This window comes from Pseudomonas sp. NPDC089569, from assembly GCF_050280625.1.
Taxonomy (GTDB): domain Bacteria; phylum Pseudomonadota; class Gammaproteobacteria; order Pseudomonadales; family Pseudomonadaceae; genus Aquipseudomonas.
Map to the genome: position 1 here is coordinate 1 of NZ_JBNNVQ010000038.1, position 53,615 is coordinate 53,615.

The window sequence follows — 53,615 nt, forward strand, 5'->3', positions numbered from 1 at the left end:
CGGCGAACGCCAGCGCGTGGCAATCGCCCGGGCCTTGCTGGTCAATCCAAAACTGCTGATTTGCGATGAAATCCTCTCGGCGCTCGATGTATCGGACCATGCCGGCCATTTCCAGTACGTTGTTGTTGAACATACGGAAGCAACCGTGGCTGGTGCGCATGCCGATACCGAACTTCTTGTTCGAACCGTGAATCAGGTAACCAGGCGTGCCCAGGGTGAACTTGAACGGCCCCAGCGGGTTGTCCGGGCCTGCAGGCACGACGTTGGGCAGCGGATCACCATCGGCGGCGTGCTCGGCCTTGATCGAGGCTGGCGGTGTCCAGGTCGGGTTCGGCGTCTTCCCGGTGATGCTGGTGTGGGCAATCGGTGAGCCCCAACCCTCACGACCGATACCCAACGGGAAGGTGTACACCACATTCCGGCCCTTCGGGTAGTAGTAGAGACGGTACTCCGCCAGGTTGATCACGATGCCTTCGCGAGGCCCCGGCGGCAAAATAAAGCGGGTCGGCAAAACGATCTCGGTGCCGGCGCCTGGCAACCATGCATCGACGCCCGGGTTGGCGGCGACCATCTCCGTGTAGCCCAGGTCGTAGGCGGTGCCCAGATCGGCAAAGGTGTCTTCGTATTTAGCCTTGATCACCTGCACCTGGCCGATGATGTCTTCACCGGGTGGCGGCAGGGGAAACTCCAATGCTGCGGCAGGACCCGCGACGCAGAGGGCGGCAAGTGTCAGGCAGCGGGTGACGGCAGGAAAGCGCGGCAACATTCCGGAAAATCCTTCGCATGATCAACAGAGGGGATATAAGAATGCGATTGTACACCGCTGCCCGTTATTTCGGGGAACTGGCCGATAGCTTGCTACCTTTGGCGGGTCAAAGCTCGAATCGCAGTTCCGGCCAGATCGGCGAAGTGCCACGCTTTTGCGACTCGAGAATCGCCCGGCACAGTGAGCACAGGCGCTGGTCCTGGAATACCCGGCGGTCGACACCCGACCAGCGAGGCTGCGCCGGCAACAGACTGCCGCACAGGGTGCGGTCGGCCGAACCACCCAGTTCCAGCTGACGCGCCACCAGATGCACCCGCACTTCCTGGCAGGCGAACAAATCCAGCTGTTCGTCAGGCTCGATCAGTTGGTAGGCAAAAAGTGACCAGGCGGGACGCGGCATCGGGGGCTCCAAATCGGGGGCGCAACCTTAGCCGAAAGCCTGCAACTAGAAAAGTGTCATAACAGCGGTTTTAAGGTAGGCCAGACATTTTCCAGCAACTTGTCTTGTGCCCCGGCTGCCGGGTGTATCCCGTCAGCCTGCATCAGATCGGGATGACCGCCTACACCTTCGAGAAAAAACGGCACCAGAGGGATGTTCTTCTCCTGGGCAACATTGCTGAAAGCTTCGGCAAACGCCTTGGTATAACGCGCACCGTAGTTGGGTGGCAATTGCATGCCAAGCAACAGCACCTTGGCGCCGCTGGTACGGGAACTGTCGATCATCGAGGCAAGATTTTGTTGCAATTGCGTTGGCAGCATCCCCCGCAACCCGTCATTGCCTCCCAACTCCAGGATAACCAGCGCCGGCTTATGCTCTGCAAGCAGCGCCGGCAGCCGCGCCTGGCCACCTGCACTGGTGTCGCCGCTGATCGAGGCATTGATCACTTTATCGTCGAAACCTTCGCGCTTGAGCCGCTGTTCAAGCAGCGACACCCACCCTTGCCGGGTATCCAGCCCGAAACCGGCGCTGATACTATCGCCAACGATCAGGACTGTACCCGCCGCTGCGTTCTGGGCCATGCATATCAAGGCCAGGCCAGCACTCAAAAACCACACACGCATCGGATTCTCCATGGGCGCCAGCATTCTCACTGCGAAGAACCTTAGCAAAGTGGTTCCCAGCGCGGAAGGTGAACTGACCATCCTGCACGAACTCAACCTGGCGCTGAACCAGGGCGACAGCCTGGCCATCGTCGGTGCGTCCGGGTCCGGCAAATCCACCCTCCTGGGCCTGCTCGCCGGCCTGGATCTGCCCAGTGGCGGCGAAGTCACACTCGCCGGACAGGGACTGAGCAGCCTCGACGAAGATCAGCGAGCCCGCCTTCGCGCCGAGCACGTGGGTTTCGTCTTTCAGTCCTTTCAATTGCTCGACAGTCTCAACGCGCTGGAAAACGTCATGCTGCCGCTGGAGCTCGATGGCCGCACGGATGCCCGTGCACGCGCCACGGAGCTGCTGCAGCGGGTCGGCCTCGGCCAGCGCCTGACCCACTCGCCCCGCCAGCTCTCCGGTGGCGAACAGCAGCGCGTGGCCATTGCCAGGGCATTTGCTGCCGAACCCGATGTACTGTTCGCCGACGAACCCACCGGCAACCTCGACAGCCACACTGGCGAGCGTATCAGCGACCTGTTGTTCGAACTCAACAAGGAGCGCGGCACGACCCTGGTATTGGTCACTCATGATGAACGCCTGGCCCATCGTTGCCGACGCCTGATCCGTCTTGAAGCCGGCCTTCTGGTCGCCCCGCTGGAGCCTTGATGGTACGCCTGCCGCTGTTGCGCCTGTTCAGTCTCGCCGTCCGCCAGTTACTGCGTGACGCCCGTGCCGGTGAACTGCGCGTGCTGTTCTTCGCCTTGCTGGTGGCGGTGACCACGAGCACCGCCATCGGCTATTTCGGTGCCCGACTCAATGCCGCCATGATGCTGCGCGCCACCGAGTTTCTGGGTGCCGACCTGTTGCTCGAAGGCAGCTCACCGGCGCGTGCGGAACAAACAAAAAGTGGCACCGAACTGGGCCTCGAACACGCTCAAGCGGTGGAATTCTCCAGCGTCATCGCCACCGACAACGGTATTCAGTTGTCCAGCATCAAGGCGGTCGATGACGCCTACCCATTACGCGGCGAGTTGAAAAGCGCCCCCGCCCCTTTCGCCCCGGAACAAACCGGAGGCCGGCCGAAATCCGGTGAAGCCTGGGTCGAAGCCAGATTGTTGACCGCGCTGAATCTGAAAATCGGCGACAGCATCGATGTCGGCATGAAAACCCTCACGCTGTCCCGTGTACTGACCTACGAACCCGACCGCGCCGGCAACTTCTACAGCCTGACGCCACGGGTGCTGATCAACCTCGACGATCTCGCCGCCACCGGTGTGGTGCAACCTGGCAGCCGGGTCAGTTATCGCGAACTCTGGCGTGGCAATGCCCAGGCGCTGGAAACCTATCGCCAACTGATCAAACCCGGCCTGGCCGCCAACCAGCGTCTCCAGGATGCCCGAGATGGCAACCGGCAGATCGGGGGGGCTTTGGGCAAGGCCGAACGTTACTTGAACATGGCCAGCCTGGTGGCGGTATTGCTGGCCGGTGTGGCGGTAGCGCTGTCAGCAACACGCTTCGCCACCCGCCGATTCGATGCCAGCGCGCTGTTGCGTTGCCTTGGACTTTCTCGCCGGGAAACCATGGTGCTGTTCAGTTTGCAACTGACCGTTCTCGGATTGCTTGCGAGCATTGGCGGTGCCTTTATCGGTTGGCTGGCACAGCTGGGACTGTTTGCCTTGCTGCATGACTTGTTACCCAGCGACGTGCCACCCGGTGGCCTGCTCCCTGCCCTCGCGGGCATCGGTACCGGACTGGTGGCGCTGGGCGGTTTCGCCCTGCCGCCACTCGCGGCCTTGGGACGAGTTCCACCGCTGCGGGTTTTGCGCCGGGATTTGCTGCCCGTTCCATCGGGCACCTGGGTGGTCTACGGTGCGGCGCTGGCCGCCCTCGGACTGATCATGTGGCGCCTGAGCCTGGATCTGGTACTGACCTTCGCCCTGCTCGGCGGCGGTGTCGTAGCGGCACTGGTTCTGGGTGGCCTGCTGTTGCTGTTGTTGAAGAGCCTGCGCCGAATGCTGGCCGGTGCCGCGTTGCCCTGGCGGCTCGGGCTGGGCCAATTGCTGCGCCACCCGCTGGCAGCCGCCGGGCAATCCCTGGCGTTCGGTCTGATTCTGCTATCGATGGCACTGATCGCCCTGCTACGTACGGAGCTGCTGGACACCTGGCAAAACCAACTGCCGAAAAACGCCCCGAACTATTTCGCCCTGAACATACTTCCGGCGGACAAGCAGGCGTTCACCGATCGGCTGATCGCTCTCTCGGCACAATCGGCGCCTCTGTACCCGGTGGTGCCGGGGCGGCTGATCAGCATCAATGGCGAACCGGTACAACAGATCGTCAGCAAGGATTCGGCGGGTGACCGGGCCATCCAGCGCGACCTGAGCCTGACCTGGTCCGCGGATCTGCCGGCCGGCAACCAGCTCACCGCCGGCCACTGGTGGAGCGATCACACGCCAGAGGATATTCCCGGCGTTTCGGTGGAAGGCAAGGTGGCTGAAAGCCTTAAGCTCAAGTTGGGCGATCATATGATCTTTTCCGTCGGCGGGGTCAATCGCGAGGCGAAAGTCACCAGCCTTCGCGAGATCAACTGGGACAATTTCCAACCGAATTTCTTCATGATCTTCCAGCCGGGCACACTGAAGGATCTGCCGGCAACCTACCTCACCAGCTTCTATCTGTCGGCAGGCCATGATCAGCAGATTGTCGATTTGTCCCGCGCCTTCCCGGCGGTGACCATTCTGCAAGTCGAAGCGTTGCTGGCGCAGCTGCGCAGCATCCTCGCCCAGGTCACTCTCGCGGTGGAGTACGTGCTGTTGTTCGTATTGGCGGCAGGCATGGCCGTACTTTTTTCCGGTTTGCAGGCCACCCTGGATGAGCGTATCCGTCAAGGCGCACTGTTGCGCGCGCTGGGGTCGCAAAGACAATTGCTGGTCAAGGCGCGGCGAATCGAATTTGGCCTGCTCGGTGCCGTCAGCGGGTTGCTGGCCGCGCTGGGCTCGGAGGTCGTGAGCCTGATGCTTTACCGCTATGCACTCGACCTGCCCTGGCAGCCGCACCCGTGGCTGCTGGTGCTGCCACTGATCGGCGCGGTACTGATCGGTGGTGCCGGCGTGTTCGGTACTCGTCGCGCGTTGAATGCCAGCCCGCTGACAGTCCTGCGCGAGGGTTGATAAACTCGGCTCTTCTCCATCCCAAGAAGCCGTCATGAGCCGTTATCGCCCTCCCCGCACCGCCGGCACTGCGTTGATCACTCCAGAAGGTGAGGCACGAATGCGCGCCGAGTTTCATGAGCTATGGCACGTCCGGCGACCGCAAGTGACGCAAGCTGTCAGCGAAGCGGCGGCACAGGGTGATCGTTCTGAAAACGCCGAATACACCTACGGCAAAAAGATGCTGCGCGAGATCGACAGCCGTGTGCGCTTTCTGACCAAACGCCTGGAGGCGCTCAAGGTCGTCAGTGAGAAGCCAAGCGATCCGAACAAAGTCTATTTCGGCGCCTGGGTCACCATCGAGGACGAGGACGGCAAGGCGTCACGCTATCGCATTGTCGGCCCGGATGAACTGGATCTGAAACAAGGCCTGATCAGTATCGACTCACCCTTGGCCCGCGCCTTGATCGGCAAGGCACTGGACGCCGAAGTACGGGTCCAGACGCCCACCGGCGAACAATACGTCTACATCGTGGCGATCGACTACCTCTAGGCCCCCAGTGCTTCAGCGACGGGTGATCAACCCCTGCCGGGCAACGCGGGTCAATTGCTTGATGACTTCCTGGGCATCTTCGGCACTGGGCGACTGAATCACTGCCAGATCAAAGCTGTCGCTGGCAAATCGCGCCAGGGATTCGCCATCTTCTATGAACTGGATCAGGAACGCTGCCGGCCCGCCGGTACGACGTGGCCAGCCGTCGAGGTAACGCAGGAGCGTCGGCTGATGTTTGCCGCCAAGCAGGATTTTTGGATTGCGTTGGGTGAGATGTGCCGTGATCGGCGCGGGACGTACTACGGGGCTTAGTGCGTTCATCGTGTCGTGTCTCTGCCTCAAAAGTCTGCATGGCAGGTGAGAGGCAACACCGAACCAGCGCTTTAGCGGTATTTCGAAGCCTGTTTCAAGCTTCTGTCGATGACCGTTGAAGTCATCTGGCGCCCCGCAAGTAGCTGTTTAAATCGGCGCATGTGCAGCATCCTAGAGAAGCTGACCGGACAGTGTCAAGAATGACCCGCAACAAAAAAGGCCCGCGCAATGCGGGCCTTGACGTTGAATCAGAGCGGTCAGCCAGCGATGGCGCGATCGAACGAGAGCTTGCCGGCGCCTTCAATCATGACAGCGATGCTGCCACCGAGCAGAGCCAGGGCAAATTCGTAGCCGTTGTTGGCCATGAACAGACCGTTGCTGATGTGCACCGAGAAAATCGCCACCAGCGACAGGAAGGTCAGACCCAGCGCCGCCGGACGAACCAGCAGGCCGATGATCAGCGCCAGGCCGGCGAAAAACTCGGTACCGCCCGCCAGCGTCGCCATCAGGTAACCCGGCGTCAGGCCGATACTTTCCATGTATTGCGCGGTGCCGGCCAGGCCATAGCCACCAAAGGCGCCGAAGAGTTTCTGCGAACCGTGGGCGGCGAAGATGATGCCGACGAAAATTCGCAGAACGGTCAGGCCGAAGCCAGCGCGGGTAAACAGAACCTTGTTGATCAGTGTGCTCATGCTGTGTCATCCATCGTGAGTGTGTGTGGGTTGACCGTCATATTAATCAAAAATATTTATGACAAAAGCGCAAAAACCCCATAACTACAATCGGATAATTCGATTACTTTCGTAAAACAGGTTGGCGTCCTGAAGACTCCAGGGACTCCCGCTCCCGATCGAACGCCAAGTAATACTTGTTCACGCTATTAACATAGCTGACAGGTCCCATTCCCACCTGCTCCATGGCAATGCGCTCGACCTGAAAGAACCACTGATTGGGATTCAAACCCCGTCGCCGCGCCTCGGCGCGCATGCCCTGAACCCGTTCCGGGCCAATGTTGTAGGCCGCCAGCACAAACGCCATACGCTCGCGTTCATTGAGTTTCGGGCTGGCGAAGAACTTGCGTCGAATCATTGCCAGGTACCTGGCACCGGCCTGCACGTTGGCATCGAGGTCCTGAACATTGTTGATCCCCACCCGCTGTGCCGCCGCCGGCGTGATCTGCATCAGACCGGTCGGGCCACCGCCACCGTGGGCCTGGGGTTGCAGCGCCGACTCCTTGAACGCCAGCGCCGCCAGGTTCAGCCAATCCATGTCCTGGGCGTCGGCGTGTTTCTTCAACACGGGTCGAAGCTTCTCCAGGCGCTGTCGGTCGGCCTTGGCCAAGGGATAGTGCACTTGATAGAGGCGCCGATAGATGCGCAGGAAGGCGGCGTCCTGATCCGATGGCTTTTTGTAGCCCACCAGGAACCGGTCGATACTGGCCCGCAGCATCGAGGCGTCGCGGCGCACAAACCAGTACTCCTCGCCCGGATCGCTGATCAGCACCTGCCGGTCGAATCGCAGCTTCGGCAGAATCTTGCCCCAACGCTCGGCAATCGGTTGCTCGACAATGGTCAGGTGGAAAATTCCGCCCTGGACCATCTCCAGCACATCCTCGACCGCCAGGCTCGGGTCGACCCACTCGATCTTGACCGGCGGCAATTTATGCAAGGCGAGTTTCTGGTTGATCTGGCTGACCGCATCGCCGGCGGCGCTACCCGTGGGCAGCGCCAGGGTCTTGCCCGACAGCTGTTCCAGCCGGGTAAAGCGGCGCTCCCCCTTGATCCCCACCAGCACCAGCGGAACATTGCTGGCAACCGGTTCACTGGTGCTGACCGCGTAACCGGGTTGCAGGTCGAGCAACTCGCCCGGCGCCACCAGATCGCCCTCCCCGCGCTGCAGCGCGCCGAGCAATTGATCCTTGGCCTTGGGAATGATTTTGAGGGTGATTTCCTGACCGTCACGGGCGTAGCCGTTGAGGTATTGCTCAAAGGCGCGCAAGCGGTGGTACTCGACGCCGATGGCCTGCCCCTGCACCTCACCCGAGCTGTTGCGGCTCTGATTGACCAGCACGCGCAAGACACCACTGGCGCGGATTTCCGTCAGATCGCGCACCTTGGTCGCCGGTACGGCCAGCAGCGGCCCGGGCAGGCGCGCAATTGCCGGCATCGGCAGCAGTAGCGAACAGCACAGCAGTAGCAAAATCGAGGGACGAATCATCCACTCTCCGAAAAGAATTCAGGTCGATCACATCAGTGATGTCTTGAAATCAAACGTTAGAAACCGGCAGCCTGACGCGCTGGCAAAGCGCCCAATACTGGCACAGCGACAGCACACGAACCATCCTTACGGGTACGACGCTCAATGGCGCAACTTTGAGCACTGGCAAAAGACAGCCATAACCCGTTGTAGTTCTTGGTTTTTCTTATAAATCTACGGCTCTGATATGCTTTGCGACCCTTCGCACCAAGGTCGTTCCGAGGTAGCACCATGCAACTCATCGATATCGGCGTCAACCTGACCAACCCCGCTTTTGCCGACAAACACCAGGCTGTACTCGACCGCGCCTATGCCGCAGGCGTCAGCCAACTGGTGCTCACCGGCACCAGTGTCCAGGACAGCGAACGTGCGCTGGAGCTGTGCCGGCAACTGGATGACAGTGCGCAACGGTTGTTCTCCACCGCCGGCATCCACCCTCATTCGGCCAGCGACTGGAACGCCGACAGTGCTCGCTGCCTGCGTGATCTGCTCAAGGCATCGAGCGTGGTGGCCGTGGGTGAGTGCGGACTGGATTTCAATCGCGATTTCTCACCCCGCCCGCAGCAGGAGAAAGTCCTGGAAGAGCACCTGGCGCTGGCGGTCGAGCTGCAATTGCCGGTGTTCCTGCATGAGCGTGATGCCAGCCAACGGCTGTCGGAGATTGTGCGTGACTACCGAGATCAACTGCCGGCCGCCGTTGTTCACTGCTTCACCGGGGAAAAAAAGGCGCTGTTCGGTTACCTCGACATGGACCTGCACATCGGCATTACCGGCTGGATCTGCGACGAGCGCCGGGGCACTCATCTGCATCCATTGGTCAAGGAGATCAAACGCGGGCGTCTGATGCTCGAAAGCGATGCACCGTACCTGCTTCCGCGCAGCCTGCGCCCCAAACCGAAAAACGGTCGCAACGAACCGGCGTACCTGACCGAAGTGTTGCGTGAAGTGGCAATGCATCGCGGGGAAAGCCCCGAAGACCTGGCGGCGCACAGCACGGCATGTGCACAGGCGTTCTTCGGACTGCCCTCGATCTCCCGCTAATCACCTTGTCCTTCGAGGGATCACAGCTGGCGCGCTGCCACATTGACCTGCATCAAAATCCTTCGTCCTGAGTAGCAGCACAATAATGGCACCTTGCCAAAACCGTGTTCGCTATCAGAGAAGACCTCCATGGGTGCCTGGCTTAGCAATATCTCGCTGAAGTACAAATTCTGGGCGGTGAACGCTGTCGCCTTCATCACCACCTTGTTGCTGGTGCTTTACGCCGTACAGCTCGAGCAACAGGCCCGCAGCCATGCGGCCCAGGCGTCGGCGCAAGCCCAGGCACGCCTGCTCGGTGCATGGCCCGTCGGGCAAGCGTTACCCAAGGCGGAAGAATTGTTGGTCTTCAATCGTGACCAGGTGCCCGAACTCAACGGGCAGCCGCTGCCGCAGCTGAGCCATGCCAATGGCTGGGTCGATATCGATTCCTTGCCGCTGCTCGGCGACAACCTGATGATTGGCGCAGCAGTGTTCACACGTGCGGACGGCCAGCAGGTCGCCGTGATTGCCCACGGACCGAGCCTCGGCCAGGTGTTCGGCGAGCGTTTCGCCAACTATGCCGTGGCGGTGTTCATCCTGATGCTGGCAATGCTCGGTGCCTCGCAATTGCTGATCCGCTTTCTGCTCAGCCAGCTCAATACCTTGAAAGATGTGATGCTGCATGTGGAGAAAACCGGCGATCTGTCGGCCCGCGTCCCGCTGGCATGCAACGACGAAGTCGGGCAAATGGCCAATGCCTTCAACGCCATGCAGGCCGGCTATCAAAGGGTGGTCAACACCGTTGCCAATACCGCCCGGCAACTGGACGACGGCGCCGCACGATTGGCCGCGAGCATGAACGACGTACGCCACGGCATGCTCGGCCAGCAGAGCGAAACCGATCAGGCCGCCACAGCGATCAATGAAATGACCGCCACTGTCCATCACATCGCCCAACACGCTGGCGCCACGCGAGACCTCTCACAATCGGCCGATACCCTGGCCGGCAGTGGGCAGGAAGTGGTGATGCGCGTTCAGAAGTCGATTGCCGGTTTGTCCACGGGTGTGCAGCAGACCGCCGAAATGATCCAGCGCCTGGCCGAAGACAGCCAGAAGATCAACGGTGTGGTCAATGTGATACACAGCATTGCCGAGCAGACCAATCTGCTGGCATTGAACGCCGCGATCGAAGCGGCCCGGGCCGGAGAAATGGGTCGCGGTTTCGCGGTGGTCGCCGATGAAGTGCGCAACCTGGCCAAGCGCGTCCAGACCTCCACGGACGAAATCACCGTCATGGTCTCAGCGTTGCAGGCCGGTACGCGGGACGCCGTGGACTTCATGCAGGAAAGCTCCTTCAAGGCCGACGACTGCGTACAGCAAGCGCAGGAAGCGGGCACCGCACTGATGCAAATTACCGGTGCCGTGGCGCAAATGCGTGAAAGCAACACGCAGATCGCTGTAGCGGCCGAACAGCAGAGCCAGGTGGCCGAAGAAATGAACCGGGCCGTGGTGAGCATTCGCGATGTAACCGAGAACACTGTGCAGCAGACCGTCGGCTCGGCGACTACCAGTAATGAGTTGGCGTCGTTGGCGGGAGAGTTGAACAAGGCCATAGGGCAACTCAAGCTGTAACGACCCTTTCGCGTGTAGGAGCCAGGCTTGCCGGCGAAGAACGATGACGCGGTGTATCAGTTTCACTGCAGTGCCCGGTTCGCGGGCAAGCCTCGCTCCTACAGGCGAAGAACGATGACGCGGTGTATCAGTTTCACCGCAGTGCCCCGTTCGCGGGCAAGCCTCGCTCCTACAGGCGAAAAACGATGACGCGGAGTATCAGTTCCATCGCAGCGAAGGCGTCATCCCGGTCACCATCAATGTTGACCATGGTCCCTATCGGTTCGATAGCCAAGCTTGATTCGCCGCGTGTAATTGCCGGGCCTATTCTTCAACCATGAATTCAACATGGACTTGAGGAATACCATCATGGGTAAACGTCACCCCAACCTTCCTGCCTGGCAATGGCGTGCCTATCCGGACAATCACCAGCACCCGACCAACCTGGTGCTGCACCTGATTGCCGTGCCCCTGTTCATCGTGGCCTTTCTGTTGATCGTTTCCGGTGTGTTCAGCCTGAGCCTGGCCAACCTCGCAATCGGTGTGATCGGCATAATGGCTGCACTGGGCCTGCAACGTCATGGCCATAGCCTGGAGGCACAAGCCTCCGAGCCGTTCAGTGATCGCAAGGATGCGGTATCGCGTTTGCTGGTCGAGCAGTTCCTGACCTTTCCGCGCTTTTTTCTCAGCGGTGGCTGGTGGCGCGCCTGGCGTGAGCGCCACCGCCGCCATTGATCAGGCGAAGACCGTCACGGTCTGCCGGCTCATGGCAATCAGTTGACCTTGTGCATCCCAGAATTTCGCCGCCGCATGGCCGTAGCCGTCGGCGGCGTGATCGGTTTCCACGAGGTATTTGCACCAGTCCAGCGTGCTCAACTCCAGCAATGGCTGCACGAACTCGATGGTCCAGGTCAACGTGCTGCCCATCGCCGGTTTTTTCAGAAACGGCATCACGGCGGGAGGCCAGGCGTCCACCAGCGCCAGGATGTGCGCCTCGCTGACGGCCTCTTCCTTCACATCGCCACGCAAGCGCACCCAGCCGCCCATCTGGCGCGAAGTGCTACCGGTGAACGGCATACCGCCTACGCTCCAGCGCATTGCCAGGTGCCGCATGAACTCCGGAATGACACCTTCGATGAAAGGCAACTCCTGACAGTCTTCCCAATGTTTCATTTCCGGTGCCGGATGCGCCGATACCGCAACTTCCGAAGGTCGCGAGGCGCCGAAGCTGCCCTGGATCAGGGTGACCACCTGCCCCTTCTGCATGGCCCGGCCCAGCACCTGACTGACGGCCTTGCCCTCGCGCAGTACATCGACTTCAAAACTGACCGGCACTTCAGGCTCGACCGGGCCGACAAACGTGATCGCCAGAGAACGCACCGGGCGCTCGGCCGGCACCTTTGCGCGCATGGCTTCGTACTGCAAGGCGGCCACCAGTCCACCGAAACTGGCACGTCCCTGCGCCCATCCAGCCGGAATGGCCAACTCCAGCGGTTGGCGGCGGACGGCATCGAGCAGATCGGAAAAGCGCATGAAAACCTCAAGAGCAGGAAAGGATTGAAGGGATCTTAACGAGCCCGCGAAGGCTGTACAGCGCACATTCCGGCCAAATTGACCGACAGATGGGCCGCACAGGCGAATTGCCGAACAAGGAAAACCTGTGGGAGCGAGCCTGCTCGCGATTGCGGTGGATCAGAAGACACATGCACTGACTGGCACTGCGCTTTCGCGAGCAGGCTCGCTCCCACAAGGGCATGTATCGAGATCAGGATTTGAAACAGGACTTGTCGAGTTTTTCGAGGACTCGATCGGCGCGCTGTTCGGCCTCGGCCATCCTGGTTTTCCAGACCGCAACACAGGGCTGCAGATCCGCTTCCTGCTCGGCCCTGGCCAACCATTGCCAGCAATCGTGCCAATCACCCAATGCGCTCTGAGCCGACTTGAGCCTGGGCATCGCCGCTTTCGGCAGGCGATCCAGTTCGGGGTAGGCCTCGATGCCATAGCGCACCCGCTTGATCAGCAGGCGCAGGCGATGGCGGTCGTGGGCAGGGTCGTGCAGGGCCTCGTCGAGTTTTTTCCATTGCTTGCCAAGGCGCTTTTCGATGCGCTTGCCCAAACCCTTGACCAGCCCCTGACGCTGGGCTGCCCGTAAAAAGCGCGGGAACGCTTCGAGGATGATCAGCAACTGCCCAAGCTCGGTGCTCGCCGCCACCTGCGGATAAGCCCTGGCCATCTGCGTCATGCGTCGCTGTGCCGCTTCGGGTTGATCGTGCTTCTGCAAATACGCCGCCAGCACCTCGCAGTCGCGCAATGGCGTGGTCAGGGTGCCAACACCCGATGCCGCCGCTTCCAGTTGTTCGACACCCGGCAAACCGCGCAATGGTCGCAACAAACTGCGCAACCGGCGCACGGTCGTACGCAGGTCGTGCAATGCCTCGGGATCGGTACGGGCACTCAAGCGTGCCTGACAGGCCAACAGGCGAACTTCCAGGCCCAGGACACGGGCCACCAAGCGGTTGATCATGGTTCACTCCGTAAACAGCTACAAGCTGCGAGCAACAAGATACAAGTCGAGCATCGCGAAGCGGACGTGCACCCTGCTGCCTAGAGTTTGTAGCTGCTTTTAGCGCCCGGCGCGCGATTCGCGAATGTAGAAACGTGCTTTTTCAGCTTTGCTGGTACAACCTTCGAAGCCTTCAAATTGTTGCTGGGTCTTGGCCGCAGTCAACAACGACAACGCCTTGGAATAGCTGACGGTCCCGGCGAAGCCCTCGGCCTTGGCCAGATCCAGCTCATGCCACGCCGCATCGAGGTTGCTGCCGCAACTGTCGCGATAGGCGGTTTTTCCGGCACAACCGGCGAGTACCAGGGCAATCAAAGGGACACAGATCCAGGCTTTCATCATTTACACCTCGAAATTGGTAACAGTCGTGCAACTAGGACGGTCCGCCACGGGAAAAGTGCCGTCCATCGCCTGAGCACACTATAGCGCTGGCGAGAATAACCATCTGCCGTCACGGAGTGTCGAAAAAACGACGCCTTTGCCCTGCCGGACGACGCTGGCAATTGAAGCACGCCCCTCGATGGGTGCATTGTTGATGCAGTCAAACGAGGGCGGTTCATGAAAAAACGTGTCGCACTGGTGTTGGGCTCGGGTGGAGCCCGGGGTTATGCCCATATCGGCGTCATCCAGGAGATCGAACGGCGTGGCTACGACATTGCCTGTGTCGCCGGTTGTTCCATGGGGGCGGTGGTTGGCGGTATCTACGCCGCCGGCAAACTGAATGATTATCGCGACTGGATCGAGAGCCTGGATTACCTGGATGTGTTGCGCCTGGTGGATGTCAGTTTTCGCCTGGGCGCCATTCGCGGGGAAAAGGTCTTCGGACAGATCCGCAAGATCGTCGGCGAAATCAACATCGAAGACCTGCGCATTCCCTACACGGCAATCGCCACCGACCTGACCAATCAGCAGGAAATCTGGTTCCAGGAAGGTTGCCTGCACCAGGCCATGCGCGCCTCGGCTGCGATTCCAAGCCTGTTTACCCCGGTCATGCAGGGCAACCGGATGCTGGTGGACGGCGGCATTCTCAATCCGCTGCCGATCGTGCCGGTGGTATCGAGTCATTGCGATCTGATTATCGCGGTCAATCTCAACGCCACCAACCAACGCCACTATCGGTTACCGGTCGTCCAGCGACCCGCCGCATTCAAGACCCGATTCGACAGCCTGATCAGCTCCCTGGGCTCCAAGTTGCCGTTTCGGCGCAAGCAGGCCGAGCAACTGCTGTTGCTGGAAAAAGAAGCGTTGATGGCTGAGGCCGCGGAACTCAACCCCTGGGTCGAGTCCGCCGAACCCGAGGCACAACAACCGGCGGCCGCCCCGGAACGCGACGGCGCGCCGAAGTCCGCCACGGGCTCGTTCATCATCGACAATGTCGGGCCCGCGTCCCTGCTGGACCTGATCAACCAAAGTTTCGAAGTCATGCAGACTTCCCTGGCGCAGTACAAGATTGCCGGATATCCACCGGACATCCTGATCAACGTGCCGAAACGGGTATGCCGCTTTTTCGAGTTCTACAAGGCGCCGGAGTTGATCGCACTGGGACGGGAGATTGCGCGCGATACGCTGGACAGGTACGAGAATGAGCGGGATTCCTGAAGCTCCCGAGTGGACTTGAAGGCCCCATCGCTGGCGAGCCAGCTCCCACAGTGATCTGTGATCGGTGCCCATCTTTGTGGGAGCTGGCTTGCCAGCGATGGCGTCCTCAGGAACAACACAAAACCTAAAGACCACCCTCGCTCAGCAACCGATACCCCACCCCCGCCTCGGTCACGATGAATCGCGGCCGGGTCGGATCATCCGCGAGTTTCTGGCGCAAGTGTCCGACCACAATGCGCAGGTAATGGGTGTCCTCGGTGTGGGTCGGTCCCCAGATGTCCTTGAGCAGTTGCTGCTGGGTGATGACCCGCCCCGGGTGCCGTGCCAATTGCGCCAGCACGGCGTATTCCTTGCGGGTCAGCGCGACTTCGCCGCCATCGAGCAATACCCGCCGATACGCCAGGTCCACTGTCAGCGGGCCGAAGGTCAGCGCTGCCTGCTGCGTTTCACCCACGGGTGCCTGACGCAGTAACGCGCGAATCCGTGCCAGGAACTCCTGAATGCCAAAGGGTTTGGTCACGTAGTCATTGGCGCCGCCATCCAGAGCTTCAACCTTCTGCCCTTCACCGGCACGCACCGACAGCACCAGCACCGGCACCGTCGACCACTCACGAAAATCGCGCAGCACCTGCTGGCCGTCCATGTCCGGCAAACCAAGGTCGAGCACCAGCAGGTCCGGCTTGTTCAATGCGGCCTGGGCCAGGCCTTCGCTGCCGGTGCTCGCCTCCAGTACTTTGTAGCCCTGGGAAGCGAGGCTGATACGCAGGAACTTGCGGATCTGCGGCTCATCGTCGATGACCAAAATGGTCGCGGTCTGGCTCATGAATTCACATCAACACAAAGAGGTGGCAAAAGAGTAACGCAAGCACGACCAGGCTTCACTTTCGACGCTTAATTTTCAAAGGCCGGCTGAGCCTGCAATGGCAGGTGCAAGGTGATGCAGGTTCCACGCCCTTCGATACCGTCGGCGACACTGATCCGCCCGCCGTGGGCACCGACCATGCCCTGACAGATCGCCAGCCCCAGTCCCGTACCCTGCCCACCGCGATCGCCGCGGGCGGCGGTGTAGAACATGTCGAAGATCTTCGCCCGTTCCGCTTCCGGAATCCCTGGTCCCTCGTCGCTCACCGCGAAAAACAGCTCGGTTTCGCCAGCCCCGGCACTCAAGTGCAGACGTCCGTGGGATGGCGAGAAACGCGCGGCATTTTCCAGCACATTGATCAGCGCCTGTTCGATCAGCGCCGCATGGACGAACAGCAGCGGCAGCTCCGCCGGCACCTCGGTGCTGACCTGCAGGGGCGCCAGGACCGCGCGCAGGCGATTGAGTGCACTGCCGACGATGTCGGCCGGCGACACCCAATCGCGCGCCAGCTTCAGCGCGCCATGGCCGAGGCGGGTCATATCGAGCAGGTTCTGGATATAGCGGTCCAACCGCTCCGCTTCATCGCGGGTACCTTCGAGCAATTCGCGGCGATCCTCCAGCGGGATCGCCTCGCCAAGGGCCAACAAACTGTCAATGCTGCCGCGCATGGCAGTCAGGGGTGTCCGCAGATCGTGTGATACCGAGGCCAGCAAGGCACTGCGCAATTGCTCGGTTTCACCGTGCAATCGCGCCGCTTCCAGATCATCGGCCAATTGCGCGCGAGCCAGCGCCTGCGCCAATGGCTGGCTCAACGCCGTCAACAGGCGTCTGCGCTGGCCGCTCAGGGTCTGGCCCTCCTTGGCGCAAACACCCAACAGCGCCAGCGGACCTTCCTCGGCCGACAGCGGCCACCACCACCAACGCCCCATCGGCAAAGTGCCTGTGCCCGCGCCCGCCGGTTGATCGTGTTGCCAGGCCCAATCGGCAGCCGCGCGCTCGGCCTCGGTCAACTCCAGCGGGCCACCTGTTTCGACTTTCCAGCCGCTCTGGCCGTCGCGATTGAGCAGGCACACTTGCAGGTCGCTCCAGCCATTGAGGTGTTGTGCCGCCGCACTGACCACCGCCTGGCGGTCCGTGGCGGCGGTGAGCTTGCGCGACAGATCGAGCAATTCGCTGGTCTCTTCCTGAGTGTCGCGCAACGCTTGCAATTGCCGCCGCTGCCGCGCCGCAAGGTTGCCGGTGAGTGCCGCCATCAGCAGGAAAAACAACAGAGTCAGCACGTCTTCTTCGCGCTGGATGCTGAAGGAGAAATTCGGCGGAATGAACAGGAAGTCATAGGTCAGAAACGACAGTGCCGCACAGGCCAGCGCAGGCCCCAGGCTACTGCGCACCGCCACCAGCAACACCGCGGCCAGGAACACCAACGAGATATTCGGCAGCGGCAGAACGCTTGCCACCGCCCAGGCCAGGCCACTGGCCAACACCGTCGCCACCAGTGCCAGGGCATAGTCGAACCACACCAGCGACTGCATTGAGCGCTGGCGTGGCTGATGATCTTCGTGATCACTGTCCAGGACGTTGATTTCCAGTCCGCGGGCATTGCGCAACAATCGCGCAGCCAGCCCGCCACCGAACAGGCGCCTTCGCAGTCGCGGCCGGGACTGACCGACCAGCACCAGGCTGGCACGGCGCTCGGCGGCATGCTGGATCAGGGTTTTGGCCACCTCCCCGGCCCGCAACAACACCACTTCGCCGCCTAGGCGTTCGGCCAGTTGTTGTGCACTTTGCAAACGTAGCCGGGACTGCTCATCGCCCACACGGCCGTTGTCCACATGGACCAGGCTCCACGGCAAATTGCGCCGTTGCGCGACTCGGCTGGCGTGACGCACCAGGCGTTCGGCCTGGGCATCGCCATCGACGCCGACCAGCAAGCGACCACGCACAGCCGGTGCCGCCTGACCGAGCTGGCGATAACCCTGGGCCAGATCGTTATCGACCTGGGCCGCCGCCGTCTGCATGGCCAGTTCGCGCAATGCAGTGAGATTGGTCTGGGTGAAAAAGGCATCGATCGCCGCCCGCGCCTGCTCCGGCACATAGACCTTGCCGTCACGCAGGCGCTCCAGCAATTCGCGAGACGGCAAATCGATCAGCAGCAGTTCATAGGCCTCTTGCAGCACCCAATCCGGCAGGGTTTCACGCACCTGTACGCCGGTGATGCCGCGTACCTGATCGTTCAGACTTTCCAGGTGCTGGACGTTCACGGTCGTGAACACGTCAATGCCGGCAGCCAGCAGCTCCTGAATGTCTTGCCAGCGTTTGGCGTGGCGGCTGCCGGGAGCATTGGTGTGAGCCAGTTCATCCACCAGCACCAGTTTCGGCCGGGCGGCCAGCAAGCCGTCGAGGTCCATTTCTTCGAGCATCACGCCACGGTATTCCGAGCGCACCAGTGGCTGCTGTGGCAAACCGCCGAGCAGCGCCTCGGTTTCGGCGCGACCATGGGTTTCGACCACGCCGGCGATGAGCTTCACGCCCTGACGCAACTGGGTGTGCGCCGCTTGCAACATGGCGTAGGTCTTGCCGACACCGGGTGCGGCGCCGAGAAAAACCTTGAGCCGGCCACGGCCATCGCGGGGCAGGTTGGCTAACAGCGCGTCGGCGCGGCCGGAGTCGCTCATATCTGGCTATCTCATTTTCAGGTATTGAAGAGGTGAATGTTGGATCGTCTTCGCGAGCAGGCTCGCTCCCACATTTGTAGTGCGTACACCTGTGGGAGCGAGCCTGCTCGCGATTGGTTCGCCACCTATTTAGAGCTGTTCCAGCGCCCGGTTCAACTCAAGCACATTCACCACTGGCGGTCCCACCAAAGGTTGCTCGATGTGCGCATCCAGCAGGTTTTGCAGGGTCGATACCGGCAGGTTGCGCGCCGCGGCGACACGCGCCAGTTGATAGGCAATCGCAGCTGGTGGCAAGTGGGGATCGAGGCCGCTGCCGGAGGTGGTCACCAGCGCCAGCGGCACAGGCCCCTGACCTGGCACCCGCAGTTTGTTGGCATCATCAATCACACGGGTCGCCAGTGCCGGGTTACTCGGTGACAGGTTGCTGGCGCTGCTCGACACAGTGGCAAATGCACCGGCCGATGGTCGTGGGTGGAACCAGGCGTCACCGGTGAAGTCCTGGGCAATCAGCGACGAGCCGCGGACCTTGCCGTCGGCGTCGCGTACCAAACTGCCGTTGGCCTGGTCCGGAAACGCTACCTGGGCCACGCCGGTGACCACCAGCGGATAGGCAACACCGGTGATCAGGGTCATCAGCACCAGCAGGCTCAGGGCGGGACGTATCATTGTGGACATTTCAAAATCCTCGAATTAAGTAAAAACCCTGTAGGAGCGAGCATGCTCGCGATGGAAGCAAGAACACCGCGGGGTGTCAGACCGCCATCGTTATCGTTGACCTCCATCGCGAGCTTGCTCGCTCCTACAGGGGTTGTCGTTAAACCAGGTGCAGCGCCGTCAACAGCATGTCGATGGCCTTGATCCCCACGAACGGCACCACAATCCCGCCCAGCCCATAGATCAGCAGATTGCGTCGCAGCAACGCCGCCGCACTCGCCGCCTGCACCCGCACACCGCGCAGCGCCAGGGGAATCAGGACGACGATGATCAAGGCGTTGAACACGATGGCCGAAAGTATCGCGCTCTGCGGGCTGCTCAAATGCATGATGTTCAGCACCCCGAGTTGCGGGTAGATCGCGGCGAACAGCGCCGGCAGGATGGCGAAGTACTTGGCCACGTCGTTGGCGATGGAAAACGTGGTCAGCGCGCCACGAGTCACCAGCAGTTCCTTGCCGATCTGCACCACGTCCAGCAGCTTGGTCGGGTCGCTGTCGAGGTCGACCATGTTGGCCGCTTCGCGCGCGGCCTGGGTGCCGTCGTTCATGGCCATGCCGACGTCCGCCTGGGCCAGGGCCGGGGCGTCGTTGGCACCGTCGCCGCACATGGCGACCAGGCGACCGTCGTTCTGCTCGTGACGGATGCGTGAGAGTTTCTTCTCCGGGGTGGCTTCGGCCAGCACATCGTCCACACCCGCCTCGGCCGCGATCGCCGCCGCAGTCAGCGGGTTGTCGCCGGTCACCATGACAGTGCGGATCCCCAGCTTGCGCAGTTCGGCAAAACGCTCGCGGATGCCGGGCTTGACCACGTCCTTGAGGTGAATCGCCCCCAGCAACTTGCCATCGGTGCATACCAGCAACGGCGTGCCGCCACTCTGGGCAATCCTGTCGATTTCCCGGGACAGCGCAGCAGCCAGGTCGGAGCGCTTTTGACCGACGAACGCCAGCACCGAATCCACTGCACCTTTGCGGTAGACACGGCCCTGATAGTCGACACCGGAAAGACGGGTTTCAGCGCTGAACGGCACCGCCGTCAACAACTCGGCGGCAGGTTCAGGCTGCGGCTGTGTATTACGCAGGTACTCGACGATGGATTTGCCTTCTGCCGTGTCATCGGCCAGCGAGGCGAACAACGCACCTTCGGCCAGTTCTCTGGCGGTGACGCCCGGCGCTGCCACAACGGCGGTGCAACGGCGGTTACCGAACGTGATGGTGCCGGTCTTGTCCAGCATCAGCACGTGCACGTCCCCTGCCGCCTCCACGGCGCGGCCGGATTTGGCGATCACGTTCAGGCGTACCAGACGATCCATGCCGGCGATACCGATGGCGGACAACAGACCGCCAATGGTGGTGGGAATCAGTGTGACCAACAGCGCCACCAGGAACACCAGCGGCAGGTTGCCGTTGGCGAAGTGGGCGAATGGCTGCAAGGTCACCACCACCAGCAGGAAGATCAGGGTCAGGCCGATCAACAGGATATCGAGCGCCACTTCGTTCGGGGTTTTCTGGCGCTTGGCGCCTTCGACCAGGGCGATCATACGGTCCAGGGTCGATTCACCGGGGTTGGCGGTGATTTTCACCAACAGCCAGTCGGACACCAGTCGGGTGTTGCCGGTCACCGCTGAACGGTCACCGCCGGACTCGCGGATCACCGGCGCGGATTCGCCGGTGATTGCCGCTTCGTTGACGGCGGCGATGCCTTCGATCACCTCGCCGTCACCGGGGATCATTTCCCCTGCCGCAACGCGCACCACATCGCCCTTGCGCAGCGTGCTGGCCGGTACCACTTCAAAGGCGCCGCTGGCGGTTTTACGGCGTGCGCTCAAGCCTTCGCTGCCGGCCTTGAGGCTGTCGGCGCGGGCCTTGCCGCGACCTTCGGCCAGGGCCTCGGCGAAGTTGGCGAACAGCACGGTGAACCACAGCCACACGGCAATCTGTGCCGCGACATAGGTCGGCACCGCCGTGTCCGGTACGAAGCACAGCACGGTGGTAAGGATCGCGGTCAACTCGACCACCAGCATCACCGGGGCACGCTGCAACTGCCGTGGGTCGAGTTTGACGAAGGCTTGCAGCAGCGCCGGGCGCCAGAGGGCCGAGATCGATGTTTTCTGTTGCTCCGGTGCCTTGGCAGCAGCGGGTTTGATTGCGGGCATATTCATCATTGACTCCTCAGAAGCCCATGCTCAAGTGTTCTGCAATTGGGCCCAATGCCAGGGTCGGCAGAAAGGTCAGGCCGCCCACCAGCAAGATGGTTACGGTCAGCAAAGTCACGAACAGCGGGCCGTGGGTCGGGAAGCTGTTCTGGCCAATCGGCGCGGTTTTCTTCATCGCCAGGCTGCCGGCCAGTGCCAGAACCGGAAGGATGTAGCCGAAACGCCCGATCAACATGCCCAGCCCCAGCATCAGGTTGTGGAAAGGCGTGTTGGCGCTGAAGCCACCGAACGCTGAACCGTTGTTGGCACTGGCGGAGGTGTAGGCATAGAGCAATTGGCTGAACCCGTGAGCACCGGGGTTGCTCACCGCGGCCACCGGGCCAGGCAGACTGGCAGCGATCGCGCCCAGCACCAGCACGCCAATCGGCATGACCATCAGGGTCACCACCAGCAATTGAACTTCCCTGGCTTGCAACTTCTTGCCGAGGTATTCCGGCGTGCGGCCGATCATCAGTCCGGCCAGGAACACGGCAATCAACACGTTGAGCAACATGCCGTAGAGACCGGCACCGACACCGCCGAAGATCACCTCGCCCACCATCATGTTCACCAGCGCCACCATGCCGGTAAGCGGGTTGAGGCTGTCGTGCATGGCGTTGACCGAGCCGTTCGACGCCGCCGTGGTGGTCACGGACCAAAGCACCGTGGCCGTGGTACCGAACCGCGCTTCCTTGCCTTCCAGCGGCGCGGTCTGTTCGACGGCGACGTTGTTCAGCGCCGGGTTCGGTTGATATTCGGCCCACAAAGACGTGGCGCCACCGATCAGGAACAGCGCGAACATGCAGGCCACGATCGCCCGGCTCTGGCGCTGGTCCTTCACGTAATGACCGAAAGTGAACACCAGTGCCACGGGGATCAGAATGATCGAAGCGAGTTCGAACAGGTTGGACCACGCGGTCGGGTTCTCGAACGGGTGCGCCGAGTTGACGCCGAAGAAGCCACCACCGTTGGTGCCCAGTTGCTTGATCGCAATCTGGCTGGCGGCCGGGCCCAAAGGGATCACCTGATCGACGCCTTGCATCGTCACGGCATTGACGTACTGCGCGAAGGTTTGCGGCACGCCCTGCCACACCAGATACAGCGCCAGCAACAGGCACAGCGGCAGCAGGCCATAGAGGGTGGCGCGGGTCATGTCGACCCAGAAATTGCCAAGCGACTGGGTGGATTTGCGCCCGATACCGCGGCACAGAGCAACCAGCACGGCCAGGCCGGTGGCGGCGCTGACGAAGTTCTGCACGGTGAGGCCGACCATCTGGCTCAGATAGCTCAGGGACGCTTCACCGCTGTAGGCCTGCCAGTTGGTGTTGGTCATGAAACTGATGGCGGTATTGAACGCCAGCGTCCACTCCTGACCGGGCAGGTTTTGCGGGTTGAGCGGCAAGCGATCCTGAAACAGCAGGATTGCGAACAGCAGCAGAAAACCCGCGAGGTTGAAGGCCAGCAAGGCCAACGTGTATTTCTGCCAGCTCTGCTCCGCATGCGGGTCAACCCCGGACAGGCGATAGCAAGCACGCTCCACGGGACCCAGAATCGGTGTCAGCCAGGTACGCTGACCTTCCATCACCTTGTAGTAGAAGCGCCCCAGAAACGGCGCCGGGACCAATACCACCGCAAAGAATGCGAGGATCAGCCAATAGTCATAACTGTGCATAGCCGCTCCTAGTTCCGGTCCGCGCGTAACAGCGCAACCAACAGATAAATGAACAGCCCCACTGCCAACAGCAGTGACACTCCGTCCAGAACGCTCATGGAAGTTCTCCGTATTACGGCGTATTGCCGCGTGTGGAGTCATTGTCGGAAAGGAGGCTGTAAAGGAACGAGACCGAGGGTGTGCGCCAGGCATAAAGAAAACGTAAAGAGAGCGTCAGGTCGGGCGATACAGCGGTATCCCGTGGCAATAGCCTGTGCTCCCGAGCCTGGTTTGCTTGCTCGGATCATCACGCGGCAATGCCCTCCTCCCCTCGCTTCCAGGCGGGATTTGAACAAGAATGCTGACCATCACTTCCATGGCAGGAGCAACAACATGAATGTCATCACCACTGAACTTCCCGGTGTACTGATCATTGAGCCGAAAGTATTTGGTGATGAGCGAGGCTTCTTTTACGAGAGCTTCAATGCCAAGGCTTTCAAGGATGCGACCGGCCTGGACACGCAATTCGTGCAGGACAATCACTCGCGCTCGCAAAAGGGTGTATTGCGTGGGCTCCATTACCAGCGGGAAAACACCCAGGGTAAATTGGTTCGCGTGACAGCGGGCGAAGTGCTCGACGTTGCCGTGGACATTCGCCGCAGCTCGCCGCATTTCGGCAAGTGGGTCGCCGTACGCCTGTCTGCCGAGAATCACCGCCAGCTCTGGGTTCCGGAAGGTTTCGCCCATGGTTTCGTGGTCTTGAGTGATTTCGCCGAATTCCTCTACAAAACCACCGACTACTACACGCCGTCCGCCGAACGCAGCATTCGCTGGGACGACCCGGACCTGGCCATCGATTGGCAGTTGGAAGAAGCACCGCAGTTGTCGGCAAAGGATCAGGCTGCAATGTTTTTCAAGGATGCTGACGTTTTTTCCTGACCCTGCTCACAAAGACGTCATGACTTCGAGCGCGGGTGAACCCTGCCAGACAGGCATAGAATGGATACATCGCGATGGAACCACTCTCAATACCCGTCGCTCAAAATGGTATGCATGCCGCGTGGCGAAACCTTCGTCAGCGGCCTGCCTTCAAGGAGAGTCCTATGCCCTGGTATGCCTGGTTGATTCTGGTGATAGCCATTGGCTCTATCGTTGGCGGTTTGATGTTGCTGCGCGACACTGCCAACAAGGTTGAGCTGACCGATGAACAACGCAAACGCGTGGCCGAACGCAATGCGGAAATGGACGCCAAGGAAGCGCAGGACCGCTGACAGAAAAACCCTGTCATTCGAATCGAATGACAGGGTTTCACGTTTCTATTTCTCCCAATCGGCCCTGGCGATGTGCAAGCCATGCAAGCCCTTGTAGGCCGCACGCGCAGGCGAGCTCCATCCCTCCAGTAAAGAAGCCTCCAGGCGATAGACCTCAACACCCAACGGGCGGCAAACGCTCAAGGGGTCTTGCGCATCCGGTCCCCACATGGCCAGTGAAAGGTCGCCCCCCGGGCAAGTGGACAGCGCGCACAGCAGGTCGATTTCGGCAAAGAACTCCAGGTAGTCCCCCTTCTGCGCCGGACAGGCCTTCATGAAATACATGTCGTCGTGGTTCAGGCCCGTGCACTGGAAAATATTCAGGACATCATGCACGTCGAACTCGGTCAGGCCATGAGGCATCACCGCCCGGGTCAAGTTGGAGTGGCAGTGATGATGAAAGTCTTCGCCAGTGAGCATTTTGTTCACATAGGGATCACAACGCGTGCCGAGCAAATCATGCAAGCGACCGCCATGTTCATCGATACCGTAACCGGCCAGGCTGTCATCGGTGATGGTCACCAGCGGTCGAAGAAAAGGCAGGTTCGACCAGAGCCGGTCGTGGGTGCTGACGTGCGCGCCCTGTAACTGGCGAGTGCGCGAGGCCCACAGGCGTTCACGCGGATCGTTGGCGTTCCAGACGTTGAAATCCCCCACTTGCGGGCCAACAGGTGTCGTAACCCTGAACACGTGACCGGCCGGGACATGCCAGGCACGGCCCGTGCGAATCGGCACCTCGAAGGACTCAATGAGCGTGCGACGGTCCTTCGCGTCGCGCACCCGCTCGTAGAAGGCCTTGTCCACCTGCAAGGCCGAGCCTTTGCTGACTTGATAAGCGGCCGGATAGTCTTTGTACATGGCACGAATCCTCGATCAGTGACGGGAAGAAGGGGTGAGCATTTGCAACAGCAGGTGTTCCGAGTCGTCGAGATACAGGCTCATCGCGTCTTCAGCCGCGCGCTTGTCACCTTCGACCAGCAACTCATGGATCTGCCGGTCACGGACCAGCCATGGCGCCTGAAAGCGCGACTCGTCGGGCGCTGTGCAGAACACCAGGCGCAATTGCGCGACGACATTGGTGAAGAACTCATCGAACAACGGGCTGTGCAGCAACCCGACGATATGTTGATGAAAGGCCAGGCTATGGGTGCCGACTGCGCGCCAGTCCTCGCGCTCGCGGGCCAGCTCGGTGGCCTCCAGGGCCTGCAGCATGAGGTCGGATTGATAGTCGCGCAGCGGGCGACTGGTGTTGATGGCTTGTAATTCGAGTGTGCGTCGAACCTTGAACAGATCCCGCACATCCTCGTACCCCAGACGCCGCACCATCACGCCTTTGTTGCGCACATAACGTGTCAGGCCTTCCTGCCCCAGACGGTGCAAGGCTTCACGAATGGTATTGCGCGAAGCGTTGTAGGCTGCTACCAGATCGCCTTCGACCAGCGCCATGCCGGGAAGCAAACGGCCGCCAATAATGTCGGCGCGCAACTCCAGTGTGATGTGGTCGGCCAGAGAAAGTCCGTTGTTCATACTCTTCGCCTCGGGATTGTTCAACAATCGTCAGCTATTGAGTAATCAGTATTCGTGCCAATACTTGCACACGTTTCAGACACGTTCGGCACATCTGCACGTTCTTTAGAAGTAGAAGTACAGTCACCATTCAATTTTCATTGGTTAATATGGCGCATTGATGCGGAGATATCAGATGCGTTACTCGCAGGACCATAAAGCCCAGACCCACCAACGCATCATCAAGGAAGCTTCAGAACGTTTTCGCCGTGACGGTATCGGCGCGACGGGGCTGCAACCTCTGATGAAAGCACTGGGCTTGACTCACGGTGGCTTTTACTCGCACTTCAAATCCAAGGACGAGTTGGTAGAAAAGGCCTTGCAAGCCGCAGGTGATCAGGTCGCAGGCATTTGCGCCGAGCTGTTCGCCGAGGAGCGTCCGCTGGAGGCGTTCATCAATGCCTACTTATCGGAATGGCACCAGACATCGCCTCACGAAGGCTGCCCGCTGCTGACCATGTCATCGGAACTCGGGGTACGTGGCCAGCCGAGCCCGACCTCCGATGTAGTGCTCAATGCACGCCTTGAGCAAATACAGGATGCTCTTGAAGGTGAAAACACCGTGGACCTCAGCATCGTTATCATGTCGACGCTTGTCGGTGCATTGCTGCTTTCGCGCAGCGTCGAGAATCCCGAGTTGGCGCGGCAGATTCTCGACGTTACCCGTACCTACCTTAACCAGTTCCAGCCCTAACCGTCCCAGCGCTTGAACAACACGCTGGCATTGACCCCGCCGAAACCGAAGCCATTGGACAGTGCGTATTCAATGGCTAATGGCCTCGCCTTCCCGTGAACGATGTCCACACCTTCGGTGGCAGGATCCGGATTATCGAAGTTGAGGGTTGCCGGCACGACCTGATCACGAATCGCCAACAGCGTGAAAATCGCTTCGAGCCCGCCTGCCGCACCGAGCAGATGCCCGGTCGCCGATTTGGTCGATGTCACCGCGATACCGTTATGCGACCCGAAGAGCGCCTTGATCGCCGCCAACTCTCCAAGATCGCCCACCGGTGTCGACGTCGCATGGGCATTCAAATGCTGAACCTGTGCCGGCGAAACACCGGCCTGAGCCAACGCCAGTGACATGGCGCGACGAGCGCCACTGCCATCCTCGGGACCTGCGGTCAGGTGATACGCATCGGCGCTTGTGCCATAGCCGACCAGCTCTGCCAATGGCTGCGCCCCGCGGGCCAGGGCATGCTCCAGGGACTCGATCACCAGCAAACCCGCCCCCTCGCCCATGACAAAGCCATCGCGACCACTGTCGAAGGGACGTGAAGCGCGCTGCGGAGTGTCGTTATAAGCACTGGACAAAGCGCGGGCCGCAGCGAACCCGGCAAGGCTGACCCGATCGATCGACGCCTCCGCACCACCACACACGGCAATATCCGCCTCACCGCAACGGATCAGCCGCGCCGCATCGCCAATCGCCTGAACCCCGGCTGCGCACGCCGTCACCGGCGCCCCCAGCGGGCCCTTGAAACCATGCTGGATCGACACGTGTCCGGCCGCCAGATTGACCAGGAAGGACGGGATCGTGAACGGCGACAAACGCCTCGGGCCACGACTGTCCGTGGTCCGCACAGCGTCGGCGATTGCACCGAAACCACCGACACCGGAACCGATGATAGTGGCCGTGCGCTCCTGGGCCTCGATGGCCTGTGCTTGCCAACCGGCCTGCTCCAACGCCTGGCGCGCCGCTTCCATGGCGAACAGGATGAAGCGATCCATCTTCTTTTGCTCTTTGGGTGGCGTTGCCAGATCCGGATCGAAGCCGGCCTCGGCATCCTCCGCCAGCGTGGGCACCGAGCCTCCAACCCTGGCGGGCAAATCGGCAATCACTTCATCCGGTAAATTGCGCAACCCGGAGCGCCCGGCCAGCAAACGCTGCCAGACTGCTTCGACTCCACTACCCAGCGGAGATACCAGGCCCATGCCCGTTACAACCACTCGACGATCACTCATACCCCAACACCTCCGACCGATTCATTTGTAGCGCGCGGCCGCTTTGCTTTTTGAAAGGTTTGGCGCCATCACGTGACGTGCCGCAACGAAGGCATTCCAGTCGGCGGCATCCGGCAATGAAGGAATGGTCACCAATTCCCCCTGATCCAGACCCGACAGTGCCGCGTCGACCATCTCTCCGGCCTCCATGACCATTTCCGCCGGAATCTGAGAAGCATCGATGCCGGAACGTTCCCAGATTTCAGTGCGTGTTACCCCTGGCAACACAGCCTGAGTCTTGACCCCGGTGCCATCGAGCTCGGCGTTCAGCGATTGGGTCAGGCTCAGTACATAGGCCTTGCTGGCGCTGTAGGTGGCATTGAAGCGTTCGGGGAACAACGCCACCACCGACGCGATGTTGATGATCGTGCCCCGGCCGGCCTTGGCAAAACCGGCCGCCGCAGCCGATGCCAAACGAGTGACCGCAGTGACGTTCAACTGAATCATGCGCTCCAACTGATCGGTATCGGCATTGGCCAGCAACCCATCCGCTGCCACACCGGCGTTGTTGAGCAGCAGACTGATACTCGAATCGCTGCGCAACCGTTGCTCAAGTTTGAGCACGTCATCCTTTTGCGTCAGATCTGCCTTGAGCACTTCCACCTGGACACCATGATCGGCGCGCAACTTGCTCGCGGCTTCGTCGAGCCGCTGCTGATCGCGAGCGACCAGCAACAGATCGAAACCACGCGCCGCCAGACGCTGAGCGTAAACCGCGCCTATGCCGGACGACGCACCGGTGACGAGGGCCGTACCTTGAGACTGGACAGAATTCATGGCTGTGCTCCTGAGACAAGCTTGAGAGAAAGCCAAGCGCCTGGGTTTCAGATCGCTTCGCCGTAAACGTATTTATTATAGGCATAATCCATTTAAAATATGATAGCCATAATTCTGACGTCACCGACAGAAGGCTGTATGGCCAGGCGGGCGCAGGAATGCAAAAAGGCCGGTCAATGACCGGCCTCTTGATGTTGAACAATCAGCTTAGTTCACTTCCAGCTTCTCGCGATTACGATCCAGAATCGCCTTGCCGATTCCCTTCACTTCCAGCAACTCATCCACCGATGAGAAGGGACCATTAGTATCACGATACGCAACAATCGCTTCGGCCTTCGCCTCGCCAATACCGGCAAGCTCACGCTGCAAGGTCGGCGCATCAGCCGAATTGAGATCGATCTTGCCGCTCTGAACCTTCGAGGAAACCGTTTGCACCTGCGGCGCAAGATCAGTCTCGGTCTTGGCGGCAGGCGCCGCATGGGCGGCAATAGAGGCACTGGTGAGCAGGGCAAAAATCAGAGAGGAGAAAAGGCCTGTACGCATAAATGACACTCCATGACATCGATTGAGGAAGCAGCTTTTCCGAAGCTGCCTCCCAAACTTAGGCGATGTATGAAGCCTGTCAAAAATGCGTGCGTTACGGAATGTGAAACAATCAGGGTTCGAGGCGGCGTTGCTGATAGATCCAGTCGACGATCTCGCCATCGGGGGTGTAGCCGCTGACGGTTTCGCGCAGGAGTTGGCGGACGCGGGAGTAGTCGTCTTTTTCGACAGCGGCAAGCAGCTCAGCCAACCTGCTTTTCAACACGTCCCACGACAGGTGGTCTTCATTAGCGCTCATGATCATGGGGTGATCGGTAGCCGCCACGTTATCTCCAATCAACAGTTCCTCGTACAACTTCTCGCCAGGGCGCAACCCCGTGAACTCTATCGAAATATCACCCTGAAGATTTTTTTCAGATCGAATACTCAAACCGGAAAGATGAATCATTTTCTCGGCCAATTCGACGATCTTCACCGGCTCCCCCATATCGAGGACAAACACATCGCCACCCTGCCCCATTGAGCCTGCCTGAATGACCAACTGCGCAGCTTCGGGTATGGTCATGAAGTACCGGGTGATTTTCGGGTGGGTAACGGTTAAAGGACCTCCGGATTTTATTTGTTTGTGAAAGAGTGGGATCACTGATCCGGAAGACCCAAGTACGTTGCCAAAACGCACCATCGTGAAACGAGTTTTGTTGACTCGAGACACATTCCCCTTGTCACCGTATAGAACGGGGGCAATCTCGCGACTCAAGGCCTGAAGCGTCATTTCCGCAAGCCGCTTGGTACTACCCATGATATTTGTGGGGCGGACGGCTTTGTCAGTAGAGATCAATACGAAATTGGCGACCCCTGCCTGCAATGCGGCTTGAGCCGTATTGAGCGTGCCGATCACATTGTTCAACACGCCTTCTGCAATGTTGTGCTCCACCATAGGTACGTGCTTATAAGCCGCAGCGTGATAGACCGTATCCACTCTCCAGGACTTCATAACATCGAGAAGTTTATGCTGATGCCGGATCGAACCAAGGATTGGGAGCAGTCGAACAGAGACCGACTCTCTGCAACCACGCTGCTCCAACTCCGACAAAATGCTGTAAAGGTTGAATTCGCTGTGCTCGAACAAAATCAACGTAGTCGGGTTCAGTGAAAATATCTGTCGGCAAAGTTCCGAACCAATCGAGCCGCCCGCCCCTGTCACCATGACGATCTTGCCTTTGATGCAGTGTTCCAGCAGTTCATGTTGCGCGGGCACTGCATCGCGACCGAGCAAGTCGGCAATATCGACCTCCTGGATATCTTCCACCTTGACTCGACCACTGGCCAAATCGGTGAAGTTGGGCACGCTACGCACGTGAAGCGGAAAGCCTTCCAGCAGATTGAGAATTTCCCTACGCCGCGCGCGGGTGGAAGATGGCAATGCGAGGAGAATTTCCTGCGCACCGGTCACGTCGATCATCTGCTGGATATGTTTGGGTTTGTAGACCTGCAATCCGGAAATGGAGCGATCGGCAATGCTCGAGTCATCGTCGATAAAGGCAACAGGACGCATCACACGCCCCATACGCAGTGCCGCCACCAACTGGTTGCCAGCCACGCCCGCACCGTAGACCGCCACTTTGGTCAGCCCGTCATCGCGACTGCCGAAAGGCACATGCTGGGCCGCCGTGAACCAGTCCCCCATGAAGTACTGTCGCATGCACAGGCGCAAGCCGCCGATAATGACCAGGCTAAGCCACCAGTAATTGAAAATGATCGAGCGCGGAACCACGGCTTCGTGGTTGCTGTACCAATACACCACCAGCGCAAGAATCAGTGATGACAGACTGACCGCCTTGATAATGGCCACCAGTGCATCATTACCGAAGTACCGCATCACCGCGCGGTACATGCCGAAGCGGATAAACAGGGGGATCGCGACGATCGGTGCGCAGATAAACAGCCAGAGATGGACCTTGAAGGGATTGATCATTTCATCAATGCCCAAACGCACGATAAATGCCATCCACAGCGCCACCCAGACGAGAACGACGTCCGTCAGCACCTGGATCAACCGCTTCTGTCGTCGCGGTAACTCCAGCAAAAACATGCGCAGTCTATCCATAAACCTCTGTTCCAATCGGCCCTACTCCTTGCATCAGTCGGTCAACGCATTGTACGTAGCTAAGGATCGGCGTCACAGATCTATTATGACAAGAGGTCGAAGCCGCCGATTTTCCTTAGCTCGAATAAGCAAGGCATGCCCTCGACGCTCAGCGGGACTTGTGCGGCGAAAGGTCATTGAAGTGCTTGATCAGTTGGGAGACCCGCCCGGGGAGGTAAAAGTGGTTGAAGAAAAACTCACGCCCACGCTGCCCCATCTCGGCAAGACGATGCTGATCGGTGCCATACAGCGCCAGAACTGCATCAGCCAGCGCTTGCGAATCCTGTGCGGGACAACTCAATCCGGCGTCCGCCTCGGCCAACATCAATGCGGTCTGTCCATTGCAACTGGCAATGATGGGTTTGCCGGCAGCCAGATAGCTTTGGAACTTGCTAGGGATCGTCTGGGCGAAAATCGGATCGTCTCGCAGCGTCAGCAGCAGAATAGAAGACGCAGCATAAATGCTGGTGACTTCTTCAGAAGAAACGCGCCCCGTCATCTCGACGTTATCCAGCCGTTCCTGTTCGATCATCTCGGCAATCGTCGTTTCCATACTGCCGCTTCCGACCAGAAAGAAGCGGATATTGGAGTATTCCCGCAAAATCTTCGCCGCCTCGACAATCGTCTGACAAGACTGTGCCACACCAATATTGCCCGCAAAGACCACAGAAAAATGACCTGAGAGACGACTGATATCGAAATTATCCGGCATCTTTGTGGTGACCGGTTCCAGCGCGGAGTTGGGGAAGAACCTGATCTTCGACCAATCACGGCAGAGGCGTTGAACAGAATCACGAAAGCCTTCTGACTGAATGAGGATCGAATCGGAGTATCGATAAATGTAACGTACAACGTATTCGATACACTTGAGGACCTTGCGACTGGTAATGAATCCGGTCGCCTTCAAGGATTCGGGCCAGATGTCCTGTACCCACAAGGCCAGGCGAGCCCGTTTGAGCCATGACACATAGATGGCCGGCAACGCCTGCAACAAAGGAGACGGCGCATAAACAAAGACAACGTCGAACTTCAATCCGCGCAATACCCAAGGGCCCAGCAAGTAACCGGAGAAAATAAAGGACAGGTAATTCAGTATCAGTCCCTTGGCCGAGTTTTTCCCGCGTGGATACAGAGGCAAACGTATGATCTTCACCCCCTTGTAGTCCTCGGTCTGACAACCCATCGAACGATATCCGGCGAAAATCTTGCCTTCGGGATAGTTGGGCTTGCCAGTAAGCACAGTGACATCAGCGCCTTGACTGACCAACTCCGATACCACTTCATTTATATGGAAGTTTTCTGGCCAGAAATACTGCGTCCATACCAGAACCTTCATTGCATTATTTCTCTGAGAAACACGTCGGGCCCGTGTATAGCCTGTGTAGGCTCGCTGGATCCCAGATGACGCCTGACCGCGCGGGCAATCGACGTGCGAGAGGTGGGATCGAAAGTATGTACTGGCTCGACGATATCCCGTACGTAATCCAGCTCGGCGGCGATGATTGGCAATTGCCGTGAATTGGCTTCGATCAGCGGTAATCCCAGGGACTCGGTGGTTGAGGGATAAATCAGTGCGCTTGATTGATCGTACAACGCGCAGACTCCGTCAGGACTCAGTTGCCCGAGATTGAAAAGATTCAATTTCCACGTCCGCTTCAACTCCTCGATCTGAAACGACAACGCCGTATCGAACGGAACGGTCAACGCCAGGCTCGGACGCAGACCCTGTTCTGCCAGCAGGCACCATGCGGCAATCAGTTTCTGATGATTTTTATGGGGTTCCGCACTGGCCACGTAGACAAAATCGTAGATTTTTTCAACAGGCGTTTCAGCCTGATCAACATCGGCAAGCACAAACGGGCAGACGACCACAGGGGTTTTATCTCCCAGAAACCCGCGAACCTGCTCCGCCATAGAGGGCGTCTGCACTACAAACTTCTCAACGCGCCTGGCGAACGATCTCAACATCAGGCGTTCACCCCAGAGGCGGACTCGGGTTTTCAATGGGTAGGATTGGAGGCTGTCTGATGAGAGCAGGATCCTGTTTTGCAGGAAGACCGTCACTTGCCCCTTCAATGGAAACAAAGGGACGAGCCCATGAAAGCACAGGACTATATCGCCCGGTTTCACTTTGTGACGCAGACGCCACTCAGCAGCCAAACGGGAAAACAACGTCGGACGCACCCAATGCCGCTCAGCACGCCCCGGTTTCAGACAGGCTTTTGCTCGAACATCCAGCTGCTCGAAATCGATACTCGATTGCGCCGCGTCATAGAACGCCTGCAATAAATTCAGGCCCCCGCCGACATGAACATTCGGCGCATGAAAAAACAGTTTTCTGGGAGTTTTCAAGAGAACTAACGGCCTCTATGTGAGGGCATTAAACACGAGACAGCCCTGCGAATGACCTGCCGGCTCTGAGGTGTGAACATGGCCCGGGCGTACCGCCGCATGCTCCTGGCGAAAACTGCGATTAACTGTGAGCCAAGTACCTGGGCGAAAGAAACGCCGTTCTGACGCGCCATTTTGACGCTGTAAGCGGCCGCATCATTAAAACCACGCTGCCATAGACCCGACGCCAGACGCAGATAACTGGCTCCAATCTCTGAAGGTGACTGTCCTGGAATCTCCGAAGCACTCAACGCCTTCACAAATCCAAGGTAAAGATCCCCCGCCTCCCGGAATGCGACGTCGGCGATTCTGTTGGTATCCTGATTCACATGGCTGCGGGCGCTAATCAACGCTTCGGGTAGATGAAGAAAGCGATACCTGCCCGCCATCCGGAACCACAACTCGTAATCTTGAGTGGTCCGTAACCCCTCGTGAAATGAGCCCGACACATCAAATGCGGTACGTGGAATCAGCAGGCTGCAACCATGTAATGCACTTTGCGCAGTGATCCAGTACCGAAAAAAATCGGGCTGCACATTTGGCATGTAGATCCGGGATGCCTTGTCCTTTTCAATACCCGTAAATATAAAATAATCAGAATAGACGATGGTGCGCGCAGGCTCACGCCCGGACAGAAAAGCAATCTGCCTGGCGATTTTATCCTCAGCATATAAATCATCATGACTGAGCCAGGAAAAATACTCGCCCGTCATATGCTGAATTGCCAAGTTCAGCGCAGACGCTACGCCACCATTGTTTTTTTCCAGATAACGTATCGCACTACCAAAAGATCGGGCAATGCGCTCGGTCGCACCGCCATCGTTGCTACCATCATTGACAACGATCACTTCAACATCAGCATACGTTTGATTAAGGGCACTCTGGATTGACTCGGCCAAAAAGTCCGCACCGTTGTACACAGGTATAACGATCGACACCCGAGGTTTGAACTCTTCAGTTATCAAATTATCGTTATTGGATAAACTCATCACGGCACCCGTATTTTTTCCCGCACTTCGAACTCAGCGTACCCAACAATCAACTCGGTGTGTACGCTTTCTCACGGTGCCTTGCGGTGCTGTAGAACAACGACACGATCATGCCTGGAATATTGACAATCAACATGCCGACTCGAAAGCTGAAGTAAATAGTAGCGAATGGCGCGGCCCGAGCGGCGAGCTCTACGCAGACTCTGGAAAAAACCGACTCACCCACACCAACACCGCCAGGCGTAATCGGAATCACGGAAAACAGATTGCCAAACACCCCGGCAATGGCGGTGATCTGGGGATTCGCCGCATAGGGAAATATCGACGCAATGGTGATCATCCCAATAATGACAATCCCCGTTGCCAGCACAGAAACCGCCAGGCATAGAAGCAAGGTCGGCCAAGCACGAAGATACATCAGAATCGTCACTCCGAACGGATGCAGGTAATGACGAATCTTGATGGGCAGATAATCAATGACGGAATAACGAAGTGCCAGATAGATCCCCAGCAACCCGAAAATTATCCCGCCAATCAACACGTAGGCCAGCGTCTGGATCAGCCCCGCATACTGAAAAATGTCGGCGTCTGGCGAGATAGCCTTCGGCAGAAGAAACGAAACCAGCACGGCGATGGAAATCAATCCGATCATTGCAAAAACACGATCAGCGACAATCGACAGCAATGCGGTGGACCTACCATTCTTCAACAAGCGGAAAACCTGCACTCCCCTGACAGCATCTCCACCCGCCGCACCGGGTAGCCAGGTAGAGAAAAAGCTACCGATCAGTTGAAGGTTCAGAACCGTGCCGAGAGGAACATTGTTGCCCGTGGCGCGCAGCAGCAACCACCAGCGAAAGCCACTGATGACGATGCCCAAAAAGAGACAGACCAACGCTGGAATGAACAAATCCAGGTTATCAAAAACCACCAGGATCGAACGAAAGTCGAGTTGCCCGCTGTTGAGCAAAATCCAGACCAGAACCACCGCAAGCGATAGTTTGATCAGGAGCAAAACATGACTCTTTTTGAACAGCGAACGAAACATCATTCTTAACCTTGTTGTCCTTCCCGCTTACGGCGTTCTTGCCGACACGAGATGAGATAAATCCAGAATCAGACAGTTTTAAGCAGCGCGTTGATTTTCGCATTGAAGTGCTTACGGCGTACCGCCAGGAACAACAGTAGCGCGATCATCATAAACGAAGAGCCAATCGCCCAAGGCAGTGACTTGGGTTGATATTCCATTCGAATAGAGAAGCTGCCGGCGGGCACGACTACACCGCGAAATGCTTTGTCCACCTTCAGAATAGGTACTTTCTTTCCGTTCAGAACCGCCGTCCAGTTGGAGTGCCATGTATCCGAAAGCACCACCAGCGACTCGTGATCGGCCTCTCCGGAAAGAATGACCTCGCCATTTCGATAAGAGTCTATGGAAACCGGCGCAAGATGCTGTGCAAAGTCGCGAGGCAGATCGACACTGTCGTTCCCCGCCATACCGTTGGTGCTGATGGCGAATGCACGGGGTAATACATGCTTGTTCTCCATCACTCGGGTAGCCAGGCTGTGATAAGCCTCCTCGAAACCACGTGCTTTCAGATCCGCTTCGTAGGCCGTGTAAGTCAAAGGCAGTAGCACATATTTGACACCGAGGAAATTCATCGCTTCCCAATTGATCGTATTGGTTTGCGGCTTGTCCTGAATCAGGATCAGGGATGGAAATGAGCCCAATGGGGTAGTTTCGTGATAACCCAGTCGTTGCGAGTTCTCAAGGTTGATCGACGCGTAGAAGAAATCTCGAAATTCCGGCAAACCGCCCTGATTGAGCGTGCTGACTTCCTGGATATTGAACGCCGAGCCCAACTCGGGATAGAGGCCGCCCTGGCCGAAGTTCATCGTCCGGTAATTACCGATGTTATCTTTTACAAACTGCAGAGCGGGCGGCATGTTGGAAAAGAGATCATTTCTTTCGAAACGCACCATCTTACCCATGAGCATGAGTTCAACGAACATGACGACAACTACACTACCCAGCACTGCGCGCAGAATCGTGGGGTTCGATATGAATCTGGCGAACAATGCTACAACGACAATGAACGTGGCGGCTACTGCCAATAACTCCAATGATTGAGTCTTGTATTCCAGACGCGGCTCTTGAAGGCCGAAAGCACCGTAAATTTTGATAAACGCCCAGATACCAAACGCAACCAGTGCCAGACAAGGCAGAATACGAACATTCTTCGCCTGCAGGTTATGCACCCCGAATGCGACAAGAATGATCAGAGGAAACATGATGACCGGCCACCAGTATTGATTGCCGATATGCCCGATGATGGGTAATTGAGCAAACAGTACCTGAATCCATACCGGATCAAAAAGCCGTACGATTACGAACCCCGCCACCGCAATACAGATTGCGACCAGCCATTTGAATTGCGGCATGCGCTTGGCAACTGCACACCCTGCAAGTCCGATTGCAACAACACCACTGTGGAAAACCGTATTACCGATGAACGAACCGCGTCCATTGAAGGAAGCGGCTAGCGGTTCAGCTGCGTTATACGATTCGAACAGATGCGATGACGAGAAGAACGACATGATTGCGTTGGGGAAACGCAATGTCCAGAAGTAACGCTTCGAATAGTCTTCAAGAGTGCCGAGGCTTTTCAAATTTTCCAGGAACGGAAAATAGAGTGGCGCCAGTAGCAGAAATGCCCCCAGCAGGCTCATGCCCAGGAAAAACGAAGCGGCTACAGCGGTCTTCGCAGAGTACTTCCCACTTTGCACACAATTGACCAGGAAGCCGAGGATGATGCAGCCCATTGCAATCAGAGACGTAATGGTGGTCGGCATGAACGTGCAGGAGAAAAACAGCGAGAACCCAAGAACCGTCATGCACCAGCGCAATATCGAGAGTCGCGAAACGAAAGCCATCGCGGTATACAGGCAAATCGGTACATACAGATAGCTTTGCGTTACGTTCGAACCGAGGTTTGCAGTTATGTACCCGTTCAACAGGTAAAAGACGCTCGCGGCAAGCGCCGCAACAGCGGAAAGACCTAATAACTCCCTGACCGTTCGGTAAATGAAAAACACACCGAAATACAGTGCCAGCAAGATAACAATATTATAAGTACCTGACCCACCACCCAGCAGGGCGTTAACCAGGGTCATTGCAGAAAATTTCTGATCTACAAGCGCCTCAGGTCCCAGAGCCCCGGCTGCTGAATACGGGTTCCAATAAGGGCTTTGACCATCGCGGATACTGTTAACCATGAATTGCATCATGGGTTCAGACTGATAGGTGGCACCGCCATTATCGTTGTACCCAGCCCACCATCCCGTTGTATTGGGGATGGTGTAGAAGGGTTTGAGAGGAACTGCCGTGTACGCTCCCGTAATTTGATCGGTCAATCGCAAACTGGCATCTTTGAATATCACGTCTGGAAATGCTGCAACCAAGAGCAGCAAGGCAACCAGATAAGCTTCAGCAGTTTTACGACTAATCTTGACTCGATCTTTTACAGCAGCAAAAAAATTATACACGGGACTTCCATTTTCTTATTTATAGGTATCAGAACCAGTAAACCAATTTTGTTTTATGCAAAAACGCCCGAATCAAGCAATACCCGAAACCAAGACCCTCCTTGCGGAAGATAAACTTCGATACACCGCGCTCGCGCACGCCTTGAGCACCAGCGATGTATTTGACTTCTCCGCCCATCAAGATGGACTTGAAAGTAATTTCAGGGCTGATGCTGAACCGGTTCTGGCTCAGGCCTACACCCAGTGTCTCCCGGCGACGGAACATCTTGAATGCGTAAGTCGAATCGGGAATGTACTGGCCGAGAGCAATACGCACACCAATACGGAAGAAAAACTGGAAGAATTTGTATTTGAACGGAATGGTTCCGTCATCGCCCGCCTGAATATAACGGGAACATTGGGCAAGAATTGCCCCTTTCTCCATCTCGTTGTAAAGCGCCGGGATCAGATGGATTGGGTCAACGGCATCCGCCGAGACAAAGATGCAGTAGCGACCGATGCCGTGCGCTGCACCGAAACGGACGACTGCGCCATAACCGCGGCGATGCAGAGAACGGCTGATCACTCGAACCGGCAATTCGTCTCTGTTTGCATTGCCCCAGGCGATGGCCAGGCTGTAAGTCTCGTCATCACTTTTATCGTCAACAACGATGACTTCGGAAGTGAACGCCTGATTGGCGACCGCGGCCTTCACGCTATCGAGGATGCCCACGATGTTTTCCGCCTCGTTCAGGCACGGAATTACGATCGTGAGGTCAATCGGGTCTTCTACTGAAGCATTCGCTGATTGGACGTTTTCGAGCGATGAAGGGATAGTTTCGTTTACGGTCATTTTGCTCTCTCAAACAAAGCCGTCTAAACGCGGCTTTTATCAGAATTTAATAGTTAACCAACCAGTTTTGCCGAGTACGGTATAACACGAGTCAGTGCAGCCAGAATCAGACAAACCGCAAACGTGGACAACGACAGACTGAAAATCGCTGAGAACGTCGACATCGATGCAAGATTCAACGTAAATCCGAACATGCCGGCCTTGATCAGATCAATAACCAGCAAGTGCATGAAGTAGACCGGGAAAACGATGCTGGACAAAAACGCAACCGGACGAATCAGCAAGGGAGCCACGCGAATTTTTCTGATCAGATGGAACGCTGCACACGATGCGATCAGCACATTAGGACTGAAGTACAGAAAGGCGGTTTCGTCTGGTGCCGGCGACAGCGAGTTGATGCGCCAACTGAGCAGGAATGTCGCCAGGCTTGCGAGGCAGAAGACCAGAGCACTGCACCAGGCGGGGATCTTGTTCACAATATCCGAGCGAACGATATAGAACCCCAGCAGGAAATAACCAGGCCAGCTCAGGAAACTCGTCAACGTCAGGTGCGGCAAGATACTGACTGGGAAATAGACAGTCACTGAGTTGATCACGAACCAAACACCGAAGAAGTAAGCGGCCAGTCGCTTGCTGCTTAGCAGCGCCACCGATATCGGTTGCAGGATCGGCAGGAGGATGTACACGCCGATGGTCATGTAGACAAACCACAGGTGATACATCACTGGTCCGCGCAGGGCTTGAGCAAGCGCATTCAGTATATCCAGCGGCTTTCCGGTCCAGTAGTTGAGCCAGAAAACGTGCAGCACGCTCCAGAAGGCTAATGGAATAGCAACCTTTAGAACCCTGGAAACAATCCCCCCAAGTCCTTTGGACATGTCTCGGCCCAGCAACAGGGCACCGGAAAGCATCGCAAACAGCGGAACAGCTACCCGCGCAATAGAATCAAGTGCGTTAGCAACCAGAAAACTGTTCAGTTCGATATTTCTGAAGTCATAGAAAATCGGTGCCGAAATATGAATGATCAACACGCCGAACATTGCGATCAGTCGACATGCGTCCGCCCAGGCTAAACGTCCTGGATCTTGTTGTTGAGTCATGGGTGGCTCAATCCTTGGAGGTAAGAATGATTTTGTCCAACGGCGCCCCGACGATCACGCCGTCGATGCTGGTAGCAACTACTTTGAACAGGACCGCGTCATGCATCCAGTGCAGCTGCACATGTTCATGCAACGTGCCATTGGCAATTGCTGCAACGATCGAATAATCACCCACCGCCAGTATTGGCAACTTGAAATGAAACGCAGCATCGACCCGTTTACCGGCCCTGACTCTGACAGGCGACTCCTTGTAGGAGTGATAGGTGTTACCACCGATCAACGGCTGGCCCAGCCTATCCTTGATAATGAAACCGATAATAGGCAGGTCGACGTCATGAACGGCCTTGGCCGTCACTTTCACAACAACGTCCGCCCCCCCTTCGCAAACTGTCAACTGACGACCTTTTGCATTGGTAAAGCTGACATTGAGAATTTCTGCGCCACCTGTTCCAAACGTCGATGACTGCGGATTGAAGCCGAAACTTTCGATTTCCTGTGCGCCTTTGAAAATCGTCTCGTCATCTTGCGTGACGATGCGCTGCTCGATGATCTCGCCTTCCGGTTCTTCCTCGAGGACCTCTTCAAACTCTTCGTCTTCTACTGCAACTTCTGCAACGGCGGCCGCACCCTCGGCGCCGGTATGCTGCATGTAAAGCTGGGCAAAGTATTTTTCGCAGACATCTTTCGCAGTGCCGGCATCGCGAACGACCCCACCTTCCAGCCAAATGGCCTGATCGCAGAAAGCGGTAACGGCGGCCAGGTCATGGCTGACGAAAAGAATCGTGCCACGCTCCTGGAACTGGCGCAGGAAACGCATGCACTTCTGTGCGAAGAAAGCGTCCCCTACAGACAACGCTTCATCGATGATCAGAATATCTGCATCGACATGGGCAATGACCGAGAACGCCAGGCGCGCCTGCATGCCGCTGGAATAAGCCTTTACCGGCTGGTCGATAAAGTCGCCAAGCTCGGAAAAATCGACAATTTTCTGAAAGCGCTCTTCGATGCACGACTTCTTCAGCTCGAACAGGCTCGCATACAGATAGATGTTCTCGCGCCCACTGAATTCAGGGTTGAAACCCGAACCCAGCTCAAGGACTGCGGCGACTTTACCGTTGATTTTCACCGAGCCCCTAGTGGGCGTCAGGGTGCCGGTCAACAGCTGCAGAAGGGTACTTTTACCGGCACCATTTCGACCGATAACACCCACCGACTGCCCTTTGAGCACTTCGAAATTGACATCCTTCAGCGCCAGGAAGTCTCTATAGTAGTTGCGCTTCCAGCCCAGAAAGATCTGCTTCAGACGATCATGTGGCGCATCGTAGATGTGGTACGCCTTTTCCAGGCCAACCACCTCGATGACGGGCTGCGGCTTTACTTCTGTAGTCATGTCCATACTCATAAAACGTCCGCAAAGCCGTGTCTGACAGATCTGAAGAAACGCAGGCCGAGCCAGCAAACGACCAGACTGACACAGGTGTAGATCAACAAGCCCAGGAAATCGGGAATCGCGCCGTTAATCATCACCAACCGCGCCTGTTCAACAATGACCGACAGCGGATTGAGCATGATCAAATGGCTGGCCCATTGCGGCAGCTTGTCGAGCGGATACAGAACCGGCGAGAAGAACATCAATGCCTGGGTGATCACGATCGTCAGTTGCGCGATATCTCTCAGGAACACCCCAAGCGCACTCAAGAACCACGTAATGCCCAACAGGCAAAGCACCAGTGGCGCAATGACGATGGGCAGAAATACGATGGTCCACTGAAGGCTGCCGTTGACGAACAGAGCAATGGCCGCCCATGCAACGATACTGAGGCACAACTGAAAAACCGCCGAACCGATAGGAACCCAGACCAGCAATTCGACCGGGAACACCACTTTTTTGACGAAGTTGGGATTCGAAGTGATCAGGTTGGGCGCACGGTTCACGCATTCGGCAAAGAACGTAAAGACGATCAGGCCGGGAAACAGCATCAACGCGAAACCGGTAATGCCCTCAACGCCAGGCCAGCGAGAAGGCAGGAAATATCCAAACACCACCGCGTACATCGCCAACGTCAGCAGCGGCGTGATCAGCGGCCAAAGGACACCCAGCAGGGCGCCCTTGAATCGCATGTCCACATCGCGCTTGATGAGTTGCTTGATGAGATCGAAATGTCGGAAATGAGCAGTAAAGATATTCTGACTCAATTAGAAAGCCCTATTGATGCTTTGGTGTGATTTCCCAAAAACGCAAGAAATGACTCTTTCATGCGTTCCAGCGTGAAATCCTTCATGAAGCATGAATAGCCATTGGCGGCAAAACGAGCATAAGCCTCGCTGTCCCGCACAGCCCTTTCCAACTGACTGATGATGACGGAGGTATCCAGCGACTCACACAGGAAGCCGGCATCATTGGCCTTGATGTACTTCGCCGGAGAAGCGTAACTCGGCGCATGACAAAACACCGGACGGCCTGAAGCGAAATAGGTAACCAGCTTCGATGGAAAACTGTTGCTAGACTCTTCATGGTACTCACCGGAGAACCAGTAAGGCATGTAGAGAAGATCAGAATCGGCAAGCAGCCGAATCGTCTCGTCCTGACTTTGCCACCCCAGATACTCGAAGTTCGAAGGACTCTGGGTGAACACCTTGAACGCCCCGCCCATCACCCGCACACGAATACGCTTGCCTGCAACTGTCCAGTTACAGGCATTCAATGCGTGTTGCAGGCATTCCCATTCCGTTTGCGCGTAAAACTGGCCGGCCATGGCAATGATGAATTCATCGCGATCATGCACTTTCGTGGCAGGCTGCAGGGCCAGTTCACGAGGCAACCCGGCGATTACCGGAGCATTCACGACACGGTATTTGTTCGTGTAATTCTCGGACATCGCCCACGATGCTGTGGCACAGGACGCGCTGCCTTTGATGACCTGGTCAAACTCCTTGAGCAAGCGACGACGAGTAAAACCGTCGATGAGATTCGCCTGCAGCCACCAGCCGAACGGATCCCAGACCTGAGTCAGGAGCGGCACATTGAGTGCCTTGGTCACTTGGCGAGCCAAACGCACCATGGTCTGACCTTGCAGAACGACCCATACCGCATCAACTTGCTGCGCTTTGGCAAATTCGATGATTTGCGGAAGCAATTCGCGTTGAACACGGTTGGCCTGAACCAGCTCGAACGGGAAAGCCGAGAGAATCCCGGCCTTGCGGGGCAATACACGTACCGCAGCTTCCCGCGGTTTGCGTAGAAGAAGCTTGGGGACTTCGTCAAGCTCTGCAGGAATCTCCGGATTCAACGCTGGATTGACCACTGCACAGATGGCAACCTGATCCTTGGGCAAAAAGCCAACCAACCGATCCAGCACCAGACCTGCGGTAAAGTTACGGCACGGGGGAATATCAGTTAAAAGCAGTACTTTCATTTAGCAGCAACCGTTTTATAGATCTCCGCCAGCCGCTGTGCGTACAAGTCGTCGCCATAATGTTTTTCGGCAATCTCTCGTCCTTTGCGACCGCGTTCTTCACGCTCCGCCGGATTGTCGATCAGATGCTGCAGAGCACGATAAAGCCCTTCGCCATCGTGCATCGGCACTGACACCCCAACTTCCGGAGCAAACGTCACTTCCGGCAGCGATGTGCCTTCGAAAACGATCACCGGTTTGCCACAGGCGAACGCTTCAATAGCCATTACACCAAAGGCTTCCACAATCGATGGCATGAGAAAGATGTCGGATGCAACGAACGCATCACGGGCCAGTTCCTCATCATTGGTCCAGCCCAATTCAACGAGCTGGAATCGATCCTTGAATTGCTCCATCAACCCTTTGCTATTGAGCGTCAACAGACAAATCGGCTGCTTGGCGCTAATGCGCTCAAGTGCCTGAATGATGTAAGGCAAACCTTTGAACTGGTTATCGACCGCCCGGAAGCAAATGACCAAAGCATCATCGGGAATGCCGAATCGTTTGCGTGCATCCGGTGAAGCATTCGGATTGAAAAAGTCCAGGTCCAGACCAAAAGGCACCTGATGGATATCAACATCCTCGAAAAGAGGGGAAGCCTCGACCATATCGCGCATCCACTTGGAGGCTACGATGACATCGAACTTCGATTTGTTGTACGCACGCTTCTTGTACTTGAACAGCAAGCGAGTCGTGTCCATCAACAACGGGAAATGAATATCCAGGTCGGGGCACTTGCCGCAACCGGTCATCCAGCGTTTGCACTCGAATGGATAAACGCAATGGCCCGTCATCGCCCACGGGTCATGCAGTGTCCACACCGTAGGCTTGCGCCGAGTGATCTCGGGCAAGTCGCCAAGGCTCATGTAGCCCGAGTGGATAATGTGCAGGTGCAGCACATCAGCCTCCTCAAAGGCAGGCATTTTCATCATTCGCCGGGCATTCGTGTAAAGCACCGATTGCATCGAGGTCAAGCGCTCAACCCGATTGAGGATCCGGTTGATTTTCCTTGTATTTTCCCCCTCGAACGTCAGCACGTCCGGGTTTTGAGTGTCCTTTTCCCAAATAAGATGCCGAGACTCGATATCGTATTTTTTTAGAAGCGGTGTAATGGAAAGACCATTAAATCGACGACCAGGGGACTCGTAGCCATTGACCTGAAGAACCTTCATTTCCGGGAAGAACCTATTTTCAGCGCAAGACGTGCGATGAGGCTCTTGGCAATGATCTGTTCACGACGAACGAGATCAGCCTGAATGCCATTCAAGTTCGCTTCATGATTGGCCAGTTGACCTTCTTTCTCAGCAACCCACGCCTCACGACGACGAACATCGTTTTCCAGATCACGCAGATTGGCGTGATGCGCGTCAAGTTGAGCTTCTTTTTCGATGAAGTACTGCTGACGTTGCTCGACTTGCAGTTCACGCTGCTCCAGATCGGACTCAAGCGCTTCGATACCCAGGTTCTGCAAGAACTCCGGCTTCCACTCGGCAATCGGGAACTCGAAAAGTTCGCGCACCGGCTTCAGCTCCGTAGCGCTGGAAATGCACAGAATCGAATTGGGTGGCGTTTCATCATTGCGCGTAAGCTCGGTGACGCCGTCCAGCCCCTCATAGAAAAACTCTTTATTCGGGTAGGCCTCGAAATGCTCTTCCTTGATCCAGTGAACAAGGTGATGAGGATTGCCATCCGCTTCGTTGAAGGGAACGTTGACCATCAGACGTTTGCGACAATCCACCTTCAGCGCAAAATTCAAACCATCGATTACGTGCTCCAGCGCATGGCGTGAGACAACGTAGTCGAAAGTATGCGCGTCACGAACGAACGACTCGGCATCACCATTCACGTACTCGATGTTTTTCGAACCGTAATTGTCTTTCGCGTACTGAACCGACTCGATGCTTGGATCGATACCTACAATCTTGGCGCCCAGGATTTCGCCAAGCATGAAAGTACCGTGGCCAGTGCCACAGCCAATATCAAGAATCCTGATACCGGACACCAGCATCGATGGATCACGCAGGATGTCGGCTTCGATGACGGCACGAAAAAGTTGATAACTGCTTTTATGGCGGACCACTTCATCCCGGCCGTGAGTCTCACCCGGCACCAGACGTTCACCTTCATTATAAATTGCGTCTAACGTCTGAGTATTCGTGCTCATTTCATATCTCGCTAATTCTTGTGCTTGCACTAAATTCGGATTACTTCGACCAGACAGTCCGATTGATAAAATCTACATAACTCAAAACAATCCGCAGCACCTTCTGCGATACCAAGCCACCTTCGTAGTCTGGAACCACGCGACGCACGGCACCTGCCTGATCCTGGCTGGTCACGATACGCACGGCATCGAGAACCCGCTCCGACTTCAGGCCGCTCATGATCAGCGTGCCCTGATCCATGCCTTCCGGACGCTCATGAGCGTTGCGGATGGTCACTGCGGTCAAACCAAGCAGCGAAGCTTCTTCGGTGATGGTGCCGCTGTCGGACAGGATGCAGAACGCTTCCTTCTGCAGCTTGATGTAGGCAAAGAAACCGAACGGCTTGAGGAACCGGATTCGCGAATCCAAGCCGTCGAGGCCCAAGGCTTCCAAACGCTGACGCGTGCGCGGATGGGTGGAAACGATGACCGGCATATCGTAGGTTTTAACCAGCGCCTGCAAGGTGTCCAGCAAATCCTGCAAGTTGGCCGGCGTGTCGACGTTTTCTTCCCGGTGAGTGCTCACGACGAAGAATTGCTTCGACTTCAAACCCAGCTCGTCGAGGATCGGCGATGCCTCGATCTTTGGCATGAAGTGCTCAAGCACTTCCTCCATGTGGGAGCCGGACTTGATGATGCGATCCGGCGGAATGCCTTCGTCGAGCAGATAGCGACGAGCATGCTCGGTCAACACCAGATTGATGTCGCTCAAATGGTCGAGAACTTTGCGGTTCAGCTCTTCCGGGACACGCTGGTCGAAGCAGCGGTTACCGGCTTCCATATGGAAGACCGGAATTTTTCTGCGCTTGGCAGCGATGACGGCCAGGCAAGAGTTGGTATCGCCGTAGAGCATCAAGGCATCCGGCTTCTCGGCCTCGAGTACTTCATCGGCTTTCTCGATGACGCGCGCAATGGTTTGCGCGGCGTTGCTGCCGACTGCTCCGAGGAAGTGATCCGGCTTACGGATACCCATTTCCTCAAAGAACACTTCGTTCAACTCGTAGTCGAAGTTTTGCCCGGTGTGCACGAGGATATGCTTTGTGTGCGCGTCAAATTCGGCGATCACGCGGGACATCTTGATCAGTTCAGGACGGGTCCCGACAATCGTCATTACCTTAAGCATTCAGTTGCTCCTGAATGTAGGACAGCTTCAAGAGCAACTTCTTCACGCCTTCGACATCCAGGCGTTCGGTATTGTGGGAAGTGTAATCTTCGAAAGCAGAGATCTCGGTCTCGCCTTCCACCACGAATTTTGCGTAGTTCAGGTCACGATTGTCAGCAGGCACGCGGTAGTACTGACCCATGTCTTCAGCTTTCGCCAACTCTTCACGTGCAACCAGCGACTCGAACAGTTTTTCACCGTGACGAGTACCGATGATGCGGATCTCATTGTCTTTCTGGAACAATTCTTTTAGTGCCTGGGCAAGCACTTCGATGGTGGATGCAGGCGCTTTCTGAACGAATATATCGCCCTGACGGCCATGCTCGAATGCGTGCAGCACCAGATCGACGGAATCTTCCAGGGACATCAGGAAACGCGTCATCGTCGGGTCGGTAATGGTGATCGACTTGCCTTCACGCAGTTGGTCGATGAACAGTGGGATAACGGAGCCACGGGAAGCCATGACGTTGCCGTAACGGGTAGCGCAGAAAACGGTCTCACCTTCCGACTGCATGCGCGCCTTGGCGACCATGAGTTTTTCCATCATAGCCTTGGAAATGCCCATGGCGTTGATCGGGTAGACCGCCTTGTCAGTGCTGAGCACGATAACGCGATCGACCTTGTTCTCGATCGCTGCCTGCATGACATTATCGGCACCTAGTACGTTGGTGCGCACAGCTTCCATCGGGTAGAACTCGCACGATGGAACTTGTTTCAATGCTGCGGCGTGGAAAACGTAGTCAACGCCTTTCATCGCGTCGCGAATGCTTGCGTAGTCGCGAACGTCGCCAATGTAGAACTTGAGCTTCGGATTGTTCAGCGCAATCCGCATATCCTCTTGCTTCTTCTCGTCACGACTGAAAATACGAATTTCTTTTACATCGGTTTTCAAAAAACGATTAAGAACAGCATTACCGAATGAGCCAGTACCACCGGTAATCATCAGTATTTTATTATCAAACATTATCTAAACCTTGCGCTTAATTGAAGTCATGCATGTTTTTGATCAATACAGGCCATTCCGGGGCGACATAGCCTGTCGCCTCCGTGAAACGGTCTGCATTCAACGAACGATCAATTGTCAGCCTATCGGAAGGGACAATCTCCGTGTCTTTCCCATAAGTGCTCGCTACAAGCTTTAGCAAGTCGTACTTATTAATCGGTTTGGCGGCCACATGGTACAAGCCGTGCAAGTGCGGTCGTGGCAGGACGAACTCGTTGATCACTCGTGCCAGCTCCATGGTCGGCAGACCGGAAAACACTGCACCGGTAAAACCGTCTACTTTGCCTTGTTGCGCAAGGAACCAGCCGACAAGGCTGCGTGCACCGGACAATTCGCGACCGATGATCGATGTGCGCAAAGTAATCGCGTGTGGGTAATCCACTTCACCCAACAACTTGGAGCGACCATAGAGGTCATAGGCATCCGGGAAATCGGATTCGAGATAACCACCCTTCTTCCCGGAAAAGACGCAGTCGGTACTGATGTGCACCAGTCGGGCACCACCGGCCTTACACAATGCTGCCAGACGATGCGGAAGCAGCGTATTGATCGGCACCGCCATCAACGGATCATTGGCATCGGACAGTTGCTTGACCAAACCTACGCAGTTGATCACGACATCGGGACGGACCGTACCGAAAGCCTTGATAAGAGAGTCCTGACTTTCGACGTCTACGCCCAGTACGATGTTCTCGGCCAACGCCGGTGAAAAAAACTTGCGGGCACCTTCACTTCGAGCTGTACCGAAAACCCTCAACTCGGGGTTAGCGGACAAGACTCGGTAGGCAGCATTACCCAGCATTCCGGAAACACCCAACACCAAAACTTTCATTACTTCACTCCTCACTTCCCAGGCCAGAAACGGTATTCGTAACCTGGTTCCGACTCATCAGTTGGATGTCTTGATGCGCTGCTTCCAAAGGAGGGCGTATCGCGATTATCAACTCAATACGAAGCAGACGCCCGCAGGAAGAGTCTGGTAAGCAAAATCAGCCAGGAAACACCTCAAAAAAACCAGAAAGCTGGCCAATCCCGCACAACAGAGCCCTGCCAGAAACCTGCAATTCATCCGTGCAGCTCAAGAGATGCGCATCAACCCGCATGGACGGCCTCGATGAAAGCCAGCCCGCTACTAGCCTTGTGCCACCATCCTATAAAAACTTACGAAGCTTACCATACAATCTTGCCCTATTGAGAGCAGACCGACCGCCTGCCTCCTCAGACTCAGGTGGCCGACATCTGTTCAATCGTTATCCACACGATTCCTGGAGAAGGAAACGGGCCTGCTCATCTCCTGTCAAATTTCCGCCTTGCCTGCATTGTATTTAATCGCAAGCACAACAAGCGGCAAATACGCAAGCAATAATCCCGCAAGACCATCAAGCCCGCCTTTGCCCACCCACAGCGCCAGCGGCGTCAACCAAAACACATTAATCAAAATGACCGCCAGCGTTACCTTCTTGTGACTCAAGTACTGGCGGGACGCGTATTGGTAGGCATGACTGCGGTGAGCCTCGTAGACTCTTTCTCCCCGAATTAATCGATGCATCATGGTGTAAGTAGCATCGACGATAAAAACGCCCAATAGTATTAGCCAGCTCCACAGCAATTGAGGCTGTATCCACCCAGCCTGTAGCGCCATGCTCCCCAATATGATTCCGAGAAATCCGCTACCTGCGTCCCCCATGAAAATTTTTGCCGGCGGGAAGTTCCAAACCAGAAAACCAGCACATGCACTGGCGAGCAATAGAGGCACCCACATCTCCTGCATGAAGCCACACCACCAATACAGGATCGCCCCCGCCACAGCGACACAAATGGCCACTGCACCCGCAATACCGTCAATTCCATCCATAAAGTTATAAAGATTTAACACCCAGACCAGGTATACGGCAGCCAGAATCAACCCAAACCACCCAAGGTCGAGAGTGAATCCAACGAATGTCACCGGCGCGATGCCTCCGAAGCAGACAAGCACCCAGATTGCCGCTACAAAGTGCCCAAGCAGTCGCCACCTTGCAGCAATGTGGCCATGATCATCGGCAAAACCTATCAAGGCGACGACTAGCCCCGCCCCAAGCAAACCCGCAAATTGCCCTGGAGGCAGCACTCCAAACACTGCACAAACCGATAATGCGACCAAAAAAGACACGACAATTGCCACGCCACCACCTCGCGGAGTGGGAACGGAGTGAGAACTACGGGCATTGGGCACATCCAGCAGCTGATTACGAAGAGCATAGGATCGCAGAATGAACGTTAATAATAACGACACCAGGAAAACCCCGATTAGCAGCAACAAGATCATCTCTTCTTCGTTCCCTGATAATGTCTAGCCACCGCATCAAGTGCTTGCTGTACTTTGACCGGCGGCGTCCACCCAAGCTGCTCACGAGTGTCACTGATGTCAACCTGGAGCGATCCACACAGACGGGTAGCAAGTGCACGCTTACCCATTAATATAAAACACATCGAAAGTATTCGCTGGGGAACCGGAAGGATAGTCGACCGCACCCCCAAAGACTGAGCAACACACCGCAGCAACTGTGTCGTAGACAAGTCCTCACCATCACTGACAAGAAATGTATTTCCGGGCGCTGCTGAATGCTGAATACAAAGAACTATGAGATCCAGCAAGTTATCCAGCGCAACAAGACTACGTTTATTGGAGATGGATCCGAACGGTAGCGGAACACCGGAATAAACCCAACCAAGCATTCTTTCAAAGTTGGCCTTGACTCCAGGCCCATACACCAAAGGAGGTCGAATAATTACAACCTCCAACCCTGTACACAAAGCTAACGCGCGCAACGCCTGCTCCGCCTCGGACTTCGAGACACCATACGCATCAACAGGAGCCGGTAAATCAGACGACGTAAACGGTTTACCTGGCGATGTATGCTCACCATTGACTTTTATTGAGCTGATAAAAATAAAGCGTCTCACGCCCGCCTGCACCGCACTTCGCGCCAGCCTTAGGGTACCCTCGACATTTGCCCTGCGAAACGCTTCAAGGTCATCGGATCCCGAGCCCTCCATGACATGAACCCGGGCTGCCGCGTGTACAATCGTATCAATACCTTGCAATGCTTCGACAGAAATCCCGCTTTCCAAGTCGTAAGAAATGTGCCCAACAGGTAAAACGCCACGCGAAAGGCCCCTAATAGCACTTACGGGAATAAATCTATCGTCCGCCAAAAGTTTCGCCACAAGAGCACTTCCGACAAACCCGCTAGCTCCGGTAACAAGAACCCGTGATTCGCTCATCCAATTTTTTCCATCATAGCTCCCCTTATATTCCACCACTTTAAAACGCCGCAAAAAACATATAAAACATGGAGAAAATTAGAAGAACTGAAGAACCGATAAAAATCAAAGCCATTACTATGGGCAGCATACTCTTTGACTTACTACCAACTTAATCGCTATAAAGCCCCACACACTTCGAACAACATCTTCATACGGCGCCCGAACAAAGCCCTCAAAATAAAAAACTTAAAGCGTTCAACCACTTCCACCACAGAAAAAATTCACCACAACTAAAACTCAAAAGAGAACCCTCTCCCTACTCCCCACAAATAGAATCATTAAGAAAGCGATTTAGCACCTCGAACAGAGATAAAAAATTGCGAGGACAGATAAAATTGCAGCTTCTGAAAACCGACTCTTAACCATTCCAAAACAGACAGAATGTGCAAGAGATACGTGAATCCTACAACACCGACTACTGAAGCTCCCGCAAGTAAGCATGCATCAGAGCCACTGCCGGCACCTTCACATCACACTACCTAAAATTTGGACAATAAAGCCAAATCCAAGGAGCTTACTGAAATTAAAACAAATCAAAGTTTGGAGTAGTCATCACTGAGCGAGCGCTGCATATGACATGTCTAACGACGATCCTACTGCGAATACAAACAAGTTGCGATTGCCGGTAATGCAGCTGAACTGCCTATATAAAGATCAAGTCAATCGCTTGCCTGCAGCCCTGGACGAACGCGACAAAAACCAGCCAGCAACAGGACCAATCAGCATGCCAATCAACAGTGCGCTCACCAAAATCACCGACACAGGAAGCTGCGGGCCTGCCCAGCCGAAGAAAAGCAATGAAACCGATTGCTGATTCTCGAGAACGAACGTCACGACAGCCAAAACCAGTAACAGACCAAATACGGCAAACACTACGCGCTTAAAGTTACGCATAAACAGCTCCTTGAGCAGCGTCGAGCATCACCTTCCCTCCTCCTCTTCCTCGTTCACACGATCGCGTAACTCCTTACCCGGCTTAAAATGTGGAACAAATTTACCGTCGAGACTAACCGACTGACCGGTTTTCGGATTACGCCCAACCCTCGGCGCACGATAGTGCAAGGAGAAGCTTCCAAAACCACGGATTTCGATACGATCCCCCGTAGCCAGGCACTGTGACATTTGCTCAAGCATCGTCTTGATGGCCAGCTCGACATCCTTTGATGAGAGCAGACCTTGATGGGTGACAATTCGTTCGATCAACTCCGACTTCGTCATATTTTTCCCTTCTTTTTCAAGCAGCTAGGAAAGCGCTTCAAAGGTTTTAGCACGCCCCGACGAATTTGAACAGCCCGAGTTTTACCCCTCACCTGCGCACCGCGCAAGGCCCGGCACCGGAGCCATAAAACATGTCGCGGCAACTAAAGTTCTTACCTGCAAATAACCAGCATGGTACGCGTCAGATAGCCCGCCGGATTAAACCCAAAAGGAAAAAAATCCTCTTCCTTGACGTCATCAGACCTCACGACAACCTTGTAGCCCGCCCCCTTGCACTCCCTCGCTGCCCGTTTGTGACATTTATCCCATCCAGATCCCAATCCCGAGCAATCAACCTCAATACCACTGACTCCACGCACCGCATGGGTCTTGGCATTAGTGGTACATCCCACCAGTGTCAGCAACGCTATTGCGACAATGAGCTTGTTCATTGACATCCTTATGCCAGGCATCAAGCCCAGGCATCACCCGCTTGCGCATAAGACTAGCTGCAAATAAACGGTTGATCCTGCAAAAGAAACAGACAGTCCGTGACAATGATTTGCTTCAACCCAATGCGAAGCCCTCATCACACCTCGGCATCAAATTTCAGGCAAAAAAAAGGGCGACCGAAGTCGCCCTTTTTTACAGAAAGTCAGAACTTAGTTCTGCTTTTCCGCTTGTGCAGCACGCAGCAGGTCACCCAGAGTGGTGGCCACTGGAGCATCCGAAGCTACTGGCTTGTCGCGCAGGCTCTGGATAGCTTCTTTCTCGTCTTCAACGTCTTTCGACTTGATCGAGAGCTGAATTACACGGCTCTTACGGTCAACGCTGATGATCTTGGCTTCTACTTCTTCGCCTTCTTTCAGAACGTTGCGCGCGTCTTCAACGCGGTCACGGCTGATTTCGGAGGCTTTCAGAGTCGCTTCGATATCGTCGGCCAGAGTGATGATGGCGCCTTTAGCGTCAACTTCCTTCACGATGCCTTTAACGATGGCGCCTTTGTCGTTCTCTTGAACGTACTCGGAGAACGGATCGCTTTCCAGTTGCTTGATGCCCAGGGAGTTGCG

The 53,615-nt window shown here is 56.7% G+C and carries 51 protein-coding genes and 1 pseudogene; 10 read left to right on the forward strand and 42 right to left on the reverse strand.

The genetic code is table 11. From position 1 onward, the window contains the following. Positions 1–120: 120 nt before the first annotated feature. From ACQKP2_RS16525 to ACQKP2_RS16535, 3 genes and pseudogenes are all read right to left on the reverse strand, one after another. Positions 121–766, reverse strand: a pseudogene (locus ACQKP2_RS16525) (L,D-transpeptidase family protein); the annotation flags it as partial. 106 nt (positions 767–872) lie between these two features. Then, the gene (locus tag ACQKP2_RS16530; RefSeq protein WP_427577907.1) at positions 873–1,166 is read right to left on the reverse strand and encodes a hypothetical protein; all 294 of its coding nucleotides are present in this window, start codon (positions 1,164–1,166) and stop codon (positions 873–875) included. 56 nt (positions 1,167–1,222) lie between these two features. Beyond that, positions 1,223–1,828 (reverse strand): arylesterase, encoded by a 606-nt coding sequence (locus ACQKP2_RS16535; RefSeq protein ID WP_427577908.1) that lies wholly within the window; start codon positions 1,826–1,828, stop codon positions 1,223–1,225. 10 nt (positions 1,829–1,838) lie between these two features. On the opposite strand from ACQKP2_RS16535, the gene ACQKP2_RS16540 reads away from it, so the two are divergent. From ACQKP2_RS16540 to greB, 3 genes are read left to right on the forward strand one after another with little or no spacing between them, the layout of a single operon-like run. Continuing rightward, positions 1,839–2,522, forward strand: coding sequence for an ABC transporter ATP-binding protein (locus ACQKP2_RS16540; RefSeq protein WP_427577910.1), 684 nt, complete (start codon positions 1,839–1,841; stop codon positions 2,520–2,522). Further along, positions 2,522–5,026: an ABC transporter permease gene (locus ACQKP2_RS16545; RefSeq protein WP_427577911.1), complete on the forward strand. Its 2,505-nt coding sequence runs from the start codon at positions 2,522–2,524 to the stop codon at positions 5,024–5,026. Before ACQKP2_RS16540 ends, ACQKP2_RS16545 begins: the two co-directional genes overlap by 1 nt. 34 nt (positions 5,027–5,060) lie before the next feature. Further along, positions 5,061–5,558, forward strand: a complete 498-nt coding sequence (gene greB / locus ACQKP2_RS16550) for a transcription elongation factor GreB (protein ID WP_427577912.1) — start codon at positions 5,061–5,063, stop codon at positions 5,556–5,558. 12 nt (positions 5,559–5,570) lie between these two features. Here greB and ACQKP2_RS16555 read toward each other — a convergent pair whose 3' ends face one another. From ACQKP2_RS16555 to ACQKP2_RS16565, 3 genes are all read right to left on the reverse strand, one after another. Further along, the gene (locus ACQKP2_RS16555) at positions 5,571–5,879 is read right to left on the reverse strand and encodes a class I SAM-dependent methyltransferase (RefSeq protein ID WP_427577914.1); all 309 of its coding nucleotides are present in this window, start codon (positions 5,877–5,879) and stop codon (positions 5,571–5,573) included. A 248-nt stretch (positions 5,880–6,127) separates the two neighbouring features. Continuing rightward, positions 6,128–6,562, reverse strand: a complete 435-nt coding sequence (locus ACQKP2_RS16560; RefSeq protein ID WP_427577916.1) for a DoxX family protein — start codon at positions 6,560–6,562, stop codon at positions 6,128–6,130. Positions 6,563–6,665: 103 nt separating this feature from the next. Further along, entirely contained in the window at positions 6,666–8,087 is a 1,422-nt protein-coding gene (locus tag ACQKP2_RS16565; RefSeq protein WP_427577918.1) for a transglycosylase SLT domain-containing protein, read from the reverse strand. Between the two features lie 270 nt (positions 8,088–8,357). Here ACQKP2_RS16565 and ACQKP2_RS16570 point away from each other — a divergent pair, with 270 nt between their 5' ends. The 3 genes from ACQKP2_RS16570 to ACQKP2_RS16580 all read left to right on the forward strand — a co-directional run bounded on the left by ACQKP2_RS16570 (position 8,358) and on the right by ACQKP2_RS16580 (position 11,492). Then, positions 8,358–9,167: a TatD family hydrolase gene (locus ACQKP2_RS16570; RefSeq protein WP_427577919.1), complete on the forward strand. Its 810-nt coding sequence runs from the start codon at positions 8,358–8,360 to the stop codon at positions 9,165–9,167. Between the two features lie 129 nt (positions 9,168–9,296). Further along, a complete protein-coding gene (locus ACQKP2_RS16575) occupies positions 9,297–10,778 on the forward strand; it encodes a methyl-accepting chemotaxis protein (protein ID WP_427577920.1) in 1,482 nt (493 codons plus the stop codon). Between the two features lie 348 nt (positions 10,779–11,126). After that, the gene (locus ACQKP2_RS16580; protein ID WP_427577921.1) at positions 11,127–11,492 is read left to right on the forward strand and encodes a terminase; all 366 of its coding nucleotides are present in this window, start codon (positions 11,127–11,129) and stop codon (positions 11,490–11,492) included. Here ACQKP2_RS16580 and ACQKP2_RS16585 read toward each other — a convergent pair whose 3' ends face one another. The 3 genes from ACQKP2_RS16585 to ACQKP2_RS16595 all read right to left on the reverse strand — a co-directional run bounded on the left by ACQKP2_RS16585 (position 11,493) and on the right by ACQKP2_RS16595 (position 13,659). Next, a complete protein-coding gene (locus tag ACQKP2_RS16585) occupies positions 11,493–12,290 on the reverse strand; it encodes an acyl-CoA thioesterase (protein WP_427577922.1) in 798 nt (265 codons plus the stop codon). It abuts the gene before it with no gap. 232 nt (positions 12,291–12,522) lie between these two features. Next, the gene (locus ACQKP2_RS16590; RefSeq protein WP_427577924.1) at positions 12,523–13,281 is read right to left on the reverse strand and encodes a CHAD domain-containing protein; all 759 of its coding nucleotides are present in this window, start codon (positions 13,279–13,281) and stop codon (positions 12,523–12,525) included. A 99-nt stretch (positions 13,282–13,380) separates the two neighbouring features. Further along, positions 13,381–13,659 carry a hypothetical protein gene (locus ACQKP2_RS16595; RefSeq protein WP_427577925.1) on the reverse strand — a complete coding sequence of 93 codons (279 nt, stop codon included), beginning with the start codon at positions 13,657–13,659 and terminating at the stop codon, positions 13,381–13,383. Positions 13,660–13,878: 219 nt separating this feature from the next. Here ACQKP2_RS16595 and ACQKP2_RS16600 point away from each other — a divergent pair, with 219 nt between their 5' ends. Further along, positions 13,879–14,919: a patatin-like phospholipase family protein gene (locus tag ACQKP2_RS16600; RefSeq protein ID WP_427577926.1), complete on the forward strand. Its 1,041-nt coding sequence runs from the start codon at positions 13,879–13,881 to the stop codon at positions 14,917–14,919. A gap of 124 nt (positions 14,920–15,043) precedes the next feature. Here ACQKP2_RS16600 and ACQKP2_RS16605 read toward each other — a convergent pair whose 3' ends face one another. From ACQKP2_RS16605 to kdpF, 6 genes are all read right to left on the reverse strand, one after another. Continuing rightward, entirely contained in the window at positions 15,044–15,742 is a 699-nt protein-coding gene (locus ACQKP2_RS16605) for a response regulator (protein ID WP_427577927.1), read from the reverse strand. Positions 15,743–15,810: 68 nt separating this feature from the next. After that, positions 15,811–18,456 (reverse strand): DUF4118 domain-containing protein, encoded by a 2,646-nt coding sequence (locus tag ACQKP2_RS16610; protein ID WP_427577928.1) that lies wholly within the window; start codon positions 18,454–18,456, stop codon positions 15,811–15,813. Between the two features lie 129 nt (positions 18,457–18,585). Further along, the gene (gene kdpC / locus ACQKP2_RS16615) at positions 18,586–19,131 is read right to left on the reverse strand and encodes a potassium-transporting ATPase subunit KdpC (RefSeq protein WP_427577930.1); all 546 of its coding nucleotides are present in this window, start codon (positions 19,129–19,131) and stop codon (positions 18,586–18,588) included. A gap of 139 nt (positions 19,132–19,270) precedes the next feature. Continuing rightward, a complete protein-coding gene (gene kdpB / locus ACQKP2_RS16620) occupies positions 19,271–21,328 on the reverse strand; it encodes a potassium-transporting ATPase subunit KdpB (RefSeq protein ID WP_427577931.1) in 2,058 nt (685 codons plus the stop codon). Between the two features lie 10 nt (positions 21,329–21,338). Next, positions 21,339–23,033 carry a potassium-transporting ATPase subunit KdpA gene (gene kdpA / locus ACQKP2_RS16625; RefSeq protein WP_427577933.1) on the reverse strand — a complete coding sequence of 565 codons (1,695 nt, stop codon included), beginning with the start codon at positions 23,031–23,033 and terminating at the stop codon, positions 21,339–21,341. 8 nt (positions 23,034–23,041) lie between these two features. Further along, complete coding sequence (kdpF, locus tag ACQKP2_RS16630; protein ID WP_007899818.1) at positions 23,042–23,131, reverse strand: K(+)-transporting ATPase subunit F; 90 nt, start codon at positions 23,129–23,131, stop codon at positions 23,042–23,044. Positions 23,132–23,405: 274 nt separating this feature from the next. Between kdpF and rfbC the strand changes: the two genes are divergently transcribed. Both rfbC and ACQKP2_RS16640 read left to right on the forward strand, forming a co-directional pair. Next, positions 23,406–23,951, forward strand: a complete 546-nt coding sequence (gene rfbC / locus ACQKP2_RS16635; protein WP_427577935.1) for a dTDP-4-dehydrorhamnose 3,5-epimerase — start codon at positions 23,406–23,408, stop codon at positions 23,949–23,951. A 164-nt stretch (positions 23,952–24,115) separates the two neighbouring features. Next, the gene (locus ACQKP2_RS16640) at positions 24,116–24,283 is read left to right on the forward strand and encodes a DUF2897 family protein (RefSeq protein ID WP_427577937.1); all 168 of its coding nucleotides are present in this window, start codon (positions 24,116–24,118) and stop codon (positions 24,281–24,283) included. 45 nt (positions 24,284–24,328) lie between these two features. Here ACQKP2_RS16640 and ACQKP2_RS16645 read toward each other — a convergent pair whose 3' ends face one another. Then, positions 24,329–25,180: an urea carboxylase-associated family protein gene (locus ACQKP2_RS16645; RefSeq protein ID WP_427577938.1), complete on the reverse strand. Its 852-nt coding sequence runs from the start codon at positions 25,178–25,180 to the stop codon at positions 24,329–24,331. A gap of 15 nt (positions 25,181–25,195) precedes the next feature. Further along, positions 25,196–25,849: a GntR family transcriptional regulator gene (locus tag ACQKP2_RS16650; protein ID WP_427577939.1), complete on the reverse strand. Its 654-nt coding sequence runs from the start codon at positions 25,847–25,849 to the stop codon at positions 25,196–25,198. A 175-nt stretch (positions 25,850–26,024) separates the two neighbouring features. On the opposite strand from ACQKP2_RS16650, the gene ACQKP2_RS16655 reads away from it, so the two are divergent. Continuing rightward, on the forward strand, positions 26,025–26,582 hold the full coding sequence (locus tag ACQKP2_RS16655) for a TetR/AcrR family transcriptional regulator (protein ID WP_427577940.1): 558 nt from the start codon (positions 26,025–26,027) through the stop codon (positions 26,580–26,582). Here the strand turns inward: ACQKP2_RS16655 and fabF are convergent. The 25 genes from fabF to ACQKP2_RS16780 form a co-directional block, all read right to left on the reverse strand. Then, positions 26,579–27,853 (reverse strand): beta-ketoacyl-ACP synthase II, encoded by a 1,275-nt coding sequence (gene fabF / locus ACQKP2_RS16660; protein ID WP_427577941.1) that lies wholly within the window; start codon positions 27,851–27,853, stop codon positions 26,579–26,581. The genes ACQKP2_RS16655 and fabF overlap by 4 nt on opposite strands. A gap of 21 nt (positions 27,854–27,874) precedes the next feature. Further along, positions 27,875–28,669: an SDR family NAD(P)-dependent oxidoreductase gene (locus ACQKP2_RS16665; RefSeq protein ID WP_427577942.1), complete on the reverse strand. Its 795-nt coding sequence runs from the start codon at positions 28,667–28,669 to the stop codon at positions 27,875–27,877. Between the two features lie 207 nt (positions 28,670–28,876). Then, the gene (locus tag ACQKP2_RS16670; protein ID WP_427577943.1) at positions 28,877–29,212 is read right to left on the reverse strand and encodes a ComEA family DNA-binding protein; all 336 of its coding nucleotides are present in this window, start codon (positions 29,210–29,212) and stop codon (positions 28,877–28,879) included. A gap of 112 nt (positions 29,213–29,324) precedes the next feature. Further along, complete coding sequence (locus ACQKP2_RS16675; RefSeq protein WP_427577945.1) at positions 29,325–31,319, reverse strand: polysaccharide biosynthesis protein; 1,995 nt, start codon at positions 31,317–31,319, stop codon at positions 29,325–29,327. A gap of 148 nt (positions 31,320–31,467) precedes the next feature. Then, positions 31,468–32,694 carry a glycosyltransferase family 4 protein gene (locus ACQKP2_RS16680; RefSeq protein WP_427577946.1) on the reverse strand — a complete coding sequence of 409 codons (1,227 nt, stop codon included), beginning with the start codon at positions 32,692–32,694 and terminating at the stop codon, positions 31,468–31,470. Further along, positions 32,691–33,710, reverse strand: a complete 1,020-nt coding sequence (locus tag ACQKP2_RS16685; protein WP_427577947.1) for a glycosyltransferase — start codon at positions 33,708–33,710, stop codon at positions 32,691–32,693. Before ACQKP2_RS16685 ends, ACQKP2_RS16680 begins: the two co-directional genes overlap by 4 nt. A 5-nt stretch (positions 33,711–33,715) precedes the next feature. Then, a complete protein-coding gene (locus ACQKP2_RS16690; RefSeq protein WP_427577949.1) occupies positions 33,716–34,738 on the reverse strand; it encodes a glycosyltransferase family 2 protein in 1,023 nt (340 codons plus the stop codon). A 49-nt stretch (positions 34,739–34,787) separates the two neighbouring features. After that, the gene (locus ACQKP2_RS16695) at positions 34,788–35,786 is read right to left on the reverse strand and encodes a lysylphosphatidylglycerol synthase transmembrane domain-containing protein (protein WP_427577951.1); all 999 of its coding nucleotides are present in this window, start codon (positions 35,784–35,786) and stop codon (positions 34,788–34,790) included. A gap of 68 nt (positions 35,787–35,854) precedes the next feature. After that, positions 35,855–38,284 (reverse strand): hypothetical protein, encoded by a 2,430-nt coding sequence (locus ACQKP2_RS16700; RefSeq protein ID WP_427577952.1) that lies wholly within the window; start codon positions 38,282–38,284, stop codon positions 35,855–35,857. A 28-nt stretch (positions 38,285–38,312) separates the two neighbouring features. Beyond that, on the reverse strand, positions 38,313–39,116 hold the full coding sequence (locus tag ACQKP2_RS16705; RefSeq protein WP_427577953.1) for a glycosyltransferase family 2 protein: 804 nt from the start codon (positions 39,114–39,116) through the stop codon (positions 38,313–38,315). 53 nt (positions 39,117–39,169) lie between these two features. Next, positions 39,170–40,216, reverse strand: a complete 1,047-nt coding sequence (locus ACQKP2_RS16710; protein WP_427577955.1) for an acyltransferase — start codon at positions 40,214–40,216, stop codon at positions 39,170–39,172. A 7-nt stretch (positions 40,217–40,223) separates the two neighbouring features. Then, positions 40,224–41,606: an ABC transporter ATP-binding protein gene (locus ACQKP2_RS16715; protein ID WP_427577956.1), complete on the reverse strand. Its 1,383-nt coding sequence runs from the start codon at positions 41,604–41,606 to the stop codon at positions 40,224–40,226. A gap of 8 nt (positions 41,607–41,614) precedes the next feature. Then, the gene (locus ACQKP2_RS16720; protein ID WP_427577958.1) at positions 41,615–42,412 is read right to left on the reverse strand and encodes an ABC transporter permease; all 798 of its coding nucleotides are present in this window, start codon (positions 42,410–42,412) and stop codon (positions 41,615–41,617) included. Beyond that, complete coding sequence (locus tag ACQKP2_RS16725; RefSeq protein ID WP_427577960.1) at positions 42,409–43,632, reverse strand: glycosyltransferase; 1,224 nt, start codon at positions 43,630–43,632, stop codon at positions 42,409–42,411. Before ACQKP2_RS16725 ends, ACQKP2_RS16720 begins: the two co-directional genes overlap by 4 nt. Continuing rightward, positions 43,629–44,843 carry a glycosyltransferase family 4 protein gene (locus ACQKP2_RS16730; RefSeq protein ID WP_427577962.1) on the reverse strand — a complete coding sequence of 405 codons (1,215 nt, stop codon included), beginning with the start codon at positions 44,841–44,843 and terminating at the stop codon, positions 43,629–43,631. The genes ACQKP2_RS16725 and ACQKP2_RS16730 overlap by 4 nt, the downstream gene beginning before the upstream one ends. Next, entirely contained in the window at positions 44,840–45,835 is a 996-nt protein-coding gene (locus ACQKP2_RS16735; protein WP_427577963.1) for a methyltransferase domain-containing protein, read from the reverse strand. The genes ACQKP2_RS16730 and ACQKP2_RS16735 overlap by 4 nt, the downstream gene beginning before the upstream one ends. 40 nt (positions 45,836–45,875) lie before the next feature. Next, a complete protein-coding gene (gene wecB / locus ACQKP2_RS16740; RefSeq protein WP_427577964.1) occupies positions 45,876–46,997 on the reverse strand; it encodes a non-hydrolyzing UDP-N-acetylglucosamine 2-epimerase in 1,122 nt (373 codons plus the stop codon). Further along, positions 46,990–48,000: a polysaccharide biosynthesis protein gene (locus tag ACQKP2_RS16745; RefSeq protein WP_427577965.1), complete on the reverse strand. Its 1,011-nt coding sequence runs from the start codon at positions 47,998–48,000 to the stop codon at positions 46,990–46,992. Before ACQKP2_RS16745 ends, wecB begins: the two co-directional genes overlap by 8 nt. A gap of 16 nt (positions 48,001–48,016) precedes the next feature. Continuing rightward, on the reverse strand, positions 48,017–48,871 hold the full coding sequence (locus ACQKP2_RS16750; protein WP_427577967.1) for a dTDP-4-dehydrorhamnose reductase family protein: 855 nt from the start codon (positions 48,869–48,871) through the stop codon (positions 48,017–48,019). A 465-nt stretch (positions 48,872–49,336) separates the two neighbouring features. Further along, complete coding sequence (locus ACQKP2_RS16755; RefSeq protein WP_427577969.1) at positions 49,337–50,347, reverse strand: MraY family glycosyltransferase; 1,011 nt, start codon at positions 50,345–50,347, stop codon at positions 49,337–49,339. Next, entirely contained in the window at positions 50,344–51,306 is a 963-nt protein-coding gene (locus tag ACQKP2_RS16760; protein ID WP_427577970.1) for a UDP-glucose 4-epimerase family protein, read from the reverse strand. The genes ACQKP2_RS16755 and ACQKP2_RS16760 overlap by 4 nt, the downstream gene beginning before the upstream one ends. Positions 51,307–52,002: 696 nt before the next feature. Next, positions 52,003–52,242, reverse strand: coding sequence for a lipopolysaccharide assembly protein LapA domain-containing protein (locus ACQKP2_RS16765; protein WP_427577972.1), 240 nt, complete (start codon positions 52,240–52,242; stop codon positions 52,003–52,005). A gap of 27 nt (positions 52,243–52,269) precedes the next feature. Beyond that, positions 52,270–52,566, reverse strand: coding sequence for an integration host factor subunit beta (gene ihfB / locus ACQKP2_RS16770; RefSeq protein ID WP_427577973.1), 297 nt, complete (start codon positions 52,564–52,566; stop codon positions 52,270–52,272). Between the two features lie 152 nt (positions 52,567–52,718). Continuing rightward, entirely contained in the window at positions 52,719–52,997 is a 279-nt protein-coding gene (locus ACQKP2_RS16775; RefSeq protein ID WP_427577975.1) for a hypothetical protein, read from the reverse strand. Between the two features lie 210 nt (positions 52,998–53,207). Beyond that, positions 53,208–53,615 (reverse strand): S1 RNA-binding domain-containing protein (locus ACQKP2_RS16780; RefSeq protein ID WP_427577976.1); only part of this gene is annotated, 408 nt, incomplete at its 5' end.

Excerpts from the sequence above, each read along its gene's own strand:
- ACQKP2_RS16540 (WP_427577910.1), top strand. The coding sequence starts at position 1,839 with ATGGGCGCCAGCATTCTCACTGCGAAGAACCTTAGCAAAGTGGTTCCC.
- ACQKP2_RS16745 (WP_427577965.1), bottom strand. The coding sequence starts at position 48,000 with ATGTTTGATAATAAAATACTGATGATTACCGGTGGTACTGGCTCATTC.
- ACQKP2_RS16595 (WP_427577925.1), bottom strand. The coding sequence starts at position 13,659 with ATGAAAGCCTGGATCTGTGTCCCTTTGATTGCCCTGGTACTCGCCGGT.
- kdpF (WP_007899818.1), bottom strand. The coding sequence starts at position 23,131 with ATGAGCGTTCTGGACGGAGTGTCACTGCTGTTGGCAGTGGGGCTGTTC.
- kdpB (WP_427577931.1), bottom strand. The coding sequence starts at position 21,328 with ATGAATATGCCCGCAATCAAACCCGCTGCTGCCAAGGCACCGGAGCAA.
- ACQKP2_RS16545 (WP_427577911.1), top strand. The coding sequence starts at position 2,522 with ATGGTACGCCTGCCGCTGTTGCGCCTGTTCAGTCTCGCCGTCCGCCAG.
- ACQKP2_RS16535 (WP_427577908.1), bottom strand. The coding sequence starts at position 1,828 with ATGCGTGTGTGGTTTTTGAGTGCTGGCCTGGCCTTGATATGCATGGCC.
- ACQKP2_RS16600 (WP_427577926.1), top strand. The coding sequence starts at position 13,879 with ATGAAAAAACGTGTCGCACTGGTGTTGGGCTCGGGTGGAGCCCGGGGT.
- wecB (WP_427577964.1), bottom strand. The coding sequence starts at position 46,997 with ATGCTTAAGGTAATGACGATTGTCGGGACCCGTCCTGAACTGATCAAG.
- ACQKP2_RS16670 (WP_427577943.1), bottom strand. The coding sequence starts at position 29,212 with ATGCGTACAGGCCTTTTCTCCTCTCTGATTTTTGCCCTGCTCACCAGT.
- ACQKP2_RS16585 (WP_427577922.1), bottom strand. The coding sequence starts at position 12,290 with ATGCGCTTTTCCGATCTGCTCGATGCCGTCCGCCGCCAACCGCTGGAG.
- ACQKP2_RS16735 (WP_427577963.1), bottom strand. The coding sequence starts at position 45,835 with ATGAGCACGAATACTCAGACGTTAGACGCAATTTATAATGAAGGTGAA.
- ACQKP2_RS16645 (WP_427577938.1), bottom strand. The coding sequence starts at position 25,180 with ATGTACAAAGACTATCCGGCCGCTTATCAAGTCAGCAAAGGCTCGGCC.
- ACQKP2_RS16530 (WP_427577907.1), bottom strand. The coding sequence starts at position 1,166 with ATGCCGCGTCCCGCCTGGTCACTTTTTGCCTACCAACTGATCGAGCCT.
- ACQKP2_RS16655 (WP_427577940.1), top strand. The coding sequence starts at position 26,025 with ATGCGTTACTCGCAGGACCATAAAGCCCAGACCCACCAACGCATCATC.
- ACQKP2_RS16565 (WP_427577918.1), bottom strand. The coding sequence starts at position 8,087 with ATGATTCGTCCCTCGATTTTGCTACTGCTGTGCTGTTCGCTACTGCTG.
- ACQKP2_RS16650 (WP_427577939.1), bottom strand. The coding sequence starts at position 25,849 with ATGAACAACGGACTTTCTCTGGCCGACCACATCACACTGGAGTTGCGC.
- ACQKP2_RS16610 (WP_427577928.1), bottom strand. The coding sequence starts at position 18,456 with ATGAGCGACTCCGGCCGCGCCGACGCGCTGTTAGCCAACCTGCCCCGC.
- ACQKP2_RS16710 (WP_427577955.1), bottom strand. The coding sequence starts at position 40,216 with ATGACTCAACAACAAGATCCAGGACGTTTAGCCTGGGCGGACGCATGT.
- ACQKP2_RS16580 (WP_427577921.1), top strand. The coding sequence starts at position 11,127 with ATGGGTAAACGTCACCCCAACCTTCCTGCCTGGCAATGGCGTGCCTAT.
- greB (WP_427577912.1), top strand. The coding sequence starts at position 5,061 with ATGAGCCGTTATCGCCCTCCCCGCACCGCCGGCACTGCGTTGATCACT.
- ACQKP2_RS16570 (WP_427577919.1), top strand. The coding sequence starts at position 8,358 with ATGCAACTCATCGATATCGGCGTCAACCTGACCAACCCCGCTTTTGCC.
- ACQKP2_RS16755 (WP_427577969.1), bottom strand. The coding sequence starts at position 50,347 with ATGATCTTGTTGCTGCTAATCGGGGTTTTCCTGGTGTCGTTATTATTA.
- ACQKP2_RS16640 (WP_427577937.1), top strand. The coding sequence starts at position 24,116 with ATGCCCTGGTATGCCTGGTTGATTCTGGTGATAGCCATTGGCTCTATC.
- ACQKP2_RS16575 (WP_427577920.1), top strand. The coding sequence starts at position 9,297 with ATGGGTGCCTGGCTTAGCAATATCTCGCTGAAGTACAAATTCTGGGCG.
- rfbC (WP_427577935.1), top strand. The coding sequence starts at position 23,406 with ATGAATGTCATCACCACTGAACTTCCCGGTGTACTGATCATTGAGCCG.
- ACQKP2_RS16605 (WP_427577927.1), bottom strand. The coding sequence starts at position 15,742 with ATGAGCCAGACCGCGACCATTTTGGTCATCGACGATGAGCCGCAGATC.
- ACQKP2_RS16675 (WP_427577945.1), bottom strand. The coding sequence starts at position 31,319 with ATGGATAGACTGCGCATGTTTTTGCTGGAGTTACCGCGACGACAGAAG.
- ACQKP2_RS16665 (WP_427577942.1), bottom strand. The coding sequence starts at position 28,669 with ATGAATTCTGTCCAGTCTCAAGGTACGGCCCTCGTCACCGGTGCGTCG.
- ACQKP2_RS16690 (WP_427577949.1), bottom strand. The coding sequence starts at position 34,738 with ATGAGTTTATCCAATAACGATAATTTGATAACTGAAGAGTTCAAACCT.
- ihfB (WP_427577973.1), bottom strand. The coding sequence starts at position 52,566 with ATGACGAAGTCGGAGTTGATCGAACGAATTGTCACCCATCAAGGTCTG.
- ACQKP2_RS16760 (WP_427577970.1), bottom strand. The coding sequence starts at position 51,306 with ATGAGCGAATCACGGGTTCTTGTTACCGGAGCTAGCGGGTTTGTCGGA.
- fabF (WP_427577941.1), bottom strand. The coding sequence starts at position 27,853 with ATGAGTGATCGTCGAGTGGTTGTAACGGGCATGGGCCTGGTATCTCCG.
- ACQKP2_RS16730 (WP_427577962.1), bottom strand. The coding sequence starts at position 44,843 with ATGAAGGTTCTTCAGGTCAATGGCTACGAGTCCCCTGGTCGTCGATTT.
- ACQKP2_RS16695 (WP_427577951.1), bottom strand. The coding sequence starts at position 35,786 with ATGTTTCGTTCGCTGTTCAAAAAGAGTCATGTTTTGCTCCTGATCAAA.
- ACQKP2_RS16765 (WP_427577972.1), bottom strand. The coding sequence starts at position 52,242 with ATGCGTAACTTTAAGCGCGTAGTGTTTGCCGTATTTGGTCTGTTACTG.
- ACQKP2_RS16725 (WP_427577960.1), bottom strand. The coding sequence starts at position 43,632 with ATGAAAGTACTGCTTTTAACTGATATTCCCCCGTGCCGTAACTTTACC.
- ACQKP2_RS16590 (WP_427577924.1), bottom strand. The coding sequence starts at position 13,281 with ATGATCAACCGCTTGGTGGCCCGTGTCCTGGGCCTGGAAGTTCGCCTG.
- ACQKP2_RS16715 (WP_427577956.1), bottom strand. The coding sequence starts at position 41,606 with ATGACTACAGAAGTAAAGCCGCAGCCCGTCATCGAGGTGGTTGGCCTG.
- kdpC (WP_427577930.1), bottom strand. The coding sequence starts at position 19,131 with ATGTCCACAATGATACGTCCCGCCCTGAGCCTGCTGGTGCTGATGACC.
- ACQKP2_RS16680 (WP_427577946.1), bottom strand. The coding sequence starts at position 32,694 with ATGAAGGTTCTGGTATGGACGCAGTATTTCTGGCCAGAAAACTTCCAT.
- ACQKP2_RS16775 (WP_427577975.1), bottom strand. The coding sequence starts at position 52,997 with ATGAACAAGCTCATTGTCGCAATAGCGTTGCTGACACTGGTGGGATGT.
- ACQKP2_RS16750 (WP_427577967.1), bottom strand. The coding sequence starts at position 48,871 with ATGAAAGTTTTGGTGTTGGGTGTTTCCGGAATGCTGGGTAATGCTGCC.
- kdpA (WP_427577933.1), bottom strand. The coding sequence starts at position 23,033 with ATGCACAGTTATGACTATTGGCTGATCCTCGCATTCTTTGCGGTGGTA.
- ACQKP2_RS16705 (WP_427577953.1), bottom strand. The coding sequence starts at position 39,116 with ATGACCGTAAACGAAACTATCCCTTCATCGCTCGAAAACGTCCAATCA.
- ACQKP2_RS16560 (WP_427577916.1), bottom strand. The coding sequence starts at position 6,562 with ATGAGCACACTGATCAACAAGGTTCTGTTTACCCGCGCTGGCTTCGGC.
- ACQKP2_RS16555 (WP_427577914.1), bottom strand. The coding sequence starts at position 5,879 with ATGAACGCACTAAGCCCCGTAGTACGTCCCGCGCCGATCACGGCACAT.